The sequence below is a fragment of the Acidimicrobiia bacterium genome, assembly GCA_040881685.1.
Taxonomy (GTDB): domain Bacteria; phylum Actinomycetota; class Acidimicrobiia; order IMCC26256; family PALSA-555; genus SHVJ01.
Genome location: JBBECS010000050.1, coordinates 75588 through 131970, shown reverse-complemented (window position 1 = coordinate 131970; position 56383 = coordinate 75588). Strand labels below are relative to the sequence as shown.

At 67.7% G+C, this 56383-nt stretch carries 59 protein-coding genes (1 of these 59 running past the window's edge); 35 read left to right on the top strand and 24 right to left on the bottom strand.

The genetic code is table 11. The features are described from left to right. Positions 1 to 560, top strand: the 3' portion of a protein-coding gene (locus WEE69_13255) for a poly-gamma-glutamate hydrolase family protein (GenBank protein ID MEX1146261.1). Its footprint begins 40 nt before the window's first position; 560 of the gene's 600 nt are visible here — the last part of the coding sequence; its start codon lies beyond the left edge, outside the window; the stop codon is at positions 558 to 560. A gap of 16 nt (positions 561 to 576) precedes the next feature. Here WEE69_13255 and WEE69_13250 read toward each other — a convergent pair whose 3' ends face one another. Next, positions 577 to 1131 carry an HD domain-containing protein gene (locus WEE69_13250; GenBank protein MEX1146260.1) on the bottom strand — a complete coding sequence of 185 codons (555 nt, stop codon included), beginning with the start codon at positions 1129 to 1131 and terminating at the stop codon, positions 577 to 579. 200 nt (positions 1132 to 1331) lie between these two features. Here WEE69_13250 and WEE69_13245 point away from each other — a divergent pair, with 200 nt between their 5' ends. Beyond that, on the top strand, positions 1332 to 1748 hold the full coding sequence (locus WEE69_13245) for an AhpC/TSA family protein (GenBank protein ID MEX1146259.1): 417 nt from the start codon (positions 1332 to 1334) through the stop codon (positions 1746 to 1748). Here the strand turns inward: WEE69_13245 and WEE69_13240 are convergent. Further along, on the bottom strand, positions 1745 to 2701 hold the full coding sequence (locus tag WEE69_13240; protein ID MEX1146258.1) for a M48 family metalloprotease: 957 nt from the start codon (positions 2699 to 2701) through the stop codon (positions 1745 to 1747). The two genes, WEE69_13245 and WEE69_13240, sit on opposite strands and share 4 nt — an antisense overlap. 58 nt (positions 2702 to 2759) lie before the next feature. Between WEE69_13240 and WEE69_13235 the strand changes: the two genes are divergently transcribed. Next, on the top strand, positions 2760 to 5054 hold the full coding sequence (locus WEE69_13235) for a penicillin acylase family protein (GenBank protein MEX1146257.1): 2295 nt from the start codon (positions 2760 to 2762) through the stop codon (positions 5052 to 5054). Here WEE69_13235 and WEE69_13230 read toward each other — a convergent pair. From WEE69_13230 to WEE69_13220, 3 genes are all read right to left on the bottom strand, one after another. After that, positions 5035 to 5772, bottom strand: a complete 738-nt coding sequence (locus WEE69_13230; protein ID MEX1146256.1) for a hypothetical protein — start codon at positions 5770 to 5772, stop codon at positions 5035 to 5037. The genes WEE69_13235 and WEE69_13230 overlap by 20 nt on opposite strands. Before the next feature lies 1 nt (position 5773). Beyond that, the gene (locus WEE69_13225) at positions 5774 to 6673 is read right to left on the bottom strand and encodes an alpha/beta hydrolase (GenBank protein ID MEX1146255.1); all 900 of its coding nucleotides are present in this window, start codon (positions 6671 to 6673) and stop codon (positions 5774 to 5776) included. Positions 6674 to 6778: 105 nt separating this feature from the next. Continuing rightward, positions 6779 to 7879 (bottom strand): CapA family protein, encoded by a 1101-nt coding sequence (locus tag WEE69_13220; GenBank protein MEX1146254.1) that lies wholly within the window; start codon positions 7877 to 7879, stop codon positions 6779 to 6781. Positions 7880 to 8028: 149 nt separating this feature from the next. Here WEE69_13220 and WEE69_13215 point away from each other — a divergent pair, with 149 nt between their 5' ends. The 8 genes from WEE69_13215 to WEE69_13180 all read left to right on the top strand — a co-directional run bounded on the left by WEE69_13215 (position 8029) and on the right by WEE69_13180 (position 15933). Continuing rightward, positions 8029 to 8967, top strand: a complete 939-nt coding sequence (locus WEE69_13215) for a COX15/CtaA family protein (protein ID MEX1146253.1) — start codon at positions 8029 to 8031, stop codon at positions 8965 to 8967. Continuing rightward, positions 8964 to 9932 carry an ATP-binding cassette domain-containing protein gene (locus WEE69_13210; GenBank protein MEX1146252.1) on the top strand — a complete coding sequence of 323 codons (969 nt, stop codon included), beginning with the start codon at positions 8964 to 8966 and terminating at the stop codon, positions 9930 to 9932. The genes WEE69_13215 and WEE69_13210 overlap by 4 nt, the downstream gene beginning before the upstream one ends. After that, positions 9929 to 10735 (top strand): ABC transporter permease, encoded by an 807-nt coding sequence (locus tag WEE69_13205; protein ID MEX1146251.1) that lies wholly within the window; start codon positions 9929 to 9931, stop codon positions 10733 to 10735. Before WEE69_13210 ends, WEE69_13205 begins: the two co-directional genes overlap by 4 nt. A 31-nt stretch (positions 10736 to 10766) precedes the next feature. Further along, the gene (locus tag WEE69_13200; GenBank protein MEX1146250.1) at positions 10767 to 11219 is read left to right on the top strand and encodes an SRPBCC family protein; all 453 of its coding nucleotides are present in this window, start codon (positions 10767 to 10769) and stop codon (positions 11217 to 11219) included. Between the two features lie 13 nt (positions 11220 to 11232). Further along, on the top strand, positions 11233 to 12108 hold the full coding sequence (locus WEE69_13195) for a 5'-3' exonuclease H3TH domain-containing protein (protein ID MEX1146249.1): 876 nt from the start codon (positions 11233 to 11235) through the stop codon (positions 12106 to 12108). A 15-nt stretch (positions 12109 to 12123) separates the two neighbouring features. After that, positions 12124 to 12882: an SDR family oxidoreductase gene (locus tag WEE69_13190; GenBank protein MEX1146248.1), complete on the top strand. Its 759-nt coding sequence runs from the start codon at positions 12124 to 12126 to the stop codon at positions 12880 to 12882. A gap of 47 nt (positions 12883 to 12929) precedes the next feature. Then, positions 12930 to 14492, top strand: a complete 1563-nt coding sequence (locus WEE69_13185; protein MEX1146247.1) for a PQQ-binding-like beta-propeller repeat protein — start codon at positions 12930 to 12932, stop codon at positions 14490 to 14492. Positions 14493 to 14829: 337 nt separating this feature from the next. Continuing rightward, on the top strand, positions 14830 to 15933 hold the full coding sequence (locus tag WEE69_13180) for a DNA recombination protein RmuC (GenBank protein ID MEX1146246.1): 1104 nt from the start codon (positions 14830 to 14832) through the stop codon (positions 15931 to 15933). 204 nt (positions 15934 to 16137) lie between these two features. Here WEE69_13180 and WEE69_13175 read toward each other — a convergent pair whose 3' ends face one another. Genes WEE69_13175 through WEE69_13165 form a run of 3 tightly spaced genes read right to left on the bottom strand, consistent with a single transcriptional unit; the run spans position 16138 to position 18589 of the window. After that, entirely contained in the window at positions 16138 to 16911 is a 774-nt protein-coding gene (locus tag WEE69_13175; protein ID MEX1146245.1) for a hypothetical protein, read from the bottom strand. Positions 16912 to 16916: 5 nt separating this feature from the next. Beyond that, positions 16917 to 18137 (bottom strand): acyl-CoA dehydrogenase family protein, encoded by a 1221-nt coding sequence (locus WEE69_13170; protein MEX1146244.1) that lies wholly within the window; start codon positions 18135 to 18137, stop codon positions 16917 to 16919. A 53-nt stretch (positions 18138 to 18190) separates the two neighbouring features. Further along, positions 18191 to 18589 (bottom strand): SCP2 sterol-binding domain-containing protein, encoded by a 399-nt coding sequence (locus tag WEE69_13165; GenBank protein ID MEX1146243.1) that lies wholly within the window; start codon positions 18587 to 18589, stop codon positions 18191 to 18193. A gap of 53 nt (positions 18590 to 18642) precedes the next feature. On the opposite strand from WEE69_13165, the gene WEE69_13160 reads away from it, so the two are divergent. The 3 genes from WEE69_13160 (at position 18643) to WEE69_13150 (ending at position 22110) form a co-directional block, all read left to right on the top strand. Continuing rightward, entirely contained in the window at positions 18643 to 19716 is a 1074-nt protein-coding gene (locus WEE69_13160; GenBank protein ID MEX1146242.1) for a polyprenyl synthetase family protein, read from the top strand. Between the two features lie 76 nt (positions 19717 to 19792). Beyond that, positions 19793 to 21256 (top strand): phytoene desaturase family protein, encoded by a 1464-nt coding sequence (gene crtI, locus WEE69_13155; GenBank protein MEX1146241.1) that lies wholly within the window; start codon positions 19793 to 19795, stop codon positions 21254 to 21256. After that, on the top strand, positions 21253 to 22110 hold the full coding sequence (locus tag WEE69_13150) for a phytoene/squalene synthase family protein (protein MEX1146240.1): 858 nt from the start codon (positions 21253 to 21255) through the stop codon (positions 22108 to 22110). The genes crtI and WEE69_13150 overlap by 4 nt, the downstream gene beginning before the upstream one ends. On the opposite strand, the gene WEE69_13145 is transcribed toward WEE69_13150, so the two are convergent. From WEE69_13145 to WEE69_13135, 3 genes are read right to left on the bottom strand one after another with little or no spacing between them, the layout of a single operon-like run. Next, positions 22088 to 22576, bottom strand: coding sequence for a sterol desaturase family protein (locus WEE69_13145; protein ID MEX1146239.1), 489 nt, complete (start codon positions 22574 to 22576; stop codon positions 22088 to 22090). The genes WEE69_13150 and WEE69_13145 overlap by 23 nt on opposite strands. Further along, positions 22573 to 22890 (bottom strand): lycopene cyclase domain-containing protein, encoded by a 318-nt coding sequence (locus tag WEE69_13140; GenBank protein ID MEX1146238.1) that lies wholly within the window; start codon positions 22888 to 22890, stop codon positions 22573 to 22575. Before WEE69_13140 ends, WEE69_13145 begins: the two co-directional genes overlap by 4 nt. After that, complete coding sequence (locus tag WEE69_13135) at positions 22883 to 23233, bottom strand: lycopene cyclase domain-containing protein (protein ID MEX1146237.1); 351 nt, start codon at positions 23231 to 23233, stop codon at positions 22883 to 22885. Before WEE69_13135 ends, WEE69_13140 begins: the two co-directional genes overlap by 8 nt. Positions 23234 to 23317: 84 nt before the next feature. Here WEE69_13135 and WEE69_13130 point away from each other — a divergent pair, with 84 nt between their 5' ends. Both WEE69_13130 and WEE69_13125 read left to right on the top strand, forming a co-directional pair. Then, positions 23318 to 24247, top strand: coding sequence for an ABC transporter ATP-binding protein (locus tag WEE69_13130; protein ID MEX1146236.1), 930 nt, complete (start codon positions 23318 to 23320; stop codon positions 24245 to 24247). Beyond that, complete coding sequence (locus tag WEE69_13125) at positions 24244 to 24972, top strand: ABC transporter permease (GenBank protein ID MEX1146235.1); 729 nt, start codon at positions 24244 to 24246, stop codon at positions 24970 to 24972. Before WEE69_13130 ends, WEE69_13125 begins: the two co-directional genes overlap by 4 nt. A 9-nt stretch (positions 24973 to 24981) precedes the next feature. On the opposite strand, the gene WEE69_13120 is transcribed toward WEE69_13125, so the two are convergent. Together WEE69_13120 and WEE69_13115 are read right to left on the bottom strand one after the other, a co-directional pair. Further along, on the bottom strand, positions 24982 to 25533 hold the full coding sequence (locus WEE69_13120) for a TlpA disulfide reductase family protein (GenBank protein ID MEX1146234.1): 552 nt from the start codon (positions 25531 to 25533) through the stop codon (positions 24982 to 24984). A 16-nt stretch (positions 25534 to 25549) separates the two neighbouring features. After that, positions 25550 to 26479, bottom strand: a complete 930-nt coding sequence (locus WEE69_13115) for a heme o synthase (protein MEX1146233.1) — start codon at positions 26477 to 26479, stop codon at positions 25550 to 25552. Positions 26480 to 26716: 237 nt separating this feature from the next. On the opposite strand from WEE69_13115, the gene WEE69_13110 reads away from it, so the two are divergent. After that, entirely contained in the window at positions 26717 to 27049 is a 333-nt protein-coding gene (locus WEE69_13110) for a co-chaperone GroES (GenBank protein MEX1146232.1), read from the top strand. Positions 27050 to 27115: 66 nt separating this feature from the next. Here WEE69_13110 and WEE69_13105 read toward each other — a convergent pair whose 3' ends face one another. Further along, positions 27116 to 27895, bottom strand: coding sequence for a hypothetical protein (locus WEE69_13105; protein ID MEX1146231.1), 780 nt, complete (start codon positions 27893 to 27895; stop codon positions 27116 to 27118). Between the two features lie 120 nt (positions 27896 to 28015). Here WEE69_13105 and WEE69_13100 point away from each other — a divergent pair, with 120 nt between their 5' ends. From WEE69_13100 to WEE69_13090, 3 genes are read left to right on the top strand one after another with little or no spacing between them, the layout of a single operon-like run. Next, the gene (locus tag WEE69_13100; GenBank protein ID MEX1146230.1) at positions 28016 to 29386 is read left to right on the top strand and encodes an FAD-linked oxidase C-terminal domain-containing protein; all 1371 of its coding nucleotides are present in this window, start codon (positions 28016 to 28018) and stop codon (positions 29384 to 29386) included. Beyond that, positions 29377 to 30414 carry an FAD-binding protein gene (locus tag WEE69_13095; protein ID MEX1146229.1) on the top strand — a complete coding sequence of 346 codons (1038 nt, stop codon included), beginning with the start codon at positions 29377 to 29379 and terminating at the stop codon, positions 30412 to 30414. The genes WEE69_13100 and WEE69_13095 overlap by 10 nt, the downstream gene beginning before the upstream one ends. After that, positions 30411 to 30614, top strand: a complete 204-nt coding sequence (locus WEE69_13090; GenBank protein MEX1146228.1) for a hypothetical protein — start codon at positions 30411 to 30413, stop codon at positions 30612 to 30614. The genes WEE69_13095 and WEE69_13090 overlap by 4 nt, the downstream gene beginning before the upstream one ends. Positions 30615 to 30619: 5 nt before the next feature. Here WEE69_13090 and WEE69_13085 read toward each other — a convergent pair whose 3' ends face one another. Genes WEE69_13085 through pgl form a run of 4 tightly spaced genes read right to left on the bottom strand, consistent with a single transcriptional unit; the run spans position 30620 to position 35679 of the window. Next, entirely contained in the window at positions 30620 to 31666 is a 1047-nt protein-coding gene (locus tag WEE69_13085) for a TIGR00730 family Rossman fold protein (protein MEX1146227.1), read from the bottom strand. After that, positions 31663 to 32664: an adenosine kinase gene (locus WEE69_13080; protein MEX1146226.1), complete on the bottom strand. Its 1002-nt coding sequence runs from the start codon at positions 32662 to 32664 to the stop codon at positions 31663 to 31665. Before WEE69_13080 ends, WEE69_13085 begins: the two co-directional genes overlap by 4 nt. Further along, the gene (gene cofH, locus WEE69_13075) at positions 32664 to 35015 is read right to left on the bottom strand and encodes a 5-amino-6-(D-ribitylamino)uracil--L-tyrosine 4-hydroxyphenyl transferase CofH (protein ID MEX1146225.1); all 2352 of its coding nucleotides are present in this window, start codon (positions 35013 to 35015) and stop codon (positions 32664 to 32666) included. The genes WEE69_13080 and cofH overlap by 1 nt, the downstream gene beginning before the upstream one ends. Before the next feature lie 19 nt (positions 35016 to 35034). After that, a complete protein-coding gene (gene pgl / locus WEE69_13070) occupies positions 35035 to 35679 on the bottom strand; it encodes a 6-phosphogluconolactonase (protein ID MEX1146224.1) in 645 nt (214 codons plus the stop codon). Positions 35680 to 35698: 19 nt separating this feature from the next. Here pgl and WEE69_13065 point away from each other — a divergent pair, with 19 nt between their 5' ends. Further along, complete coding sequence (locus WEE69_13065) at positions 35699 to 36766, top strand: uracil-DNA glycosylase family protein (protein MEX1146223.1); 1068 nt, start codon at positions 35699 to 35701, stop codon at positions 36764 to 36766. On the opposite strand, the gene tal is transcribed toward WEE69_13065, so the two are convergent. From tal to WEE69_13045, 4 genes are all read right to left on the bottom strand, one after another. Then, positions 36759 to 37853, bottom strand: a complete 1095-nt coding sequence (gene tal / locus WEE69_13060; GenBank protein MEX1146222.1) for a transaldolase — start codon at positions 37851 to 37853, stop codon at positions 36759 to 36761. The two genes, WEE69_13065 and tal, sit on opposite strands and share 8 nt — an antisense overlap. A gap of 19 nt (positions 37854 to 37872) precedes the next feature. Further along, complete coding sequence (gene tkt, locus WEE69_13055) at positions 37873 to 39870, bottom strand: transketolase (GenBank protein ID MEX1146221.1); 1998 nt, start codon at positions 39868 to 39870, stop codon at positions 37873 to 37875. Positions 39871 to 39999: 129 nt separating this feature from the next. Further along, positions 40000 to 41139 (bottom strand): FIST N-terminal domain-containing protein, encoded by a 1140-nt coding sequence (locus WEE69_13050; GenBank protein ID MEX1146220.1) that lies wholly within the window; start codon positions 41137 to 41139, stop codon positions 40000 to 40002. Next, entirely contained in the window at positions 41136 to 42257 is a 1122-nt protein-coding gene (locus WEE69_13045) for an amidohydrolase family protein (protein MEX1146219.1), read from the bottom strand. The genes WEE69_13050 and WEE69_13045 overlap by 4 nt, the downstream gene beginning before the upstream one ends. Before the next feature lie 88 nt (positions 42258 to 42345). Between WEE69_13045 and WEE69_13040 the strand changes: the two genes are divergently transcribed. From WEE69_13040 to WEE69_12990, 11 genes are read left to right on the top strand one after another with little or no spacing between them, the layout of a single operon-like run. Then, on the top strand, positions 42346 to 43896 hold the full coding sequence (locus tag WEE69_13040; protein ID MEX1146218.1) for an AMP-binding protein: 1551 nt from the start codon (positions 42346 to 42348) through the stop codon (positions 43894 to 43896). Continuing rightward, on the top strand, positions 43859 to 44557 hold the full coding sequence (locus WEE69_13035; GenBank protein MEX1146217.1) for an acetate--CoA ligase family protein: 699 nt from the start codon (positions 43859 to 43861) through the stop codon (positions 44555 to 44557). The genes WEE69_13040 and WEE69_13035 overlap by 38 nt, the downstream gene beginning before the upstream one ends. Continuing rightward, entirely contained in the window at positions 44554 to 46041 is a 1488-nt protein-coding gene (locus tag WEE69_13030) for a CoA-binding protein (protein ID MEX1146216.1), read from the top strand. The genes WEE69_13035 and WEE69_13030 overlap by 4 nt, the downstream gene beginning before the upstream one ends. Then, positions 46038 to 47450 (top strand): D-alanyl-D-alanine carboxypeptidase/D-alanyl-D-alanine-endopeptidase, encoded by a 1413-nt coding sequence (gene dacB / locus WEE69_13025; GenBank protein MEX1146215.1) that lies wholly within the window; start codon positions 46038 to 46040, stop codon positions 47448 to 47450. Before WEE69_13030 ends, dacB begins: the two co-directional genes overlap by 4 nt. Positions 47451 to 47462: 12 nt before the next feature. Then, on the top strand, positions 47463 to 47825 hold the full coding sequence (locus WEE69_13020) for a hypothetical protein (GenBank protein MEX1146214.1): 363 nt from the start codon (positions 47463 to 47465) through the stop codon (positions 47823 to 47825). Then, positions 47822 to 48040, top strand: a complete 219-nt coding sequence (locus WEE69_13015; GenBank protein ID MEX1146213.1) for a hypothetical protein — start codon at positions 47822 to 47824, stop codon at positions 48038 to 48040. Before WEE69_13020 ends, WEE69_13015 begins: the two co-directional genes overlap by 4 nt. Before the next feature lie 9 nt (positions 48041 to 48049). After that, positions 48050 to 48283: a hypothetical protein gene (locus WEE69_13010; protein ID MEX1146212.1), complete on the top strand. Its 234-nt coding sequence runs from the start codon at positions 48050 to 48052 to the stop codon at positions 48281 to 48283. Between the two features lie 10 nt (positions 48284 to 48293). Further along, positions 48294 to 48680, top strand: a complete 387-nt coding sequence (locus tag WEE69_13005; protein MEX1146211.1) for a MoaD/ThiS family protein — start codon at positions 48294 to 48296, stop codon at positions 48678 to 48680. Next, complete coding sequence (locus tag WEE69_13000) at positions 48677 to 49600, top strand: ATP-binding protein (GenBank protein ID MEX1146210.1); 924 nt, start codon at positions 48677 to 48679, stop codon at positions 49598 to 49600. The genes WEE69_13005 and WEE69_13000 overlap by 4 nt, the downstream gene beginning before the upstream one ends. A gap of 3 nt (positions 49601 to 49603) precedes the next feature. Beyond that, the gene (locus WEE69_12995) at positions 49604 to 50386 is read left to right on the top strand and encodes a tRNA (adenine-N1)-methyltransferase (GenBank protein ID MEX1146209.1); all 783 of its coding nucleotides are present in this window, start codon (positions 49604 to 49606) and stop codon (positions 50384 to 50386) included. Further along, the gene (locus tag WEE69_12990; protein MEX1146208.1) at positions 50383 to 51561 is read left to right on the top strand and encodes a MarP family serine protease; all 1179 of its coding nucleotides are present in this window, start codon (positions 50383 to 50385) and stop codon (positions 51559 to 51561) included. The genes WEE69_12995 and WEE69_12990 overlap by 4 nt, the downstream gene beginning before the upstream one ends. 28 nt (positions 51562 to 51589) lie before the next feature. Here WEE69_12990 and WEE69_12985 read toward each other — a convergent pair whose 3' ends face one another. Next, positions 51590 to 51826, bottom strand: coding sequence for a ferredoxin (locus WEE69_12985; protein ID MEX1146207.1), 237 nt, complete (start codon positions 51824 to 51826; stop codon positions 51590 to 51592). 174 nt (positions 51827 to 52000) lie between these two features. Here WEE69_12985 and arc point away from each other — a divergent pair, with 174 nt between their 5' ends. After that, a complete protein-coding gene (arc, locus tag WEE69_12980; GenBank protein ID MEX1146206.1) occupies positions 52001 to 53755 on the top strand; it encodes a proteasome ATPase in 1755 nt (584 codons plus the stop codon). Between the two features lie 95 nt (positions 53756 to 53850). Here arc and WEE69_12975 read toward each other — a convergent pair whose 3' ends face one another. Further along, the gene (locus tag WEE69_12975) at positions 53851 to 54510 is read right to left on the bottom strand and encodes a pyridoxamine 5'-phosphate oxidase family protein (GenBank protein ID MEX1146205.1); all 660 of its coding nucleotides are present in this window, start codon (positions 54508 to 54510) and stop codon (positions 53851 to 53853) included. Between the two features lie 86 nt (positions 54511 to 54596). On the opposite strand from WEE69_12975, the gene dop reads away from it, so the two are divergent. Beyond that, positions 54597 to 56084 (top strand): depupylase/deamidase Dop, encoded by a 1488-nt coding sequence (gene dop, locus WEE69_12970; protein ID MEX1146204.1) that lies wholly within the window; start codon positions 54597 to 54599, stop codon positions 56082 to 56084. 48 nt (positions 56085 to 56132) lie between these two features. Further along, on the top strand, positions 56133 to 56327 hold the full coding sequence (locus WEE69_12965; protein MEX1146203.1) for a ubiquitin-like protein Pup: 195 nt from the start codon (positions 56133 to 56135) through the stop codon (positions 56325 to 56327). The last annotated feature ends 56 nt before the right edge of the window (positions 56328 to 56383 follow it).

The following is a 56383-nucleotide window of genomic DNA, read 5'->3' as shown; positions in this document are numbered from 1 at the left end:
GCGTCGCCCTGAGAGCGCGCGTCGGATTCCTCGCGCTGCACGGCGGCCTCGAAGGAGGGACGGCCGAGATCGCGGAAGCCGCCGCCAGTCGAGCCGCAGCATCCTGCTACGTCGTGGTGCAGCCAGCCGACCTCGCGTGGCACGTGCCGTCGCACCACTTCGATCCTGGCGCCTCGCCACGACTCCAGCAGGTGCTCGCGCACTGCGATGTGGTGGTCTCACTCCACGGGTACGGGCGCGCCGGTTGGTGGACCTCGCTCCTGCTGGGCGGCGCTGACCGAAACCTCGCATCGCGCCTCGCCGCCGCACTTCGAAGTGGTCTGCCGGCATACGACGTGGTGGATGACGTCGACGTGATCCCCGCCGCGCTGCGCGGTCTCGACCACCGGAATCCGGTGAATCGTGCCAACGGTGGGGGTGTGCAGGTCGAGCTTCCTCCACGTGTTCGCGGCATGGGACCTCATTGGGACCACTTCGATGGCGCCGGGTTCACGCCGCACACCGAAGCGCTCGTCGACGCGCTCGCAGGGTTTGCCGCGTCGACCAACGCGCGGAGCTAGAGCTGGAGCGCCTCGCTCACAAAGAGTGGGGTGAGCCGAACACGTTCCGTACCCGGTCCTCGAAGTGCTCGAGTGGAAGCGTGTCGTAGTCGGGATCAAAAGCGATCTGATCCCACTCGTCGGCAAACTGCTCGGCGAGCGCGAACCATGGCTCGCCGCGGTACTGCTCGCGCGCGTCGGGATCACCACCGAAGTGGTGGTAGTAGTGCCGGCCCTGGAAGTCCTGGTGGACGCGGATCACCTGGTACACGTCGTCGCGCACATACGACTTCAGGACCTCGGCGGCGATCTTCGGGTGGTTCGGGACGCTGATCGCCTTGCCGATGTCATGGCACAACGACGCGACCACCATCTGGTCATCGGCGCCGGCGCGCTCGGCCAGCGTGGCGGTCTGCAAGCAGTGCGTGAGCTGATCGACCGCAAAGCCATCGGTGATGTCGGCGAGCGACCGCAGCATGGCGAGTACGCCCTCGGCGACTCGACCTTGCTGCTCCATGGTCTCCTTGCCGATGACTGCCCACTGCTCAGCCGTCGACTCGTCCATGCGGGTGAAGGTGGTTGCTGTGGTCATGGCCACATTCTCCCACGTCGGCCCTGTGTGCGGGCGGCCGAGGACCATCGATCGACGGCCCGTGCCAGTACGGTGGTCCCGTGGACATCGCGACGCTTGCCGACGTGAAGCTCGAGGATTCGAGGGGCGCACTCCGACGGCTCGGTGACTTCTGGGCTGCGCGGCCCGTCGTGCTGGTGTTCTTGCGCCACTTCGGCTGACTGCTCTGCCGTGAGCATGCCGCGCAGTTGCGCGAGCGCTACGACGAGATCAAGGGCCTCCACGGCGAGGTCGTGGCGGTGGGGACAGGGAACCGCTTGCATGCGGCTGCGTTCGTCGATGACGAGCATGTGCCGTTTCCAGTGCTTGTGGACGATAACAGTGACGCAGCACGCGCGGCCGGAGTGGGAAAGGTCAACTTCTTCAAGCTGATCCTCAACCCGCGCAGCTGGGCGGGAACGCGTCGAGCACGAGCCTCAGGTCACAAGGTTCACAAGCCCGGCGCGAGGGTCACGCAGCTCGGCGCGACCTTCGTCGTGGGGCCAGGTCAGCTCGTGGCCTACGAGTACCTCGATGCCCATTCGGCCGACCACGCACCGATCGACGACGTGATCGGCGCGTTGCGGGTCGCGAGCTAGCCGAGACCAGCCGCGCGCTCGAGGCGGCGTACGCGTCGGGGCAGGATGCGGTGTGTGCGCAAGAACAAGCGCGACGAGCGGGTATGCGGGTATTCCAGCCACAAATGGGCGTTGGCAGGATCGCCTCGGCGCACTTCGCGTGGGTCCTCCAGGATCCGCCGCAACCCGTGCGCGAGCGCGACGGGGTTGCGGCAATAGCGGACCGCGAGCCCATCGGCCAGACGCGCGCGACTCCGGAGAACGGAGGCCCGCAGCACCGCGCTGATGACGACGAACGGAAACGCGATGAGGCCAAGCGGCGCGAGCAGAAGCGACACCTCGTCGAGGTCATCGAAGGCCGCGGCCCACAGCTCGAACGTCCGCGCCGTCAACGCATAGACGACCGTGTCGAGCGAGACCTCGAGCTCGACCACGCGCCCGACCTCGTACGCAAGCACGGCTTCGAGCTCGCGCTTCGGCAAGGTGTCCAGGAGACCTGTGGTCACCACGAGCCATGCCGTGTCGCTCCGCCGGCCGACCGTCAGGCAGTTGGGCGCGTCATCGATGACGACGGCGATACGTGGCGCGTGGACCCCGGCCGCGAGACCGAGACCGATGAGCAGCTTCTCGGTGCGTTCGACGGCATCGTGGGGGAGCCGGGGCGGTGGCTTGGGTCCGGCGCGCGGGCCGGGCCAGGCACGCACGAAGTCGAGCACGCGTCCCTCCACATGCAGCAACGACCACGCGAAGGTCGCAGCGCCGACAACGAGGCCGATCCCGAGGCTCACCCACGCGCTCCACGCCGCCAGGCCCCATCCATAGCCGAGGTCGGTGCCGAGCGGGTTCGACGCCGCACCAAGGACCCACGCGACCGGGAACACGATCGCGCCCATCGTGAGCACGAGCACAGCGAAGCCGATCACCGCGACGATCCGAATCCGTCGGCGGGCCGAACGGATCAGGTCTTCGTGCACACCGCGATGCTCGCGCGTCAGGGGAATGCCCCCAGGCGCGGTTCGAGCGGGGCGTAGCGTGACCACCGTGGTGGATGTGTCGGTCGTCGGGCTCGACGACGAGGTCACGATCCATCGAGACGAGTTGGGGATCCCGCACATCCAGGCGTCCACCGCGAGGGACGCGTTCGTTGCCCAAGGCTTCGTTCAAGCAGAAGACCGACTCGGGCAGCTCGAGTACGACCGACGTCGCGCCTACGGGCAGTGGGCAGAGGTTGCGGGGCGAGGTGCGCTGGGCTTTGACATCTTCGTTCGTCGTTGTGGGCTTCGGGACGCCGCCCGTCGCGAGTACGAGGGGCTTCCTCCCGACGCGCGAGAGCCGCTCATCGCGTTTGCCGCGGGCGTGAACGCGCGCATCGAGGGTGGCATGGCGATGCCGCCTGATCTTCGTGCCATGGGCGTCACCCCCGAGGCATGGTCGCCGTGGGACTGCTGCGCGGTGTTCCTCGTGCGCCACGTCGTCTTCGCCAACTGGCAGCGCAAGTTGTGGCGAGGCCGCCTCGCGGTCGTGCTCGGTCCCGAGACTGTCGCGCGCCTCGAGGGCAATGCTGCGAGCGACACGCCACTCATCGTCCCGCCGGGTGAGTGGTGGCGCGCCGCCGTGCACGACCCGAGGCAACTGGCCCCGGTTGCCAACGCAACCGGGATGCTGGTCGAGTCGGCCAACGGTAGCAACGCGTGGGCGGTCCACGGCTCCCGCACAGCATCAGGTCAGCCGTTGCTCGCGGGTGATCCTCACCGACTCGTCGAGGTTCCCGGCGTCTACTACCAGTGCCGCCTTGCGTGTCCCGAGTTCGACGCGGTCGGGCTGGCGTTCGTCGGCCTCCCCGGCTTCCCCCACTTCGGTCAGACCGATCGGATCGCGTGGTGCGTCACGAACGCCAACGGCGACTACCAAGACCTCTACGTGGAGCGGTTCCGAGACGACGGCTCACTCCGGTACGAGGCCGCCGGCGCGTGGCTCGAGCCCGAGCGACGAACCGAGACCGTCGAGGTCCACGACTCCGATGCGGTGTCCGTCGAGTGCCTCGAGACGCGCCATGGCCCCGTCGTGTTCGGCGATCCCGCATCGGGTCACGCGGTGGCGCTTCGCTCCACGGCCCTTGTCGAGCCGAGCGCGGGTCTGTCCGTACTCGAGCCCATGCTGCGCGCCGCGAACGTGGACGAGCTCGATGACGTCATGCGCTCGTGGGTCGACCCGGTGAACAACTTCGTCAGCGCTGATGTCGACGGCAACATCGGCTATCGCACCGTTGGTCGTGTCCCGGTGCGCTCGCCGGCAAACGCGTGGGGCCCGGTGCCCGGGTGGACCGATGAGTACGAGTGGAGCGGCGTGGTCTCTCATGACGAGCTCCCGCGGACGAAGAACCCAGCCGGGGGACTGATCGTGACCGCGAACCAGCGAATCGTCGGCGACGCGTATCCGCACCATCTCGGTCTGGACTACGCCCGTCCCGACCGAGCACGTCGCCTGCACGATCGCCTCGATGACGCGGTCGACGTCACGGTCGAAGACATGGCGCTCGTGCACCGCGACCGCCGATCGCTTCCTGCTGACGTGTGGGTCGAACACATCGCCGCGATCGATGGGCGTGACGAATGGGAGCGCGACTCGATCGGCGCGCTCCGCGCCTGGGATCGGGCGATGGACGCCGACTCGATCGGCGCCGCGGTGTACCTCGCGGTTCGCGACGCCGCGGGCCGGATCATCGCCCATGACCCGCGGTTGGCCGCGCTGCGAGCTCCTTTGGAGGGCGAACCGAGCGCGACCTTCCTACCTCTCGAGCTGCGGCTGTGGCCGCTGCTGACGGAGCTGCTCGCAGTCGATGACCGAACCCTCCTCGGCGACGAACAGACTTGGACCGAGCTCCTGGCCGGAGCGGTCACCAACGGTGTGGGTGTGCTGAGGACCTTGCTCGGCGACGACGTCGGCGCGTGGCGATGGGGAGCCCTGCACTCGTGCGCTCCGTCCCATCCACTCTCAGCGGTCCGACCTGACGTCGCGATCGAGCTCGACCCGGCGCCGATCGAGATGGGCGGCGACTCCGACACGGTCTTCAACGCGGCCCACCCGGCGGGCTTCGGCTTCGGGGTCACGGGTGCATCGGTGGCGCGGTATGTGTTCGATCTCGGCGATCGTAGGAACAGTCGGTGGGTCGTCCCGCTGGGGGCATCGGGTGATCGGGGCAGCGAGCATTTCGCGGATCAGCAGCGCGCGTGGGCGGCGGGAGAGCTGCTGCGCGCGTGGGCGAGCTGGAACGACCTGGCCGCCATCGGATCGGACTCGACCCGGCTCAGCTCCGGGGCGCGCTGAGCACGGCAAGGCCGCGTCGATAGAAGTCGAGCGCGGCGGAGCTCGGGTCGGTACTTGCACGGAGAATCCCGTAGCCAAGGCTGGCTCCCGCGAACGCGGCGTCGTTCCAGAACAGGTCGGTGGGCACGCCTGCCCAATGGGTCACGTAGAGGTACGGCTCGAGGTGCTCGTGGTCGCCCGGCGAGACCCCGAACGTGCCGCGCGCCCCCACGTCTGCGCTTCCGAGCTCCACTGCCGCGTCGAAGTGCTCGGGCCACAACGTGATCTCGGGGGGCGCATCGTTGACCCGGGCGGTGCCGGCGAGCTCCTCGAGCACCGACCAGCCGAGGGCGAACCAGGACGCGAGGATCTCGGCCGCTCGGAGATCGACCGTCAGGGGCGCGGCAGGTTCCAACGACGTGTACGGCGTGTACACGTGCGCGGGTGCGCCCGGCTCGATGTTCACGGCGTTCGCTGCTGCGGCGATCGTCGTCAGCGGGTGCGTGATCTCCGCACCGTCGCGGTGCACGTGCAGCTCGTCGGCCGCGACCCGGAGCTCCTCGACCACACCCGAGCGCTCGTATGGCGGCGTGCTGTACCCGCCGGGCGCGGCGCGCAGCCCGATGCGACCTTCGGCGTTGTATCGCGCTGCCGCGAGCACGTGCTCGGCCATGGTGTGCCAGGCCTGCCGCGTGGCGACAAAGCTTTGTGGGTCTTCGATCGCGGGAAGTGCGAGCACCTCAGGTCGAGAGGAAGTCGTCGAGCAGCTGTGCGAGCTCGAGCGGCTTGTCCCCCTGGATGCTGTGGCCGGCGCCCTGGACGAGCTCGACGCGCGCACCAGGCTGGCGTCGTCGCAGCTCGGCCTCGTCGGCGTCGTCTACCACGGTGCCCGTGGCGCCGCCGCGGATGAGCATCAACGGCACCGAGATCTGGCCGACGTCCTCCCAGAGCGTTGCGAAGTCGGCGGGAATGTCCATCTCGGTCGCCTCGAGGATCCGCGGCCGCTGGTACCGCCAGACCCATCGGCCGTCGTCGCGTTCGATCGCGTTGTGCAGTACACCGCGGCGCAACGACGACTCGCTGCGGGTCGGGTTGAACTCGATCGTGCGCTGGAGGATCTCGTCGAAGCTCTCGAACGAGTCGGGACCGGCGATGAACTGCGCGATCGGGGCGGCCTTGTCGCGGTCGACCCCGGGAGTCACGTCGACGAGCGCAAGGCACCGCACGAGCTCCGGAGCGTGCGTCGAGAGTGCGATCGCCGTCAGGCCGCCGAGGCTCATCCCCACGACCATCCCCGCGTGTGGCGCCAACGAGCGCAGCGCGACAGCCATATCGACGGCGTTCTGACGCGGGCCGAACGGACCGTCGTCGCGGTGGTCCGAGTGGCCGTGGCCAGGCAGATCGACCGCTACCAGCGGTCGCCCGAGTGCGAGTGCCACGGTGTCCCACGTATGCGCGTTCTGCGCACCGCCGTGCAGGAGCACGAGATCCGGCGGTTCGGTTCCCCACACGAGCGCACTGAGGTCGCGGTCGTCGGCCACCGCCACCGACACCCGTCGAACCGCCGGTGGCCCGGAGAACGGAATCCCGAACTCCTCAGCATTCTCGTGAAACAGCGAGAACTCGTCATACTCGTGCATCGTCACGCCGTCGACGCTAATGCGCGGTCACGAGCGGCGGCACCGTAGCGACCGAAGGGAGCGCAGGTGCTCGCAGGCGCTGGCGAACAGCGAGCGCGCCAAGCATTAGGGCGTGAGGTCGGTGCAGGCGCGGAGCTCGTTCCAGTGCGCTACTTCGGCGTCGGCTTCGGGGCCCGCCGGTAGCGGTGTGGGGATCCCGCCTCGGATGCGTGCCGGCACCCACTGGTACGCATCCGTGTCGCGACCGGTGATGGTCACGATCAGCACGCCGGTGCGGCCGTTCTCGCCGGCCTCGTTGTAGAAGGAGAAGTTGCCCAGCCCGTAGCCGACGAACGCGGTGCCGAGGCGGCCGCCACCTTCCAACACGTGCGCGTGCGACCCGACAACGATGTCCGCGCCCGCATCGACAAGCGCACGCGCCAGCGCCTTCTGGCGATCAGTCGCGCAGCCGATCGCTTCAACACCCCAGTGCAGGAACACCACCAAGGTGTCCACGAGTGGGCGGACGGCCTGGATCGACGCGATCATTCGCGCCTCGGCTTCGTACTTCGTCGACGCGATGCCCGCTTGGGTGTCGGTTGCCGTCCAGGAGGCGACGTGCTCTTCGCCCATCACGTCGGTTGCGCCGAAGATCGCGATGCGCTGACCCCGGACTTCCGTGAGGAATGGCGTGTACGCCTCGGTGGCGTTGTTCCCTACCCCGATGATCGGGATCGGCGATGTGGCCTTGGCCGCGATGGTGTCGGCCAACCCTTGGGGCCCGAAGTCCACGCTGTGGTTGTTCGCCTGATTCACGAGGTCGACACCCGCGGCCTGGAGCGCTACGAGCGCGCTCGTGGGCGACTTGAAGTTGAACTGCTTCGGGATGGGTGTGTTCTGCTCGGTGATGGCCGACTCGAAGTTGACCATCGCGATGTCGGTGCTCGAGAGGACGGGAGCGATCGGGGCGAACATGACGCTCGGGTTCTCGGCGAGCTTCGTGCGGATCGGACCTTCGAAGTGCACGTCGCCCGCGAAGGCGATCGTGACCGGCACGTTGAGACCGCGACGCGGATCGCGGGTCGTCGTGGTGGTCGGGGGGAGCGTCGTCGTCGTGACCTTCGGACGCTTGGGCTCGGCCCGCTCGTCCAACCCGTCGGAGGTCGTCAGCGCGAAGGCTCCGACACCACCAACCACGATGGCGGCAAGCACACCACCGACCAGCACGGCCCGCCGCCGAGATCTCCGGCGCTGATCAGCTCGGCGCGTCGAGCGTGGCGACTGAGGAATCGACATGAGGCGCTCGAGCGTACCGACGAGGGCCACACCGCCTCCGTCACCGAGGGCGGTGGTCAGCCGCCTACGATCGCCCGCCGATGCGGATGCACCTGCCCGAGATGACACCCGGTCTGTACCGACGTGTCACGCTCGTCGCTGCGGTCCTGCTCGCGATCATCATCGTCACCGGTGGTGCCGTCCGCCTGAGCGACTCGGGGCTCGGGTGCCCTGACTGGCCGACGTGCAGCGGTGGTCGTCTGGCCCCACACAGCGCCTCCGACGAGCACGCCATGGTCGAGTTCGTGAACCGCATGTTCACCGGCTTGGTGTCACTGGCGGTGATCGTGTGTGTGCTCGGAGCCTTACGCCGAGTCCCGCGCCGCCGCGACCTCGTCATGTTGGCGTGGGGCTTGGTTGCCGGCGTCTTCGGGCAAGCGGTGCTGGGTGGGCTTGTCGTGCTGTTCGAGCTCCAGCCCCCGTTGGTCATGGCGCACTTCCTCTTGTCATTGGTCCTGCTGACGAACGCCGTCGTCCTGTGCCGACGCGCCGGGCAGCCCGATGCACCGGCGCACGCCGTTGTCGCTCCCGAAGTGCGGACGGCCGGACGCCTGCTCATCGCGGTGACCTCCGTGGTGGTGGTGGCAGGTACGTTCGTCACTGCCACGGGTCCGCACCTCGGGGACAAGGACGTGAAGCCGCTGTCGTTCAACCCGCCGGAAGTCGCGCGTGTGCACGGCGCGGCGGTGATCGCGCTCATCGTCGGGGTTGTCGCGACGCTGTGGCTGCTGCGGCGTACGAACGCACCCGCCGGAGTGCACCAGCGTCTCTTCGTGCTGCTCGGTTTGATCATCGTTCAAGCGGCGATCGGGTACATCCAGTACTTCAACGGCATCCCCGAGGTGCTCGTGGGCCTTCACATCGCCGGAGCCGCGGCCATCTGGGCCGCGGTGGTCTCGTACTACCTCGGGCTCTCGACTCGCGACGAGCCCGCGTTGGTGGAGTCGCGTGTGCCACCGCAAGCGGCAATCGGGACATGACGGCTGACGCGATCGTCGTGGAGAGCCTCGAGCGCACGTTCGGCGCCACCCGCGCTGTGGACGGTGTGGACCTCGTGGTGCCGCCTGGAGAGATCTATGGCTTCCTTGGACCGAACGGCGCCGGCAAGTCGACCATGTTGAAGGTGCTGTGCACCTTGATCAGTCCATCCCGCGGTTCCGCCCGAGTCGCGGGCTTCGACGTCGTGCACCAGCCCAAGGAGGTCCGGCTTCGCATCGGCGCGGCTCTTCAGGAGGCATCGCTCGACCCGAACCAGACCGGCACCGAGCTGCTCGTGCTCCAGGGTCGGCTGTACGGGCTCTCGAACGCCGAGATCGAGGATCGAGTGCGCGACGTCTCGGCGATGATCGACATCGGCGACGCGCTCGATCACCGGATCAAGACGTACTCCGGAGGCATGCGTCGTCGCCTCGACCTCGGCGCGGCCTTGGTGCACCGGCCCGAGATCCTCTTCCTCGACGAGCCGACCACGGGTCTCGATCCGGCCAGCCGCGCGCGCGTGTGGGACGAGGTTCGCCGGCTGCACGATGTTGGCATGACGATCTTCCTCACCACCCAGTATCTTGAGGAGGCCGACTCACTTGCCCATCGCGTTGGGATCATCGACCGCGGAAAGATCATCGCGGAGGGGGCGCCGTCCGAGCTCAAGCAGTCGCTCGGATCCGACGTGATCGTGGCCGCGGTGGGTGCTGGTACCGGCGAGCGCGCGTGTGCCGAAGTAGAGCGCATCGGCGGCGTGGAACGTGTGGAGCGTCACGGCGACGAGCTCACGATCGTCACGCCGAACGCATCCACGATGCTCAGCTCTGTGGCGATTGCGCTTGAAGCCGGCGGTGTCAACGTGCTGAACCTCACGATGCGGACGCCGACACTTGACGACGTGTTCCTCGAGCTCACCGGTGCGCATATCGGTCGGGACGAGCAGGAGGAGGAAGCTTCCGTATGAGCGCACCGGCGATGTCCGTTCCCACCGTGGCCAAGCCCGCGGGGTTCTGGCGCGACTGCGCGGCGATCGCCGGCCGCGCGTTGCGATCTGTGCCACGTGAGCCCGAGTTCATGATCCCGGCGTTGGCCATGCCAGTGTTCTTCTACTTCGTGAACATCGGCGCGTTGGAAAAGGTGGCGGAGGCTCAGGGGAGCGTTTCCGACTTCCGCGCGTTCCAACTCCCGGTTGCGATCATCTTCGCGGTCACGGGTATCTCGCGAGCGTCTGCCCTCGTCCTGGACATCCAAGACGGGTACTTCGACCGTCTGTTGATGACCCCGGTGCGGCGCCTCGCACTCCTCCTGGGGCTGATGGTCGCGGACTTCGCGACCGTGGTATTTCTCACGATCCCTGTGCTCGGTCTGGGGTTCGCCCTCGGCGTGGGCTTTGAGACCGGCTTCCTGGGGATCGTCGCGTTCATGCTCTTGGGCGCCGCGTGGGGCCTCGCGTTCACCGGGTTCCCGTACGCGATCGCGCTGAAGACAGGGAATCCGGCCGCCGTCAACATGAGCTTTATCCTCTTCTTCCCCTTTGCCTTTCTTACGACCGCGTTCTTGCCCGAGGCTGCGCTCACGGGCTGGCTCGCGACCGTTGCTGAGTACAACCCGGTTACGTACCTGCTCGGAGGGATGCGAGCGCTCGTGCTCGGCGGGTGGGACGCCGGTCCGATTCTCGAGGCCGTGGCGGCCATCGTCGGAATCGCGATTCTGAGCATGACGCTCGCGCTCCTCGCACTTCGTGGGCGGTTGCGCCGAGGCGCGTGAGCATGCTCGCCGCGCGTGCGAGGCTGCCCCGATGCCGGCGCCGTTCACCTTCGATCGACGCTTTGACCTTCGAGCCACGCCGGAGCAGCTCTGGGACGTGCTTCAGCAGACCGAGCACTATCCGACGTGGTGGTCGTGGCTGCGCGAGCTGGATGGCGGCGAGCTGCGCGAGGGCGCCGTCGCTCGCTGCGCGGTGCAGGGCCCGCTGCCGTACAGGCTGCGTTTCGAGATCACCGTCGAGCGCGTCATCGCTCACGAACAGGTCCAGACTCGAGTGAGTGGGGATCTCCAGGGACCCGCGCGACTCGAGATCGATCCCGGCCCCACCGGTTCCTCAGCCCGCCTGGCCTGGAGCCTCGATCTCCGGGACTCGTTGCTCAGACCGCTCTCGTTCGTGGCCCGTCCCGCGATGATGTGGGCGCACGACCGCGTGATCGAAGTGGGCTTGCGTGAGTTCGAGCGGCGCGCACTGAACGGCTCGTGAGAGTGTGACGGCGATGCACGTACATCTCATCGACGGCACCTACGAGCTGTTCCGCTTCTACTACGCGGTCCCGGAGCACCTGGATGCGAGTGGAATCGACGTTGGCGCCGTTCGCGGTGTCGTGCAGTCGGTGCTCGAGCTCCTCGAAGGTGGCGCGACGCACGTCGGTGTGGCAACGGATCACATCGTCGAGTCGTTCCGGAACGACCTCTGGGACGGGTACAAGACCGGCGCAGGAATCGATCCGGTCCTGTTCACGCAGTTCCCGCTCCTCGAGGAAGCGCTGCGAGCGCTCGGCGTGACGGTGTGGGCCGAGGTGGAGCTCGAGGCCGATGATGGGCTCGCTTCCGCCGCGGCGGTCGCGATCGCCGACGAACGGGTGGAGCGGGTCCTCATCTGCACCCCGGACAAAGACCTCGCACAGTGCGTGCAGGACCCCAAGGTGGCAGTGCTCGATCGCCGCAAGGGCGTCACGCTCGACGAGGCCGGCGTGAAGGCGAAGTACGGCGTGCCACCCGCGTCGATCCCTGACTGGTTGGCGCTCGTTGGCGACAGCGCGGACGGGTTCCCGGGCCTGCCGGGTTGGGGCGCGAAGTCGGCCGCGGCCGTGCTGTCGCGCTACGGCCACGTGGACGACATCCCCGACGACGCGAACCAATGGGACGTGACCGTGCGGGGTGCGGCCAAGCTCGCCGCAACGTTGGCGGCCCAACGCGACGCGGCCCGGTTGTTCCTGACGCTCGCGACGCTGCGTGCCGACGGAGATGTGGGCACCGCTGACGACTGGCGCTGGCAAGGCCCGACCGGGGACTTCGCGAAGTGGGCCGATCGCCTGGGGCGATCGTCGCTGACCGAGCGCGCGAATCGTTTGGCGACCAAGCGCGCCTGACGACAAAGGGAGCTGATGGGACTCGAAGGTCGAGCCGCGCTGGTGACCGGTGGGAACCGGGGCATCGGCGCCGCGATTGCGATCGCGCTCGCCGAGGACGGCGCCGACGTGGCGATCGCGTACCGAAGAGACGAAGAGAGTGCAGCCGAGACCGTGGCCGCGATCCGTGCGACGGGACGGCGTGGCGAGGCCCACCAGGCTTCAGTGGACGACCCCGCGGAGTGCGAGCGGCTCGTCGAGACGGTGCTCGGCGACTTCGACCACGTGGATGTGCTCGTGCACAGTGCGGGGATCGCGAGTCGCGGGCAGACCGTGGTCGACACCGATCCCAATGAGATCGAGCGGCTGTGGCGGATCAACGCGTTGGGAGCGTTCATGTTGTGCAAGCTGGTGCTGCCGGGCATGCGGGCGCGTCCACGTGGTGACGTCGTCATGATCTCGAGCGCAGCGACCACGCATTGGGCGCCGAACTCGGCTCCGTACAACATGGGCAAAGCCGCTCTCGAGGCATTGGCACGCACGGTCGCCAAGGAAGAGCGCGCGCACGGCATCCACGTGAACATCGTCGCGCCGGGTCTTGTCGACACCGAGATGGGTCGTCGCCTTGCCCGGGCCACGATGGGGGCCGAAGACATTCATGACCTGGATGCGCGGTCGCCGTTCGGACACGTCTGCAGTCCTGAAGAGGTGGCCGACGTCGTGCGCTTCCTCGTCTCCGACGCGGGGGGCTACGTGACCGACCAGAAGATCGTGGTCGACGGCGGCACCTTCTAGACCGTTCCCGCGAAAGGCGTCGCGCGCGCGGGCAGTACGCTCGCACGGTGGTGACGTCGGGGCACGAGGCGAACGGGAGATCCGCCCGTCGCGATGACCGACGCCGTCGGCGGCGCCGGGTGGTCGCGATCTCAGCGGTCAGCGTTGTGGTCGTTGCTGCACTTGGTGTCGGCGCGCTCGCGGTGACGGGCGGAGGCGACTCCGACGAGCAAGCGACGCCGCCGAGCACGACGTCGACGATCCCCCCGACCACGACGACCACCAAGCCGCCGTACACGGGCTGGGTGGATCCCGAGTCGGCCTTCCAGCCGTTCTACAAGGCGACGGTGCAAGGCCTCCTCACCTTCCGCGGCAACCCGACCCGCAACTACTACGGCCAGGGCCCCGTGCCGATCGCACCCAAGGTCGTGTGGCAGTACCCGGGCAGCGCCATGTGCTCGCTCTCCGAGGACCGGGGCGAGACCACGCAATGGTGCGGCAACGGATGGACGGGGGAGCCGGCCGTCTTCGAGAAGGACGGCCGCACGTGGGTCGTCTTCGGCGCGTACGACCGTGCGGTGCACTTCGTGGACGGGATCACCGGTCAGGACATCCTCCCGCCGTTCCCCACGGGCGACATCATCAAGGGATCCGTCACCATCGACCCCGACGGCTTCCCACTCGTGTACATCGGCTCGCGTGACGCGTACTTCCGTGTCCTCGCCATCGACCGACCCGAGGCGACGGAGCTGTGGAAGCTGCACGCCAAGGACGTGTCACCCACGATGTGGAACGACGACTGGGACGGGAGCGGCCTCGTCCTCAACGACTACCTCTTCGAAGGTGGGGAGAACAGCCAGATCCACATCGTCAAGCTCAACCGCGCCCAGGGCGCGGATGGCCTTGTCACGGTCGCGCCGCAGCTCGTCTTCAACGCGCCGGGTTGGGACAGCGAGCTGATCGCCAACGCGGGGAGCGAGGTGTCGATCGAGAACTCGGTCGCGATCTCGGGGAACACGCTGTACTTCGCGAACTCGGGCGGGTTGGTACAGGGATGGGACATCAGCGGTCTGCTCACCGGCACGATGCCGACGCGCATCTTCCGCTTCTGGACCGGCGACGACACCGACGCGTCGATCGTCGTCGACGAGCAAGGGTTCCTCTACGGCGGCTCGGAGTGGGAGCGCCACAACGCGCAGGGCAGAACCGTCGGGCAGATGTGGAAGCTCAACCCGGCCGTGCCGATCGCGCCGCTCGTGTGGTCCCAACACGACGACGGGGAGTCGAAGGCCGGCGTGTTCGGCACTCCTGGCATCTACGAGGATCTCGTCGTATACACCACGTACTCCGGCCGCGTCGTGGGCGTGGACCGGACCACCGGTGCCATCCGTTGGGAGAAGCGCCTGGCGGCGCCCGTCATGGGATCGCCGGTCTTCGTCGACGGCCGGCTGATCATCGGTGACTGCGCGGGCAACCTCCACGCGTACGACGTCTTGAACACGCTCATCGACCCCCCCGAGGTGTGGAGCGTCCCGCTGGGCAGCTGCATCGAAGCGACCCCCGCAGTGTGGAAAGGCCGGATCTACGTCGGCACCCGCGGTGGCCTCGCGTACGCCCTCGCAGACGCGTAGCTTCGAGGGGGGGGGGGGGGGGGGGGGGGGGGGGGGGGGGGGGGGGTGGGCAGGCCCTCCCCGTCAGCCCCTCCCAACGCGACTCCGGTCGCGACGCTGCGGTTCCGGGGCGGCAAAGCCACCCCGGGGCGAACCGACGGCATCCGCATCGCCGATGCCTCTCTCTTCTCGGCTCGATTGCACTTGGCTCGCCGAGGGCCGGCTTTGCCGGTCCTCAACCGACGTGTGACGGGGAATGTCGCGGGAGGGGGCACACGGGGGAGGCTTGCCTCCCCCGTGTTTGAGCAGGTCAGAGGGGGTCCCGGGGAGTGTCACACCCCTCTGCGACTCTGGGTGCATGGAGATCATCGCAGGACTCGTCGTGGGTATCGCTGTGGCTGCTGTGGCGGCTGTGGTCGTGTTCAGGGGTCGCCACAGCGCGACCGACGCCGTCAACGTCGAGATGCGGCGGGCGGTCGAGGAGCTGATGACGACCGGCAAGGCATTGATGGACGCCGAGCGCGAGCTCGCGAGCAAGGAGCTCGAAGGTCGCAGTGGGGTGATCGGGGAGCAGCTCGCCGCGCTGTCGGGCGAGCTGCGTCGGGTCACGAGCCTGGTCGGCGAGCTCGAAGCCGACCGCGCCGAGAAGTTCGGCGAGCTCACGGGCGCGCTCGAGGTGCAGCGCGAGCACATGGCCATCCTCGCGGAGACCACGCAGGGGCTGCGTCAAGCGCTGTCCAGCACGAAGGCACGCGGTCAGTGGGGCGAGCGCATGGCCGACGACGTGCTTCGCCTGCACGGGTTCCGCGAAGGCCTCAACTACCGCAAGCAGAAGGCGATCGAGGCCGGCGTGCCCGACTTCACGTTCTTCCTGCCCGACGGGCTGCTCCTCCACATGGACGTGAAGTTCCCGCTCGACAACTACCTTCGCTATCTCGAGGCTGACTCAGAGATCGAGCAGCGACGCACGCGCGACGACTTCCTGCGTGACGTCCGTACGCACGTCAAGACGCTGGCAAGTCGCGGGTACAGCGACGGCGTCGAAGACACCGTCGACTGTGTGTTGCTCTTCATCCCGAACGAGGCCCTGTACTCGTTCATCCACGAGCAGGACCGCACGATCCTGGACGACGCCCTCGGGCAGAAGCTGGTGTTCTGTTCGCCGCTGACGCTCTATGCCGTGCTGGCGGTCGTGCGCCAGGCGGTCGACAACTTCCGCGTCGAGCGCACGTCGAACGAGATCCTGACCAGACTTACCGCGTTCGGGAAGCAGTGGGAGCTCTTCGTCGAGAAGATGGAGAAGCTCGACCGCTCACTCGGGACCGCGCGACGAGACTTCGACGAGCTCACCGGCACACGCCGTCGCACGCTCGAGCGCGAGCTCGACAAGATCTCCGACCTGCGCGAAGCCCGGGAGCTCGACGCGGGCGAGTCCGACCCGCCCCTCGCGCTCGAGGCTTAAGGCCGCAGCTGCGTCAGTAGGGGCCGTCGCAGCAGGAGTCGCGCCACCCACAGGTCGGACATCGGTAATGCGCATGCTCCTCGCGCATCTGGCTGCCGCACGCCAGGCAGGTCGTCGACAGATCGACGACGTGGGAGGTCGGCGCAGCGGGTTCGTCCATCGCTCGGTGACCGTACCCGCCGTGTCGTCGGGTAGCGCGGACCGCTACAGCCGCAGAAGCTCGGGTGCGACGGGGCAGTCCACGCGGTGCACGAGGCGGGTCGGGTCCTCGAGCCCAGCCGGGCCGGCCACCTGCTCCGCGCGCGTCACCTCCAGCTCTTCGATTCCGGCGTCGCGACGGAGCGCCTCGGTGCGCAGCACCTCGAAGAGGCGTGCGGGGAGCAGGCGACCGGTTCCGATCACCAACCAGCACCGGGTCTCGCCGAGCGCGAAGAGCAGATCGGCCGTGCCCGGCGGCACGAGCGCGTCCGTCGGACTCGCCGCGCTGACCTCGATCAAGAGATGGCTCGGTGTGAGCGCGGCGATCTCGGCTTCATCGACGACTCGAACCGACTGCTCGAGGCGACGCAGACGTGCCGTCATCATGTGATCCCCGCCGCGGGGTCGGACCGCCACGGCATCGAGGTCGGGGCGCTCCGCGAGCGCGCGGCCGGTGATCTCGGGCCACCCGAGCACGGCAATCGGCTCGTCGTGGGGAAACGGAAGCAGTGTTGCCAGCCGAGCCGCGGTGCGATCACCTTCGAGGCGACGGATGGCGTCGCGTGCACCTGCCGCAGGGTCGGAGGCCGCGACGACGTGGGCACACAGCCACCACAACGGGCCGCATTCCACGTGGTGCGCGAGCAGGCGACGACACACCGTGACGAGCTGCGTCTGGTCGTACTCGAACTCGGCGAGGCAGTCGGCCGCTTCCAAGACGAGACCCGAGTCGTCGGCGCCGGAGCGGGCGAGTGCACGGAGCCGCTCGAAGGGGAGCACCGAGGTCAGCCCGCCGCCGGGGGCTCCTTGGGAAGCCCGAGGACTCGCTCGCCGATGATGTTGCGCATGATCTCGTCGGTGCCACCGGCGACGCGCCCTCCGGGCACGCCGAGCACCATCTCGCTCCAGGCGTAGGTTCCCCACTCGCCGGTGTCGGCCACGAGGCCGGGACCGACGATCTCGCCGGCCGTCTGCGCCATCAGCTGCATGTTCTTGGTGAGCGAGAGCTTGCCGATCGACATCTCCGGTCCGGGAACCTGCCCGGCGCGCACCTTGGCCATCGCGCGCATCGCCGTCGCCCGAGCGACGTGCGAGTTGATGTAGATCGACGCGAGCCTTTGCCGAATGACCGGATCATCAGCCACGCCGAAGTGGCGGGCCATCTCCTTGAAGCGCGTGAAGTTGTAGTCGCCGACGCCGCTCGACCCGCCGCCGCCGATCGCGGCCCGCTCGTTCATCAACGTGGTGAGCGCGACACCCCAGCCCTCGTCCACATCGCCCAGTCGGTGGGTGTCGAGGACCCGAACCTCTTCGAAGAAGACCTCGTTGAAGGAAGCACCTCCGGTCATCTGGCGCAAGGGTCGCACGTCGACGCCGGGGGCCTTCATGTCCACCACGAACATCGTGAGGCCCTTGTGCTTCGGCTTGTCGGGCGACGTGCGCGTGATGATCTCGCCGATGTCGCTGAACTGTGCACCCGACGTCCAGACCTTCTGCCCTGTGAGCACCCATTCGTCGCCGTCTCGTACGGCGCGGGTCTGGATGCCGGCGAGGTCACTTCCGGCGACGGGCTCGGAGAACAACTGGCACCCGACGATGTCCCCCCGATACAGGGAGCGGAGGTACTTGGTCTTCACTTCGGGGATGCCGTGCGCCAGGATCGTAGGTCCAACCATGCCCAGGCCGATCACGAACGCACCTTGGGACGAGATGGCGTAGCCCGACGCCTCTTCGCGATACGCCCGCTCGTATGACGTCGGCAACGCGCGGCCGCCGTACTCCTCGGGTCCGGTGATCCAGCCGAACCCAGCGTCAAACTCCTTGGCCTTCCACACCTTGGCCAGGGCAAGCTCGGCGGCCTCTTCTTCTGGCGTCTTCTCTTCGAGGAGGCCGACGCGGTCGGAACCCTCACCCCACGCGAACTTTCGCTCGACGCGGCGCTCGACGTTCGACTCGAGAAACGCGTGCGCTTCGGCCCGGAAGTCGGCTTCGGTGATCACACTCATCCACGACCCTTCGGGTTCGGCGATGGTCAGGCGATGCTAGCGGCGGCCGTGACTCACGCGACGGTGACTGTGGTGGTCGCACGAATCGAAGCGAAGACGTCGTCGAGCGCCTTCAGCGCATCGGATCGCTGAACGAGCTGATCGATGTCACCCGTGAGCTTCAGGGACCCGGATGCCAGCGCTCGTTGCGCGTTCATGTCGCCCGCATGGAGGGAGACCGCCGTCGCGAAGTCGGTGGTGATGACGATGTTCGCCTCGGGTGCGGGCCCATTCACGACGCGAGCCCCATCGCCGTCGATGACGACGTGGTACGAGACATCTCCGGTCGGTGTGCCAGTCACGTGCTGTTCTACGACAAGCTCGCCGGCGCGCCCGATCTCGGTGAGCGCAGGGGATGCACGCGCGGCTCGGTCGAGGTCTTGCAGCCACTCCGCGGACAGGAAGGCGGCCACATTCCGAGCGTACCGGCTGCCCCGAGGGAGGAACGCGGGCGTACGATCGCTCGATGCGCAGCCCCACGCGCCGTCTCGCCGGTGTGCCGCCGAGCCTCGCCGAAGTCGGTGCACGTGCGGAAGCACGGGTCATCGAGCTGCTCGACGGCGAGATCTCGCGGTGGCGCGAGATCGACGCTGATCTCGTCCACCCGCTCGATGCACTGCGCGATCTCGTGCTCGCCGGCGGGAAGCGGCTCCGCCCGGCGTTCTGTCATTGGGCCTATGTCGGAGCGGGAGGGTCACCCGACGATCCACTGGTGGTCGACGCCGGCGCCGCGCTCGAGATGCTGCACACCTTTGCGCTCGTCCACGACGATGTCATGGACGGGTCGAAGCGACGCCGCGGGCTCCCGGCCATCCACGAGCACTTCATCACTCGTCATGACGAAGCGGTGTGGCGGGGCGAGGCGAGACGCTTCGGTGAGGGTGCAGCGATCCTCGTGGGCGACTTCGCGTTCGTCTACGCAGACAAGCTGTTTCGCTCTGCTCCGCCAGTCGCGCGAGAAGTGTTCGACGAGCTGCGAGTCGAGCTCTGCGTGGGCCAGTACCTCGACCTTGTGGGCACCGCCAGTGCCAGCAGCGACGCGACCCAGGCGTCACGGATCGCGCGATACAAGTCAGGCAAGTACACCGTTGAGCGCCCGTTGCATCTCGGTGCTGCGCTCGCGGGCCGACTCGATGAGCTCGCGGGACCGCTGAGCGCAGTGGGCCTGCCGTTGGGTGAAGCATTTCAGCTGCGTGACGATCTGCTCGGTGTGTTTGGCGACGCGTCAATCACCGGCAAGCCGGTGGGCGACGATCTGCGGGAAGGCAAGCTCACGCCGCTCGTCGCGTTCGCGGCTCGCCGCGCCGATGCGGCTGGAGCTCGTCTGCTGTCGCTGCTCGGCCGTCCCGATCTCGACGAATCAGAGGTGACAGCGCTCCAGACCTTCCTTGTTGAATGCGGCGCGCGTGATGAGGTCGAGCGGGCGATCGAACGACTCGTGGAGCAGTCACTGACGGCGTTGACCTCGGCGCCGATCACGGCCGATGCGCGCGTTGGGCTCGAGGAGCTCGGGACGTTCGTGGCCTGGCGCGACCGCTGAGACGCAGCGGAACCGTGCTCGGACGAGCGGGACGGTGCAGCGGAGGCGACCCAGAGAGCTGGAGACTCCCGTGAGAGTGGCGATCGTCGGCGCCGGGCTCGGCGGTCTGTCCGCAGCGTGTCACCTCGCCGGACGTGACCACGAGGTCGTGGTGCTCGAGCAACAAGAACGACCGGGCGGTCGGGCAGGAGTGATCGAGGAGGCTGGGTTTCGCATCGACACGGGTCCGTCGGTGCTGACGATGCCGGGCCTGTTGCGCGACGTGTTCGCCGCGGCCGGCGCGGACATGGACGACCACATTCGGTTGCGGCCCGTCGACCCGATGTACCGGGCGTGCTTCCCAGACGGGAGCGAGCTGCGCCTGCGCCACGGTCGCGAGGCGATGGAGGACGAGATCCGAACGGTTTGCGGACCAGCCGAGGCCGAGGCGTTCGTGAGGTTCTGCGCGTGGCTCGAGCAGCTGTACGAGGTGGAGCTCCGCGGCTTCATCGACCGCAACTACGACTCCGCGCTCGATCTCGCCCGCGATCCCGGCTCCATGTGGAAGCTGGTTCGCCTGGGCGCGCTGCGGCGCCTGGCTCCGACGGTCGCGTCCTACTTCCAAGATCCGCGCTTGCAACAGGTGTTCTCGTTCCAGTCGTTGTACGCGGGGCTCTCGCCGTTCGAAGCGTTGGCGGTGTATTGCGTGATCACGTACATGGACACGGTCGAGGGCGTCTACTTCCCGGATGGTGGCATCCACGCCATCGCCGAGGGACTGGCCCACGCTGCGGCCAAGGCGGGCGCGGCGTTCGCCTTCTCGACAACCGTCGAGAGGATCCTGCGCCACCCTGATGGATGCGTCGCCGGGGTGCGTACCACCTCCGGTGAACACGTCGACGCGGAGGCGGTGGTCTGCAACACGGATCCGGCGTTCGCGTATCGACACCTGCTCGGGCTCGCGCCGCCGCGACCAGTCGCGCGTGGTCGGTACTCACCCTCGTGCATCGTGTGGGTCGCGGGTGTCCGCGGGAAGGTGCCTGATTCTGCCGGTCACCACAACATCCACTTCGGCGATGATTGGCGCGGGTCGTTCGACGCGCTGCTCCGCGACGGTGTGCGAATGCCCGACCCGTCGATCCTCGTGAGCAGTCCCACGGTGTCGGACAAGCGGCTGGCTCCTGAAGGTGGATTGGTGCTGTACGCGCTCGAGCCGGTTCCCAACCTCGACGGCAGGATCGATTGGGGTGCTCAGGGATCGCGACCCCGTGACGAGCTCGTCGCGCGGCTCGGCTCCCTCGGCTACCCGGTCGACGATGTGGTCGTCGACCGCTTCACCGACCCCGTCGGTTGGGCGTCGCTCGGGTACGAACGCGGCACCCCATTCTCGCTGGCGCACCGCTTCTTTCAGAGCGGGCCATTTCGCACTGCGAACGTCGACGCGCGTGTCCCTGGACTCGTGCTCGCCGGCATGGGCACCGTGCCCGGTGTGGGGATCCCGATGGTGCTCATCTCGGGTGGCCTCGCCGCCGCTCGTGTCGACGCCTATGCGCGCCCATGACGACGCTCGAGCAGTCCTACGCAAGGTGTCGTGAGCTGAACAAGGCGTTCGGCACGACGTACTACGCCGCGACCTTCCTTCTCCCGCGACCGAAGCGTCGTCATGTGCATGCGCTGTACGGCTTCTGCCGGCACGCGGATGATGTCGTCGACGACCTCGGTCCGGCATCGGCGGCGGAGCGCGAACAAGCGCTCGATGACCTCGGCGCGAGGTTGTTTCGTGATCTGGAGCTCGGTGACTCCGATGACGTCGTGCTCAAGGCGGTCGTGCACACGATGGTCACATACAGCATCGATCCTGACTGCTTCCGCCGGTTTCTCCGGTCGATGAGCATGGACCTGACCATCAGCGAGTACCGGACCTTCGAAGACCTGCTCGGGTACATGGACGGCTCGGCCGCGGTGATCGGAGAGATGATGGTCCCGATCCTCGAGCCGCGCTCACCACAGGCCTTCGACCACGCACGCGATCTCGGCATCGCATTCCAGCTCACCAACTTCTTGCGCGATGTCAGCGAAGATCTGGATCGCGGGCGCGTGTACGTGCCCCAGGAGGATCTCGAGCGCTTTGGTGCTGACCCGTGGTTGCGTCGGGTGACGCCAGAGTGGCGCTCCCTCATGGAGTTCGAGATCGCGCGAACCCGGGCGTTCTACGAGTCCGCGGATCTCGGCGTGCCGATGCTGCCGTCGCGATCAGCGGGTTGCATCTGTGCGGCGCGTCGCATGTACAGCGAGATCCTCGACCGCATCGAGGCTGCCGACTACGACGTGTTCTCGGCCCGTGCTCGCGTTCCGACGGTGCGCAAGGTGTTCGTCGTCGGTCGGAGCATGCTCAGCCGGGGCAGCGCTCCGTGATCGCCCGGGGTGTTTGATCGATCCCTCGAGCCGCTGCCCTGGCTCTGAGGTCTCGCGGCACGACCGGTGCGATGAAGCCGTATGGGGCACGGCTGTAGAGGTGATGCACGTTGTGCGCCGTGCGCAGCTGCCGCCCGACCCGATCGGGGATGCGCAGCCAGGGCACGCGGCGGTGAATGACCAGGTCGTGGACGACCAGGTAGGTCGCACCGTACGCGGTGATGCCGACGCCGAGCGGCACCAGGATCGAACGGCCGCCCACCCAGACGCCGATGGACAGCAATGCGATCGTCGCCGAGGAGAACACCACTGGGAAGAGGTCGTTGGCTTCGAGCGCTCGGCGCGGGGGCTCGTGGTGGCTCCGGTGCCAGCCCATCCCGAAGCCGTGGAACACGAACCGGTGGATGAGCGCCGTGAGTGGCTCCATCAGCAGGAAGGTCCCGATCGCGAGCAGCACGCCGGTCATGCCTTGACCTCCTGCCGCTCACCGACAACGTCCCACACCAGCATCGTCAAGGTAAGCATCGAGAACCCGAACAAGTAGTCCTCGAAAGGGATGTCCCATGGAATGCGCCAGCCCGTGATCGCGTCAGGGTCGTACACGACGATCGGCGCGGTCAGCTTGGTGAGCCATCCATTGACCGCGATCATGAACCCGTAGCAAATCGCCATCGCGATCCAATACGCGCGGGTCTGCAGGAGCCCCGTGCGCAGGACCCGCGCCTCGAGCGTCACGACCGCGGCCAGGGACAGGACGGCGACGACTGTGTACTCAGGCACGAACGATCCGTTCGTCCGGCATCGCGATTCGGCGGCTCGTCATCGTGCGTACGGCCTCGAGCGTCAAGAGTCCGCAGATGGGGATGACCACGAAGAACGCGAGCTCTTCGATCGGTAGGTCGCCAGGAATCTCCCAGCCCGTCACGTAACGCGCGCTGAAACCCCAATGACCGCGGGCGATCGCCATGAGATCCCACAGCGAGAACACCACAACCGTCGGAATGAGCGCCTTGATCAATCGGCGCGGCTGTCTCCACACGCGCGCGCCGAACACGATCTCGAGTGGGAGGGTGATCAACAGGCAACCGCCGAGCAGGGCGAAGTACTGGAGCTCGTCGGGCACGAACCCCATTCTTGTGCGCGCGCGGCGAAGACGTCGTGTCACGCATCGGGGCTGGCGCGGGTGCTCCGATAGGCTCGGCCGCCGATGACATCGGCGTCACCCGCGATCGAGGTCGCCGAGCTCGAGAAGCGCTACGGAGATACCCAGGCCGTGGACGGCATCTCGCTCACCGTCGAAGCCGGTGAGGTGTTTGGTCTCCTCGGTCCGAACGGCGCGGGAAAGACAACGACCGTCGAGATTCTGGAGGGATATCGCCGCGCCGATCGGGGCTCGGTGCGCGTGCTGGGACTCGACCCCATCCACGACGGCTCGCGACTGCGGCCCTTGATCGGCGTGATGCTGCAGGACGGCGGGCTGTACCCGGGTCTCCGACCGCTCGAGGTGCTCCGATCGTTCGCCGCGTTTTACGACAACCCGCGCGATCCTGAGGAGCTCATCCACCTGGTCGGCCTCGACGAGATGCATCGCACGCTCGTCCGCCGACTGTCGGGCGGGCAGCAGCAGCGCCTCGCGCTCGCGCTCGCGCTCGTCGGCCGGCCGGCGCTCCTGTTCCTGGACGAGCCAACCGCAGGGATGGATCCGCACGCTCGCGCGACGACGTGGAAGCTCGTGCGCGAGCTGCGTGACGGCGGAACGACCGTGATGCTCACGACCCACGCGATGGACGAGGCCGAGCACCTCTGTGACCACCTCGCGATCGTCGACCACGGTCGACTGGTCGCAGCCGGAACACCCGCCGAGCTGACCAACCACGCCGTGGGTGAAGCGATCCGCTTCTCCGCGGTTCCCGGCCTCCCGTGCGCCGAGATCGCCGTAGCAGTGGGGGTAACCGCGGAATTGGTCACCGAGACGCGTCCAGGTCAGTACCGGATTGCCGCGGAAGCAACACCGGCGCGGATTGCAGACCTTGCTGTGTGGCTGCGCGATCGCGATGTGTCGCTCGGCGACCTGCGTGCCGGCCAGAGCACGTTGGAGGAGGTGTTCCTCCGCGTCACCGGGGAAGGGCGGACATGAAGGGCGCCGCCGTCATCGCGCAGGCGCGAGTGGAGCTGCTCCTCTCGCTCCGGCGCGCCGAGAGCCTGCTCGTCTCGTTCTTCGTGCCGATCGGGATCCTCGTCTTCTTCGCCAAGGTCGACGCGGTCAACACCACGCTGCGCCGACCCGTCGACTTCCTCGTGCCGGGCGTGCTCGCCCTTGCGGTGATGTCCACCGCGATGGTGAGCTTGGGGATCGCCACCGGCTTCGAGCGGCGTTACGGAGTCCTGAAGCGGCTCGGCTCGACGCCGCTCTCGAGAGGAGGGCTGCTCGCGGCCAAGACGATCGTCGTCTTGCTGATCGAGATCGTCCAAGCCCTCGCGATCGTGGGTGCCGGCCTTGCCCTCGGCTGGGACGCCGAGCGCGGAGTGCTCCTCGCGATGTTGTGGCTGATCGTCGGCACGATCGCGTTCGCCGGGGTCGGGTTGCTCCTCGCCGGCACCCTGCGCGCCGAGGCGAACCTTGCCGTGGCCAACGCGCTGTTCCTCATCTTGCTCTTCCTCGGCGGAATGGCATATCCGCTCGGGCGACTGCCCGATGTGCTCGAGTCCTTCGCAGGGCTGCTTCCGGCGGCCGCCCTCGCCGAGAGTGTGCGTGCCGCGTTGCGAAGTGGCGGGATTCCCTGGGACAGCGCGGGAGTGTTGATCGGTTGGGCAATCATCGCGCCGACGTTGGCCGCGCGCTTCTTCCGCTGGGAGGAGTAGACGGTTCGCTCAGCGGTCGAACAGTCGCGCGATCTCTCTGTTCAGATCTCGTTTCGACGTGAGCCCGAACACATGCGAGACCACGGTCCCGTCCGCAGCGATGAAGAACGTCTCGGGAACGGATCGGACGCCGAAGGCATCGGCCACCACTTCGTCCTCATCGAGAACCAGCGGCCACTCGGCGCCTCGCGCATCGGCGAACTGACGGGCGTCACTCGTGATGTCCTGGACGTTGACCCCGATCACCTCGAGGCCTTCATCGCCGTAGCTGGTCCGCGCTTCTTCGAACAGCGGGAACTCGGTTCGACATGGGCGGCACCAGGATGCCCAGAAGTTCACGATCAGTGGACGCCCGTGAACGGACGCAGAATGGAAGCAGCCGCCAGCGAGCTCAGGGAGCACGAACCGCGGTGCGTCGCGGCCAACCGCTACCAGCTCCCCTTCGGGGACGACGCGCGCCGCGCAGTTCGAGGCGCCTGGTCCGGAATCGTCGCGGCTCACTACCCAGAACGTGACGGCGCCGATGAGCGTGATCACGAGCGCGGCGGTGAACGGGAGCACCCAAGGGCGCCGCGCCTCAGGAGGTGCGGACGAGGGTGTCGACGGCAACGGCCGCGAAGAGCAACGCGAGATAGGTGTTGGAGAAGACGAACATCCGGATCGCGCGCTCCGAGCTGGGATCGCGCAGCAGCCGCAAGGACTCGCGGACCAGCGCGACTCCGAGGAGCGCGGCCGCAACTCCGTAGACGATGCCGCTGGCTGCCACGAGCGGGAGTGCGAGGCTCACCGCAACGACGAAGACGCTGTAGGCGACGATCTGACGCGTCGCCGCTCTCCGGCCCTTGACCACCGGCAGCATCGGGAAGCCGGCTGCTGCGTAGTCGTCGTGGTATCGGAGGGCGAGGGCCCAGAAGTGGGGCGGCGTCCAGCAGAAGACGATGGCGAAGAGGAGCCATGCCGGCGCTCCCACGGTCCCGGTGACCGCGGCCCAGCCGACCAGCACGGGGACGGCGCCCGCGGCGCCGCCGATGACGATGTTCTGCACGCTGCGGGGTTTGAGCCAGATCGTGTAGACGAACACGTAGAACAGCGTGGCCCCGATGGCGAGGGCCGCGGCGAGGAGGCCCGCCGTCGCCCAGAGCAAACCGAAGGCGAGGACCTCGAGCGCGAGTCCGAACACGAGCGCGTGCGTGGCGAGAATCTCTCGGGCGGGCAGCGGGCGGTCCCGGGTGCGACGCATGAGCTGGTCGCGGTCGCGCTCGATCCAGCAGTTGATCGTGTTCGCGCCCCCAGCAGCGAGGCCGCCGCCGGCGAGCACCGCGATGACCAGATCGAGCGACGGGACTCCGTCGGCGGCGAGAACCATCGCCGGAACCGTCGTGACGAGGAGAAGCTCGATCACGCGCGGCTTGGTGAGCCGGACGTACGCACCGAGGGTGCGCTGCAACCGCCGCGCGCGCGAGCGGGCGACGCTCAATGTCGGTGATGGTGCGACGAAGTCGGACACGCGCGCTCCAAGGACGGGACCGGAGCAATGTACCCGAGTGGCCACGGTGCCCACGAAGCAAGCAGCGATCGGTAACCCAAACTTCCGCTCTCGGCGCTACGCCTCCATTGGTCGTCGTCGCGAGCGACGACTCCTGCTTCGGCGGTCGGCACAGCCGCCGCCTACGCGCCAGGCCGCTCGGGCCTCGGTTCCCTGCGTCGCAGGATACCTGCGACGCGATCGGTAACCTTGCCTCCGATGGCTGAGAACGAGGATGACGTCAAACAGTCGATTCGCATGACCGCGGATCGCATCCTCGTCCGTCCGTCGGATGAGATCGGCGAGCGCAAGTCGCGGTCCGGGATCCTGATCCCGGCGACAGCCAACGTCGATCGCCGGCTGGTCTGGGCCTCAGTCGTTGCGGTGGGCCCCACGGTGCGCAATGTCGAAGAAGGCGATCACGTGCTCTTCGCACCTGACAGTGGCTACGAAGTCGAGATCAGGGCCGACGAGTACCTCATCCTCCGTGAGCGTGATGTCCACGCGGTCGCGTCGGTGCGGACCGAAGGGGAGACGGGGCTCTACCTCTAGATCTCGGTCGCTCAGGCGTTCGCTCCCTCGGCGAGCACCTCCGCTGCGCTCCGGTGCCGCGCGGTTTCAGGAGCGCCGGGAGCGGCGTGGCGCGCCGAGCGTGACCTTGGTCTCGGCCGGGTGGTGCACCACGCCGTTGCGCGACGAAACCCTCGTCTCGAGGTATCCCGCGACTTGGCGATACAGCTTGTCGCCCATCATCTTGGTGAGCTCGACACCCAGGCTCCGGTAGACCGGCTCGGCTCCCGTGAACGCCTCGGGTGCTTCGGTGCACCACCAGGCGAAGTCGTCGCCGCCCTCGCCCCATCCCTCGCGCGCGAACTCGGTGAGGGTTGACACAACGGTGCCGTCTTCTTGTTCCTCGTCGATGCGACGGAGCGGGAGCTGCCAACAGACCTCCGGCTTCAATGCGCTGTGGTGCTGGCCGGTGCGCATCGTGTGCAGGTGCAGCGCACAACCGGCGCCAGCCGGGAAGTCGGGTCGATTGAGGAAGACGCATGCATCATCGACCAAGCGCGTGCGCCACTCCTGCTTCCCGTCCTCGTCCTTCCCGCACTTCGCGTACACGCCCTTCTTACGACCGATCGCAGCAAACTGCCATTCGTCATCAGTGAGCTTCTTGGCCGCGCGCGCGACGTGGTCACGGTCCTTCCGGTCCGAGAAATGGGCACCGTACGAGCAGCAACCCTGAACCATCTCCGGCGCACGCTCGGTGAGGACCCCCTGACAGCCACAGCCGTAGATGCATTGCCACGAAGAGAGGAGGAAGGTGACGTCGACCTGCCAACGCCGTCCATCCTCTTTGGGATCATCGAAGGTGACCCACTCGCGGGTCGGACCCGGCATTGCGTCCTCCATCGGTTCCAGGCGTCGGGTCGAGCGTACCCAGCCGATCGGTAGGCTTCGGCCATCGACGAGGACCGCGCGCTGCTCGCCGACCTCCAGGCTGCGCTCGGCGCCGATCGTGTGCGAGCGGAGCCGCTCGAGCTGAGCCTCTACGGACGCGACGCAGGTGTGGATGTCGGCGAGGCCGCCGCCGTGTGCTTCCCGGCGACCGCCGACCAGGTGATCCAGGCAGTGCGTGTCGCGGCCCGCCACGACCGAGCGTTTGTGGCACGCGGGAGCGGTACCGGCCTGGCGGGCGGTGCAACGCCGGTCGGGAGACCGCTCGTCATCGTCACCACGCACCTCAACCAGGTGCTCGAGGTCGATCAGGACCAGCGGCTCGCGTGGGTCGAGCCGGGTGTGTTCAACCTCGACCTGAGCCGCGCCGTGCAGCACCTTGGTCTGCACTATGCGCCCGACCCGTCGTCACAGCAGGCCTGCACGATCGGCGGCAACGTGGCGACGAACGCCGGCGGACCTCATTGCCTCGCTTACGGCGTGACTGCGGCACATGTGCTCGCCCTCGATGTCGTGCTTGCGGACGGCTCGGTCGCCCATCTCGGTGGGGTCGAGCCCGACCAACCCGGCTACGACCTCCGCGGCTGCTTCGTGGGTAGTGAAGGCACAATGGGCTTGGCCACGCGCATCGCCGTGCGACTCACGCCGAATCCACCTGCGGTGCGCACGTTGCTCCTCGATTTCACTTCGATCGAGGACGCGGCTGCGACCGTGAGCGGCGTGATCGCGGCAGGTGTCGTTCCCGCGGCCCTGGAGATGATGGACGCCGAGATCACGCGCGCCGTCGAGGATTTCGTGGGGGCGGGCTACCCGCGCGATGCCGCCGCGGTCCTCCTCGTCGAGCTCGATGGCTTGGAGCATGGTGTCGAAGCCCAAGTGGAGGCGGTCCGTACCGTCGGTCTCGAGCACCGCGCGCGCACCGTCCGGGTGGCAGCCGACGAATCGGAGCGCGCGCTGCTCTGGAAAGGACGGAAGTCGGCCTTCGGGGCGATCGCGAGGATCGCTCCCGACTACTACCTCCACGACGCGGTGGTTCCCCGCACGCGTCTCGTGGACGTGCTCCGCCAGGTGTACGCCATCGCGGCAGAGCAGCGGCTCACGATGATGAACGTGTTTCATGCCGGCGACGGCAATCTTCACCCGCTCATCGTCTTCGACGCGCGAGAGCCGGGTATCTGGACGCGCGTGCATGCGGCCGGCGACGCCATCCTCCAGGCGTGCGTCGACGCCGGCGGTGTGCTGTCTGGTGAGCACGGCATCGGACTCGAGAAGCGCGAGGCGATGCCCATGGTGTTCGACGCCGCCGATCTCGATGCGCAGGCTCGGCTCCGCGACGCATTCGACCCGTCAGGTCGAGCCAACCCCGACAAGATCCTTCCGCGCGGCAGCCGATGCGGTGAGCTCGCGGTCGTCCCGGAGGGCGCGTGGATCTAGACCTCCTTGCCGCAGAGCGTGAGGTGGCGGCCGCCGTCGCCGCGGCCGACGTGGTCGATCCAGTCGGGTCGCGTATCCACCGAGAGGTCGGCGGCCCACCACCGGTCGGGACCGAAGTGCGTGCGCCAGCCGGTGTGGTCGCGTACGACCCCGCCGAGCTCACGGTGACGGTCGGTGCCGGCACCACCGTCGGCGAGCTGACTGCTGTGCTCGGTGAGGCGGGCCAGGAGTGCGCGCTCGACCCGCGCGACCCATCGTCGACGATCGGCGGGACATTGGCGTGCGGTCTGTCGGGTTGGCGACGGCTGCGGTACGGGCCGTTGCGCGACCGCGTCCTCGAAGTTCGCTTCGCCAACGCGGACGGGCAACTCGTGCGTGGAGGGGGACCCACGGTGAAGAACGTCACCGGGTACGACATGCCGCGTCTGCTCGTCGGCTCGCTCGGCACGCTCGGTGTGCTGACCCGCGTCATCCTTCGTTGTCAGCCTCGACCTCCGGAGGTGCGATGGGGTCGGACCGATGAGCCGCCAGACGCGGTTCGGGCGCGTTGCTTCCGGCCGTCCGCAGTGCTGTGGGACGGTGTCACGACCTCGGTGCTGCTCGAAGGCCATCCCGACGACGTCGAGCAACAGCGTGGGGAAGCCGGTGTCGAGCCGCTCGAAGCGCCGCCTCGCCTTCCTGACGGTGAGCACCGGGGGCGCGCCTCGGTCCCGCCAGCACAGATCGGCGCGCTCGGGCGCGCGCTGGGCGCGCTCGGCAACGTCCGTTGGCTGGCGGAGTCGGGAGTCGGCACCGTGCACATTGCCTGCGACGAGGAAGGCGGGCTCGCCGCGGCCAGAAGAGTCGCGGAGTCAACCGGTGGATGGTTGCTGCGTGAGGCAGGTGCTCCAGGCCTCGACGGGTTCGGAGTCGGGTTGCCCAACGCTCAGCTGATGACGCGGATCAAGCACGGGTTCGATCCACGCGGGAAGTTCGCGCCGGGTCGGCTGCCCTTCGCGCTGGATGCGCGCGAGGCTGCTTCGACGTGAGTGACGTCGGCGACACAGGCGATCTGGTGGACACGCTGACGCGTGTCGAAGAGCGGCTGCGCGAACTGGCGTACGAGCGGCTACGGGCTGCGGCCGAAGATGGCGACGAGGAGGCGATCGCGCAGGAGCGGCGCCTCCAGCAGGCCCGCCGGGGCGTGGAACGAGCGCTGAAGGCCCTCGGTCACACGCCCGAATACTGACGGATTCAGCGGTCCCTCTTCTCCTCGTTGACGCGATCGATGAGCGCGCGGAGCCGCGCCCAACCGTGCCGGTTGAACCACAACGCGACCCGCTCGAGCGAAACATGGTCGTCGTCGGCGATCTCCGCGCCTGAGGCGTCGACCCGTTCGATCTCGCCTCGAGCGACGATGTCGGTGAACTCTTCGGTGAGCGCTCGAAGGCGTGCATCGTCGGGCGCGTGTTGCATCCTCAGCACGAGCCGGCCGTCGACGAACCGCTGCGAGTGATAGTTGGCGTAGAATCCGACGATCTCCTCGACCGCCGCGTCTACATCATCGGTGATCAGCACCATGTCGAGATCGTGATCGGATACGTAACCGCGGGCGAGGAGCTCGCGCTCCACGAACGTGCGCCAGTCGGTCCAGTAGGTACCTCTCGGCACGTCCAGCAGGACGATCGGTCCCGGTTGCGCCTTGCCGGTCTGCACGAGGGTCAGCAGCTCGAATGCCTCATCGAGTGTGCCGAAGCCGCCGGGCAGCAGCACGAAGCCGTCGGCTTCCTTGATGAACGCGAGCTTGCGCGTGAAGAAGTAGCGGAAGTTGATGAGCTTCGGGTCGTCCGCTACGAGCTGGGTCGTCGCGGTCTCGAAGGGGAGGCGGATGCTGACGCCAAACGCCCGGTCGGCGCCGGCGCCCTCGATGCCGGCTTCCATGATCCCTGGGCCCGCCCCGGTGATCACCATCCAGTCGCGCCCCGCAATCGCGGCGGCGAAACGGCGCGCCTGGTCGTACAGCGGATCGTCGGGTTGTGTGCGCGCCGAACCGAACATCGCGACCTTCAGGCCCGAGCGGTACGGCTCGAAGACGTGGAAGGTCGAGCGCATCTCTTTGAGTGCGGCATTGGCCATCTTGAGGTCGCCGCGGTCCGCTCGATCACGCGCCAGTCGCAACGTCGAAGCGATGAGCTCGAACACGAGATCGGCATTCTCGGGTTCAGTGCCGGCCCTTTCGACGAGCTCAGCGATCGCCTTGTCGAGCTCGGCATCCCCCGTGCGGTAGCGGGGGAATCTCACCGGAGCAGTGACGCGCCCAAGTCGGCCAGTGACGTCTCTGGCCGCGCGCCCAAGTGCGAGATCACCTCGCTCGCGGCGAGGCTCCCGAGCCGGCCGCAGCGCGCGAGGTCGTAGCCGTGTGTGAAACCAAAGAGGAAGCCGGCCGCGTACTGATCGCCCGCACCGGTGGTGTCGATCACGGCGCCCGCGACCGGATGGACGTCGATCACATGCGTCTCGTCGCCGCTCACGACGACGGAGCCCTTGGCGCTGCGCGTGAGCGCGGCAACTTCGCACTGGTGGTTCACGTGCTGGAGCGCGGTGTCGAAGTCATCGACTTCGTAGAGGGCGCAGATCTCGTGCTCGTTGGCGAAGAGGATGTCGACCTCGTGCTCGACGAGCGTGAGGAAGTCATGTCGGTGACGGTCGACGCAGAAGGAGTCAGAGAGGGTGAGCGCGACACGGCCGCCAGCATCGTGTGCACTTCGGGCGGCGAACCGGAAGGCGTCTTTCGCGGAGGGTTGGTCGAACAGATAGCCCTCTAGGTAGGTCACCTGTGAGGACGCGATCAGGTCATGCCCGACATCCGCGGGTCCGATCTCGGCTGCGGCTCCGAGAAACGTCGTGAGGGTGCGTTCGGCGTCGGGCGTGACGACGATGAGGCAGCGCCCTGTCGAGAGCCCCTCGCGGGCCGCAGGAGTCTCGAAGCGCACCCCTGCGGCCCTGATGTCGTGGGCGAAGACATCGCCGAGCTCGTCGTCGCGAACGCGACCCACGAAGGCCGTCTGTCCACCGAAGGACGCGATGCCGACCATCGTGTTGGCGGCCGAGCCGCCGGAGATCTCCGTTGCCGGGCCCATGTCGTCGTACAGCGCGTGAGCTCGGGCGCCGTCGGCGAGCGACATGCCGCCCTTTACGAGGCCGTGCTCCTCGAGGAACTGGTCGCTCTCGTGGCTCAGCACGTCGACGAGGGCGTTCCCGATCCCGACGACGTCGAGCGAACGAGTCGGTGCTGTCATCAGGCAAGTACGCCGGTGACGCTCGTCACCGGGATCGGTACCGACTCGCGGGCGCGCAAACGTCGACCCAAGGTCTGGGTGCGACCGTAGAGGGTGGTGCGCTGTTCGAGGTGTCGACCGATCGGCTCGACGATCGATCGCAGATCGGAATCGTCGATCTCTTGTCCGTGACTCGCGCCCGCCGCGCGCGAGATGTTCTCGTCCATCAGCGTGCCCCCGAGATCGTTGCAGCCTGCAACGAGCGCCTGCCGCGCCCCACCAATCCCGACCTTGACCCAGGAGACCTGCACGTTGTCGATCCAACCTCGGTACGCGATGCGGCCGACCGCATGCACGAGCAGCACCTCGCGGAAGGTCGGACCGCGGCGAGCACGCTTCTGGAGATAGATCGGCGTAGCCATGTGTACGAACGGGAGCGGAACGAACTCGGTGAACCCTCCGGTCTGCTTCTGCACGGCACGCGTCCGCACCATGTGCCGCGCTACGTGGACGGGTCGTTCGACCGTGCCGAACATGATCGTGATGTTCGAGCGGAGCCCGATCGAGTGCGCGACCCGATGGACTTCGAGCCACTCTTCGGTCGTGACCTTGTCCGGGCAGATCACGGCGCGCACCTCGTCGTCGAGGATCTCGGCCGCGGTGCCCGGCAGGCTGGCCAAGCCTGCGTCCTTGAGCACGAGGAGGTAGTCGCGGAGCGGCATGCCCAGACGACGAGCGCCCTCGGTGACCTCCAAAGCAGTGAAACCATGCACATGGATGGTCGGTGCGACCTCTTTCACAGCGCGCGCCACGTCGACGTAGTAGTCGCCGTCGAAGTCGGGGTGGATGCCGCCTTGGAGACACACCTCGGTTGCCCCGTGGTCGACTGCCTCCACGACTCGGCGCTGGATCTCTTCGAGCTCCAGGAGGTACGGCGCACCTCGTAGGTTGAGCGAGAGCGGACCCTTGGAGAACGCGCAGAATCGGCACTTGAACGTGCACACGTTCGTGTAGTTGACGTTCCGGTTGCGCACGAACGTCACGGCGTCGCCGACGGCATCGAAACGCAGCTGATCAGCGACCTCCGCGACCCGCGTCACCTCGGAGCCGCGAGCGCTGAGCAACGTCACGATCTCGTCGACATCGACTTCCTCACCGTTGAGCACGCCCGCGAGCACTTCGCCGACCGGTCCACCCGCCCGCGTCGGGATCGGTGCCGGGAGGACGTGTGGTGGTGACTCATCGCCTCCGGCTACCCACATGCCGTCGCGTGCCAGCGCTTCTGAGTCGGAGGCGCGGATCACCGCGGCAACGGTGTCGGCGTGGAGCCAGCGCTCTGCGGTAGTGGCGTACTCGGGATAGATGGTGAGGCGCGGGGCGAGCACCTTGCCCGCGGCCTCGGTTGCATGCCGGAGCCGATCGAGAGCAGGCCATGGTCGCTCGGGGTTCACGTGGTCGGGTGTGACCGGTGAGACGCCACCCCAGTCGTCGATGCCCGCTTCGATCAGCCGGCCGAGATCATCTGCGAGGTTCGGAGGCGCCTGGAGGTGCATCGCCGCACCGAGCACGAGCCGTGCCGCGGCCACGGTCCAGATCATCTCATCGGGATCGCACGCGGGGTGGCGGTGCATCGCCGTCCCCGCCTTAGGCAGGAAGTTCTGGATGATGACCTCTTGCACGTGTCCGTGGCGCTCGTGCGACTCGCGGATCGCGAGCAGGGCGTCGAGGCGCTCGTCACGTGTCTCGCCGATGCCGACGAGGATCCCGGTGGTGAACGGCACGCCCGCGAGTCCGGCCGCCTCGAGCGTCGCGAGCCGGCGTTCGGGCGTCTTGTCAGGCGCACCGTGGTGCGGGCCTCCGGATTCGGCGAGACGCGCGGCGAGGGTCTCGAGCATCATCCCTTGTGACGGGCTGATCTCCCGAAGCAGCTCCAGCTCCGATCGCGTGAGCGCGCCCGCGTTGGCGTGCGGAAGCAGACCGGTCTCGTCGAGGACGGCACGAGCAGCAACCGCGAGGTAGTCGACGGTGGATGAGTAGCCGTGCCCATCGAGCCAGGCACGCGCCGCGGGGTAGCGGTCTTCGGGTGCTTCACCGAGCGTGAACAATGCCTCGTGACAGCCGAGGTCGGCCCCACTGCGTGCGATCGCGAGCACCTCGTCGATCGAAAGGTACGGCGACGCGAGCCGAGCCGGTGGCTTGGCGAAGGTGCAGTAGCCGCACCGATCGCGGCAGAGCATCGTGAGCGGGATGAAGACCTTGGGCGAGAACGTGATGCGATCGCCGTGACCGGCGTCGCGAAGTCGTGCAGCGTCGGGGAACAGCTCGGCAGGGGACGCGTGCGTGAGGTGGAGCGCGTCGAGACGGCTCAACATGCCCGTGAGACTAGAGCCCTCAAGAGTCGGCGACGACCGCATCATCGACGAGCCAGACGATGCGCTCGGCCCTCACCCTCGCCGCCGGGACGGGCTCGTCGCGACGAACCCGGGAGAACGCGTCGCGCTTCTCGGGGCCGGACACCGTGAAGACGACGAGCCGAGATCGTGCAATCGCCGGGAAGGTGAACGTCAGCCTCCGGTGTGGATGAAGCTCGTCTCCGGTCGCGACGACCAGGCGTGCGGACTCGTCGAGTGCGGGGGACCCTGGGAAGAGCGACGCGGTGTGGGCATCCTCGCCGAGGCCGAGATGCACGACGTCGAGTGTGGGCAAGCCCTGAAGTAGCTCGTCGTACGCCAAAGCCGCTGTCTCCGGCGTCGTCCCCGCCTCTCGCATCGAGTGCACCTCGTGTGGTCCCACCTGATCGAGGAAGCTGACGCGGGCCATGCCTTCGTTCGAGTCGGGATCACCGAGCGGAACCCACCGCTCGTCGCCGAAGAGCACATCGACCTTGGCCCAGTCCAGGTCCGCGGTGACGAGGAGCTCGTAGGAGCGACGAGCCGTGTCGCCGCCTGACAGTGCGAGCGAGCGCGGTGCCTCGGCGACGAGGAGCGCGGCGAATGCCTGCGCGACATCGGGAACCACCTCGATCGTGCCCTCCACGTGGGCGATGATACGGCCGGTGGATCGAGACACCGTCGACGTGTACGAGCAACGAGCGCAGGAGTGGCGCGATCGTCGGCCAGCGCGCTTTCCGGAGCGCGCGCGAGCGTTGGGCGAAGAGGTGAGGCGCGGGGCCGCGCGGATCGATGTCGGCTGTGGAGCCGGTCTCCACCTCGAGCATCTCGGGAATCCGGTCGTGGCGCTGGACGCGGCGTACGCCATGGTTGCGCTCGCTCGGGACGCGGCACCTGATGCACTCCCGATGCAAGCCGATCTCGAGGCACTTCCGTTCCGGCGAGGCAGCGTCGGGGGCTCATGGGCGCGGGCGAGCTATCTCCATGTGCGCCGGGCGCGCCTCCCGTACGCCCTCATGGAGCTGCATCGCGCGCTCGAGGTGAGCGCCCCCGCCGCGTTCACGTTCCGACCCGGATCGAACGAAGGCGAGATCCCCGACGACGAGTTCGCAGGGCGACTCTTCGCCGAATGGGACACGGAGCCGTTGCGCGACGTCGTGGTCGGTGCCGGCTTCACGGTCGACGAGATGGTGCTCGAAGGCGAATGGATCAACGTGCACGCGACACGAGCACGAACCCTCCCTGACTTTGTCCGGCCAGACATGGAGTTGTTGGTCTGTGGCCTGAATCCGAGCGAATACGCGGCGGATGTCGGTGTCGGCTTCGCCCGGCCCGGCAACCGCTTCTGGCCCGCGGCGTTGGCTGCCGGACTGGTCTCTCGTGACCGTGAGCCCGCGCACGCGCTCAGCGAGCACGGGATGGGGATGACGGACCTCGTGAAGCGGGCCACGAAGTCGGCCGACGCGCTGTCCAAGGCCGACTACATCGACGGCGTTGCCCGCGTCGAGCGCCTCGTCCGATGGCTTCAGCCGAACGCGGTGTGCTTCGTCGGCTTCGCCGGCTGGCGCGCGGCGATCGACCCGAAGGCGAAGGCGGGGGAGCAGAGGCAAGGCTTCGGTCACCGACCGGTCTACGTCATGCCCAACCCGAGCGGGATCAACGCCAACGCAACCCTCGACGACATCACCGAGCACTTGCGCGCCGCGGCGGCGCTTGCGACACGCTCTACGTAACTTCTGCGCGCTTCTTCTCGAGGGTGTTGAAGGCGTCGTGGAAGCTGGCTGAGAACGACGCAACGCCTTCGCGCTCGAGGGTGGCCGTTACGTCGTCGAAGTCAACCCCGGCATCCGCAAGCGCGTCGATGACCTGGTGCGCGCTGGCGACGTCGTGCTCGACGGTGTCGGCGCGCAGTGTGGCCTTGCCTTCGTGGAGCGCGTCGACCGACGCCTGCGCGAGCGTGTTCACGGTGTGTTTCCCGATGAGCTCGTCGACGTAGAGCGTCGGGGGATAGTCCGGGTTCTTCGTCGAGGTCGATGCCCAAAGTGGACGCTGCAGTCGGGCGCCCTTCGTGGCGAGTGCCTCCCAGCGCTCACCGGCGAACGACTCAGTGAACAACCGGTAGGCGAGCTTGGCGTTGGCGACTGCGGTCTTGCCGCGCAGCTCGTGACCCTCTGGGAGGCGTCGGTCGGTCTCGGTGTCGACGCGGCTCACGAAGAAGGAGGCCACCGACGACACGCGGGCGAGATCGCCATTCGCTGCCGCCAACTGCTCGAGACCAGTCAGGTAGGCGTCGATCACCTCAGCGTGGCGTTGCAACGCGAAGATGAGGGTGACGTTCACGTTGATCCCCTCGGCGATCGTGGCCGTGATCGCAGGAAGCCCTTCCTTGGTCGCTGGGACCTTGATCATCACGTTGGGTCGCCCGAGATCCTCGAACAGCTCCTTGGCCTGTGCGCAGGTGCCGCCGGTGTCGTGCGCCAGGTCGGGCGACACCTCCAGCGAGACGAATCCATCGGCGGCGCCCGAGGCTTCGTACACCGGCCGGAGCAGGTCGGCCGCGCTCGCGACGTCTTCGGTGACGAGACGCCAATACGACTCCTCGATCCCCAGACCGTCCTTCGCACACGTCGCCAAGCCTTCGTCGTAGACGTCACCTGTGCCCATCGCCTTCTCGAAGATCGTGGGATTCGACGTGACGCCCCGGATGCCGTCGTCCTTGAAGAGCTTGGCGAGCCCTCCGTCCTGCAGCAGCTCGCGCGTGAGGTTGTCGTACCAGGGGCTCTGGCCGAAGTCGTTGAGCGCAGCGATGTTCGACGCCATTTGCTCGTCCTTCCCTGAGTCAGCGGCCGAGCAGCGCCCGGGCGCGCTGCACGACATGCTCGGCGGTGAAGCCGAAATGAGTCATCGCGGTTGCTCCCGGTGCCGACGTACCGAAGTGGTCGATGCCGATCACGTCGTTGGCGTATCGGTCCCAGCCGAGGGTGGCTCCGGCCTCGACGGCCAGCGTCGGCACACCTGGCGGCAGCACGCGACCACGCTCGTCGCGTGATCGCGCCTCGAACAGCTCCCACGACGGCATCGACACGACGCGACAGGAGATGCCATCTGCCGTGAGTGCCTCGCGCGCGTCGACGCACAACGAGACCTCTGATCCGCTCGCGACGAGCACCAGGTCGGGCGCGCCGCCGGTCTCGTCGACCAGCTTGTACCCGCCAGCCGCCACGCCGGCGGCACAACGCTCGGCAGTCCCCTCGAGCACGGGGAGCTTCTGGCGCGTGAGGATGATCGCGGTCGGTCCGTCGCCCTCGAGATGCACTCGCCACGCTTGCGCGACCTCGTTCGCATCGGCCGGTCGGATGACCCGAAGACCGGGCATCGCTCGCAGTGACGCGAGGTGCTCGACCGGCTGATGAGTCGGACCGTCTTCGCCGAGGCCGATCGAATCGTGTGACCACACGAATGCGGACTTGTACCCGGAGAGCGCCGCAAGCCGAACCGCGGGGCGCATGTAGTCGGAGAAGCAGAAGAACGTGCCGCCCACGGGGACGGTGTGGCTGACGGCCATGCCGTTCATCACGCTGCCCATGCCGTGCTCGCGAACACCCCAGTGCACTTGTCGACCACCGAAGTCGTGTGTCGCGATGACCGGTGCGTCCTTGAGCTCGGTTCCGGTGTTGCCCGTGAGGTCGGCACCTCCCGACACGATGCCCGGAACGACGTCGAGGATCGCCCCGAGCACGTCCGAGCACGCAGACCGCGTGGCCACCTGTTCGCCCGCCGGCCAGCTCGGGAGCTTCGCTTCCCACCCCGGCAGCCCGCGGGACCCAAGACACGCCTCGTACTCCTCTGCAAGATTGGCTTCGGAGTCGCGCAGGGCAGCCCGCCGCTGTTCCCACTCCTCACGCGCCGTGCGACCACGAGTGCCGGCATCGCGATAGAACGCGATCACATCGTCGGGAGCGAAGAACGGCTCGTCGACCGGAAGTCCGAGGATCTCCTTGACCGCGCACACCTCGTCCTCGCCGAGCGGGTTTCCGTGGGCGAACTCGCTGTCGGTGTACTTCGGTGAAGGCCAGCCTATGTGGCTGCGCAAGATCACGAGACTCGGGCGATCGTCCTCGGCGATGGCATCGCGCAAGCCGGCTTCGATGGCGTCGACATCGTTGGCAACCTCACCCAGCTGCACGATGTGCCAGCCGTATCCCTCGAAGCGCTTCGGTACGTCGTCCGTGTACGAGAGCTCGGTGGGACCGTCGATCGAGATGTGGTTGTCGTCGTACACGTAGACGAGCCGACCGAGGCCGAGGTGACCAGCCAGGGACGCGGCTTCGTGGCTCACGCCCTCTTCGAGGTCTCCGTCCGAGCAGATGGTGAACACGTGGTGGTCGGTGACCTCAGGACCGAATCGCGCGCGCAGGTTGGCCTCGGCGAGTGCGATCCCCACCCCGTTGCCGAACCCTTGGCCAAGGGGCCCCGTCGTCACTTCGACACCGGGCGTGTGCCGGTACTCCGGATGACCAGGAGTGCGCGAGCCGAGCTGGCGGAACGCGCGCAGGTCGTCAAGCTCGAGCCCGAAGCCGGTCACGTACAACATCGCGTAGAGCAGCATCGATGCGTGTCCGGCCGAGAGCACGAAGCGGTCGCGGTCAGGCCACTCGGGCGCACCTGCGTCGTAGCGCATCACGCGTGTGAACAGCACGTGGGCGAGCGGGGCAAGTGCGAGGGGTGTGCCCGGGTGCCCAGAGTTGGCCTGCTGTACCGCGTCGATCGCCAGCCCGCGGACCACGTTGATCCCGCGTTGCTCGAGCTCGCTGACCGCCACCCGTTCCTCCTTCATGGTCGCGTTCGCTCGGGGCCGGGTTACCCGGCCCCGTCCCGTTGGGAGCGCTCGGCTGCTCCGATCTCCACTATGGCGCGGCAAGCGAATCGTGGCGTGCCATATGAGCTGGAGTACCCGAAGATTGGATCACGTGAACAGGGCGAGGCTCGCGGTGAAGCCGTGCAGGAAGTTGCGGCCACCGATCGGCCCGATCTCGCCCGCGCAGAAGGCACCGGCGGCGGGGATGGGCCCGAGGAGCTCGGCCACGACCCCGGCGTCGTGGTCAGGCACTCCGAAGAGATGCCGGCCCCGCCCGTTGCAGGTGAAGACGAGCGCAGCTGCAGCCGCGGCGTCCGCGAGGAGCGACCGCAGATCCTCGTCGGCCGCAGCCGCGTCGCGCACCTGGAACTGGACGGTCTGGCCCACGGCCACCTCGTCGCCCAACGCGAGCGCGCCGGTCGTACGGTCCGCACCGACGATGTTGCGCACGAGAAAGTCCCCTCGACCGAAGGATGGCTGATGCTCGTCGACGACCACGCCGAGGTGCAGGCCGTGGCGGACGAGCTCTCGGTCTTCCTCTTCGAGCCCTTCCGCGAGCTCCTGCAATCGCTCGATTGCCGGGCGCCCACCGAGCTCGGCGATGAAGTTTCGTTCCGCACTGGTCACGACGAAGGGCTGGCCGATGGGACGGCAGCCTTGAGACACGACCGGTTCGATGTCCGCGCCGTCGATGAACACGCCCACTGCCCCGGTCTCGCGCACGTCAGCGTCGAGGACGACACGGTTCCCGCCGGGGCGCATGTTGGCCGATGCGACACCGCCGACGATGCGCAAGCCGGGGCGGTCCTCGTCGAGCCGTCGCAGAAACGCATCGACCGGAAAGGTGAATGGATCGGCGAGGAGCAGCAGCGTGGGTGGTGCGCCATCGAGGTCGGGCCAGCCGACGATGGCGGGACCGTCTGGCGTCTGCTCCACGGTCAGGGTCGTCGGTGTGATCTGTGCTTCGGGCAGGGACGCCGCGAACAACGAGAACGCCGGTTCGTCCTCGACCTCCTCGGCGTTGCCGATCACGGCCACGGTGGTGGCGCCGAGCAGCACGCGCGGGTTCAAGAGGTTGCGCAACGCATGAACGAGGTCGTCGAGCGCGCCGACGAAGTGCGGTGACGCGAAGCAGACGACGAGATCGGGGTCCTCACCGTCGAGCTGCTCCATGACCGAGCCCGCCGTCTCGCCCACCGCGTGTGCAGCGAGCGGATGCCGCGACAGTGCGGCCGCGAACTGGTTCACGCTGACACGCTAGATCGCGGGTTGTCGCGAACGTGATCGCCCGCGATCCAGACGTCCTCGACGGTGAGTGATGTGGGGTCGAGTGCCACGAGATCGGCCCGATTGCCGACGGCGATCGTGCCGCGGTCGCCGAACCCTGCGACTCGAGCCGGAACCGCGGTGGCCATCGTGATCGCCCGTTCGATCGACTCGCCGAGCATGACGACGTTTCCAACGGCGCGGTCGAGCAGCGTCGTTGCTCCCGCGAGCCGGCCGTCGGCCGTTCGAACAGCTTCCTGGTCGTGCCCGTCGTCGGCGACGACGTCGCTCACCAGGGCGATGTTCGCCTTGCGCGCGATGGCCAGACGGAGTGACGCGGGGTGCACGTGCACGAGATCCGCGATCAATGTTGGAGTGAGGCGGTCGTCATCGAGCGCGGCACCGACGAGCCCAGGTTCGCGGTGATGGAACGGACCCATTCCGTTGAACAGGTGCGTGACGACCGTCGCGCCCGCATCCGCAGCTGCGATGGCCTCGTCGTACGTAGCTGTCGAATGACCCAGGGCCACGATCACCCCGGCGGTGCTGAGGGTTCGGGTCGCCGTGAGACCCAGATCGGCCTCGGGAGCGAGCGTCACGACTCGCACGAGGTCGGCGTGTGTGAGCAGGAGCGCGTTCAGCCAGGCCAGGTCCGCGGGCACGAGCACGTCGCGCCGGTGCGCGCCCGGTGCTCCACCGAGGAACGGTCCTTCCAGATGGATGCCGAGGATCGACGCGTGGCCGGGCTCGGCGGCTGAGTCGGCGCGTGCTGCCGCGGCGCGGGTGAGCATTGCGTCGTAGTCGGCGAGGTTTGTGCTGACAAATGTCGGGCAGAACGCGGTCGTCCCGCATCGCGCCAGCGCGTTGCTTGCGCGTCGCCACTGCTCCTGTGTTGCGGTACGAAAGTCGACGTCGCGAACACCGTTGACCTGGAGGTCGATGAAGCCCGGCGCCAGGATCTTTGACCCGAGGTCGTGTGCTCCGCCCGGGGGCCGCCCATCGCCGACCTCCACGATGATCCCGTCGGCGATCGCGACCCAACCGACGCGTGGAGGACCGGGAGGGCAGATGACCGCGGCGAGCACGGTCGTCGCGGCCACCGACGTAGGCTACCGGCGCTTTGGTGCCGACGCGGCGGGCTGAGCAGAGCCGGTCGACAAGCTCGAGACGAGTGGGAGCACAGCGAGAGTGCCTGATCCTCTGACGATGCACGCCGCCGCGATCGGTGAGTCACCCGCCGTCATCGTCGACGCGGCCGGCGGCGGTCGGCCATCGATCACGACGTTCGCCGAGCTCGATGCGCAGGTCAACCAGCTCGCGAACGGCATGCTCGCGCTCGGCGCACGGCCGGGTGAGCGTCTGGTGTGGTGCGGGCCCAACTCGCTCGAAGTGCTGGTGACGATCCACGCCGCTCGAAAGAGCTTGCTGGTCGCGGTGCCGCTGTCGTACCGGTTCACCGCCGACGAGATGGCGTACGTGATTGACAACTCCGACGCCACGCTGGTCGTCATCGACGCCGAGCAGGCCCCGATGCTGGCAAGCGTCCGGGATCAGTTGCCGAAGCTGCGCGAGGTGATCGTGTACGGCGGCGACGTGCCGGCTGGGATGCGCTCATGGGCGGAGACGCTCGAGGGTCAGCCCACAACCGAGCCAAAGGCTGCACCAGATGCGAGCGCCGGCGCCGCGATGATCTACACGTCAGGCACGACGGGGAAGCCCAAGGGCGCGCTGCGCACGAGTACCGATCCCGAGACGGTGCTCACGCTGTTGTCCGAGATCGGGCTCCAACCGGGCAACGAGGTCCATGTCACGACCGGACCGCTGTACCACTCGGGACCGTTGGCGTGGGCGTCGCTGAACCACACACTCGGATGCCTCGTGGTGGTCCTCCGACGCTTCGACCCGGTCGCGTGGCTTCGTCTCGTCAAGGACTACGGGGTCACGAACTCGTTCTCGGCGCCGACACAGCTCAAGCGCATCGTGAGCCTGCCAGCCGAGGAGCTCGCGAAGGCTGAACTTTCCACCATGCGCTCGCTCGTCGCGAACGCTGCGCCCGTGCCATACGCGTTGAAGCAGGAAGTGATCGAGAAGCTCGGCGACGGCTTCCTCTACGAGGTGTACGGATCGACCGAGCTCGGTGTCGTGACCGTGCTCAAGCCCGAGGACCAGCTCCGCAAACCCGGATCGTGTGGGAAGACCTACGGCGCGATCGACGTGAAGATCGTGCGGGACGACGGCGTCGAAGCTGCAGTCGATGAACCTGGCGAGCTGTTCATCCGCACGCGGCTAGCGATGGACGGGTACCACCGGACGGAGGAACGGCTCCCAGAGCTGAGCGGGGGAGAGTGGAAGTCCGTCGGCGACGTGGCGTACCTCGATGACGAGGGATACGTGCACATCTGCGACCGCAAGAAGGACATGATCATCTCCGGCGGTGTGAACATCTATCCGGCCGAGATCGAAGCGGTGCTGCACGAACATCCCGACGTCCTCGACGCTGCCGTCTTCGGGATACCCGATGACGAGTGGGGCGAGAGCGTGTACGCGATCGTCCAGCCGAAGGTAGGAACCGCGCCGACGCCAGACGACTTGCACGCCTTCGTTGCCGGGCGACTCGCCGGCTACAAGCGACCGCGCACGTTCGAGATCCGCGCCGAGCTCCCGCGTACCGACGCCGGCAAGCTGCTGAAGCGGACGCTCCGTGACGAGTTCTGGCGCGGCCACGAGCGCGCTGTCTGAGGGGCGACCCGTCGTGGGGCGCATGTTGAGTGAGCACGAGTCGAAACGACTGGTGGCCGAGTTCGGCGTCCCGGTGGTGGACGAGCTCGTGGCCGCGGACCCCGCCGCAGCGGCAGGTGCCGCCGAGGAGCTCGGTTACCCGGTGGCGCTGAAGATCAACGGCGAGGGCATCGCCCACAAGACGGAGCGCGGACTCGTGCGGCTCTCGCTCACGACGCCACACGCGGTGGAGTCGGCCGCGGTCGAGCTGCTTGCCAACACTCGTCCCGAGGATGGCGACGTCACCTTGCTCGTCGCGGCGATGGTGAGCGGTAGCCGGGAGCTCATCGCGGGCGTGCACCGAGACCCGCAGTTCGGGCCGTGCGTCATGGTCGGGATCGGTGGTGTGTACGCGGAAGCACTCGCCGATGTGGCGTTTGCCCTCGTCCCGATTGACGAGGTCGACGCACTCGAGATGCTCGACGCGCTCGATGGCCAAGCGCTGCTCAGCGCGATACGCGGTGAGGCTGCCCTCGACCGACAGGCCGTGGCAGAAGTCTTGCAAGGACTCTCGCGACTCGCCGTCGCACGCCCGGACATCGAGTCGGTCGACGTGAACCCGCTCGTGATCGCGAACGGCCGACCGGTTGCCGTGGACGCGTTGGTCGAGGTCGGTGCATGACCGAAGCCGAGCGATCCGGAGACTTCGACGCGCTCTTCGCGCCCCGAGGTGTCCTCGTCGCCGGCGTGTCCAACCACCCGGGCAAGTTCGGCTTCGTCGCGCTCCACAACATCCTCACGCAGGGATACGCGGGCTCCGTGTTCGGGACGAACCTCGATGGTGGCGAGGTGCTGGGTGTCCCGATGGCGCCCTCCGTCGCTGACCTGCCCGAGGACGCCGTCTTCGACCTGGTCTTCGTCTGCACGCCGGCCGCGGCGAACGTGGAGCTGCTGCGCGCATGCGCGGCCCGGGGCGCGCGCGCCGCCTTCGTCACGTCAGCGGGCTATGGCGAGGCGGGGCCGGAGGGGCGCGCCGCCGAAGCCGAGCTCGTCGCGGTGGCTCGAGAGCTCGGAATCCTGCTCGTCGGCCCGAACGGGCAAGGGGTGGTATCGACGCCCGCGCAGCTGTGTGCCCAGATCGTCGCTCCGAACCCGCCGCGAGGCCCAATCGGGATCGCGAGCCAGTCGGGCAACTTCGTGTCCTCGTTCCAGAACTACGCGGTGGCAACAGGAGTGGGCGTCAGTCGCGCCGTCTCGGCCGGGAACGCCGCAGTCGTCACCGTGGCCGACCTCCTCGAGTACTACGCCTCCGATCCCGAGACGCGAGTCGCATTGGCGTATGTAGAGGATGTGGGCGACGGTCGGACCTTCTTCGACCGGGCGCGATCGGCCTCAGCAGCCATGCCGCTCGTGCTCCTCAAGGGTGGTACGACCGGCGGCGGAGCGCGTGCTGCTTCTTCCCACACTGGTGCGCTCGCCTCAGACGATCGTGTCTTCGACGGCATGTGTCGCCAAGCCGGCATCACCAGGACCGCCACGATCGAGGAAGCGTTCGACGCGGCAGCCACATTCGCGACGCAACCACTCCCACGCGGGCCGCGTGTCGCCGTCGTGACCACGGCGGGCGGGTGGGGAGTCGTCACCGCTGATGTGATCAGCCGCTCGTCACTCGATCTCGTCGCGCTCCCAGACGACCTCCGCGCCGAGATCGACCTTCGCCTGCCGCCGCGCTGGAGTCGCAGCAACCCAATCGACTTCGCCGGGGCCGAGACGCGCGACACGATCCCCGAGGTGCTCGATCTCGTCGCGCGACACGACGATGTCGACGCGGTGATCTATCTCGGGCTTGGGATCCAGTCGAACCAGGCGCGTCTCATGCGCGACGGGCGGTTTTGGCCGGCTCACGGGCTCGAGCGCATCGTTGCGTACCACGAGCGTCAAGACGAACGCTTCGCCGAAGCCGCGGCCGACGTCAGCGCGACGACAGGGAAGCCAGTCCTCACTGCAACCGAGCTCGCGGTCACGGATCCCTCGAATGCCGGCCCGCGCACGGTTCGAGCCACCGGGCGCCTGTGCTACCCGTCGGCGCATCGCGCCGTGATCGCCTTGGAGCACCTCTGGCACTATGCACGCCATCGCGCGCGACGCGAGCGGACGACGACATGACCCCGACTCGAACGCTGGCCGTCGTGCTTGCCGTGGTCGCGGGCGTGTGCGCGTTCCTCGGCATCCGACGAAGTGATGCGACGGTCGAGGCCGTGAACCGAGGAGCGGTCGCCACGCCCGTGTGGTCACCCCGCCGGGTCCCCCAGCCGATTGTCGACGCCGTTGGTGGCCAACGCCTCCAGATCGCGCTCGATGCTGCCGTTGTGGGAGTCGACGCATGTTTCGTCGTCGATGAGGGGGGCGCGCCGATCGCTGTGCGCTCGCCCGACGTTCCGCTCGTGCCGGCCTCGACCGAGAAGCTCGTCACGGGTGCGGTCGCGCTCGCTGTACTCGGTGCGGACGCGCATCTCGTGACGCGAGCCGTTGCCGCGGCCGCGCCCAAGGATGGTGTGATCGAGCGGCTCTGGCTCGTGGGCGGCGGCGACTTCCTCCTCATGACCCCGGAGGCGCAGGCGCTTCGAGAGCAGCTGCCCGAGCTCCGAGGCATGCCAACCACGTCGTTCAGCGCGTTGGCCGACTCCTTGGTTGCTGCGGGCGTGCGCACGATTCCCGGCGGCATCGTCGGTGACGACTCGCGCTACGAGACGTTGCGATACCTCCCGACGTGGAAGGACACGTACCGCACGGAAGGGCAGGTGGGCCCGCTCGGCGCGCTGACCGTGAACGGCGGCTTCAGCCAGCTGCAACCGACCCCGATCCCGGTGCCGGACCCTGCCGTGTTCGCGGCGGCCGAACTCGGACGCCTGTTGGAGGCGCGCGGCGTCACGATCGGGCGCGGCGCAGATCGGGGAACGTCACCCAAGGGGGCCGTGGAGATCGCGACGATCGAGTCGCCACCGATGTCCGCGGTCATCGGCGAGATGATCAGCGCCAGCGACAACCTCGGAGCGGAACTCCTCACCCGCGAGATCGGGCTCCAGGTGACGCAACAGGGGACGACCGCCGCGGGTATCCAAGCGATCACGCAGACGCTCAACGAGCTCGGACTCCCAACGGCGAACCTCGCGATCGTCGACGGCTCCGGTCTCGACCGCGGGAACCGGGTGACGTGCCAGCTGCTCGATGCAACGTTGGATCTCGGTGCCGAACCCGAGTTCGCTGCGTTGTGGAGCGGACTGGCGGTCGCGGGGCAGTCCGGCACGCTCGTGGAGCAGCTCGACGGGACCGTGCTCGAGGGCAAGCTCCGAGGCAAGACCGGGTCGCTGGACGGCGTCACCGGCTTGGTAGGGCTCATCGAGGTCGGGCGTCCTTTGCGGTTCGCGTTCATCGCGAACGGAGCCTTCACCGAGACCGGTGGGATCGGGCTGCGCAGCCAGATCGCGACGATCATCGCCACGTTCCCCGACGCCCCCGCGGGCGATCAGCTCGTGCCGCGCCCGGCCGGGGAACCTGGTCGCTCGGAACCGTAGACTCGCCCGCTGATGGCGGACACTGGCGACGCGACCGGAGGAGCACCGAGCGCGCCGCTCCCGCAGCTCGTGCTCGAACTGCGCGATCTGATCGTCACGTACGTCAAGCAAGAGACGGTCGTGCCCTTGCGTCAGCTCGGGCGCTACATCGCGTTCGGGATCGCCGGGGCGTTGCTCCTGGGGCTCGGCGCGTTGCTCTTGGGTGTTGGCGCGCTCCGTGCGCTCCAAACCGAGACGGGCGACACGTTCGAAGGCGACTGGTCGTGGGCGCCGTACGGCATCACGTTCGTTCTGTTGATCGTTGGCGGGATGGTCACCTGGATGGCGCGCCGTTCACGGCGCGAGCGCAAGGAACGCAAGGAGAAGAAGACATGAGCAACGTCGGTGTGTCACGCGCGATCACGCGTGACGATCTGGAGGCGAAGTTTCGGGAGGTTCAAGGCGAGGGCCGCGCCGGCGCGGACACGGCTCGGGGCATCGGCCGCGGGGTTGGCGTGGCCGCGGCCGTGGCAGCGGTCGGCATCGCGTACCTGATGGGGCGTCGGCGCGGTCGACGTCGCCGGACGATCGTCGAAGTTCGTCGCGTCTGAGGGTCGGCGATGGCAGCGATCGTCGCGAAGCTCATGCGCACCGGTTTGCGTCGCGGGTTACGTGACGGATCGCGCGGTTGGCTCTATGTAGGAATGACCGCAGCAGCCCTCCAGATCGCTCGGCGGATCTTCACCGAACAGCCCGAGACGGTGTTCACGACCGAGTTGAAGCCCGGACAGGGGATCGAAGTGCGCACCGTGGCTCGTCACGATGGTGGTCGCGGCAAGCGGACACGCCGGTAGCCTTTCGAGGGTGAAGATCCTGCTGCGCAACCCGCGGCGCGAGCTCGAGATGCCCGGTCCGCTGACAGTCGCCGCGCTCCTTCAGCGTCTCGAGCTGAACCCGGAGTCAGTGCTCGTCATCGTGGGCGAAGAGCTCGTCACTCACGACGCGCGCCTCGAAGACGCCGCACACGTTGAGATCCGTCCGGTCATATCAGGTGGTGCAGTCGCGGCGACCGAAGGGAGCTCGCCCAGCGAGCGAACGCCCGCGAGACGGGTATCCCGGCGCGGAGAGCGGCGGCTTTGCCGACCGCTCCCGCAGGAGCCGGCGCTCGCGGCGGCGACCAATGGAGTCGCAGAGAGCGAGCGAGGCAGGTTGGAGATCCGTCCGGTCATCTCCGGTGGGGCACGGCCATGAAGTGCCGCGTGTGCCGCGGGCCGGCAGTGATCGACATCCGTCGCCACAACGCGGGTTTCTGCCGAGACCACTTCCTCGTTCACTGCCGCGAGCAAGTCCGGCGTGCGCTGCACGACCACCACATGATCGAGGAGGGTGACCGGGTGGTGGTCGCAGTCTCGGGCGGCAAGGACTCGCTCGCCCTCTGGGACCTGCTCGCCGAACTCGGCCACGACGTCGACGGCCTGTATCTCGGGCTCGGCATCGACGAGTACTCCGACGAATCGCTCGGCTATGCGCGCGCGTATGCCGCTGCCCATGGTCGCAAGCTCCACGAGGTGGACCTCGGCAGCGACCTCGGCTTCACGGTGCCGGCGGCGGCCTCAGCGACGCATCGCTCACCGTGTGGTGCGTGTGGATTGTCGAAGCGTCACGTCTTCAACGCCTTTGCACGGGACCACGGCTACGACATCGTTGCGACCGGCCACAACCTCGATGACGAGGCCGCTGTCCTCTTGGGCAACGTGCTGCGGTGGGAGACCGGGTATCTCGGGCGACAGCACCCGGTGCTTCCCGCCGCGCCGGGCTTCGTGCGCAAGGTGAAGCCTTTGGTGCGGCTCGGCGAGCGCGAGATGGCTGCGTACTGCGTGCTGCAATCGATCGACTACCAGGTCGAGGAGTGCCCGATGGCCGAGGGCAACCGCCACCTCGGGTACAAGGAGGTGCTCAACGCGCTCGAAGACCGGTCGCCGGGATCGAAGTCGGCGTTCTTGTTCGGGTTCCTCGAGCGCGCGCACTCGCGATTCGAATCCGTCGCGAGCGAGGAGCGCGAAGCGCTCGGCGCGTGCCGTGAATGTGGAAGTCCGACGACGGGTGAGGTCTGCGCGTTCTGTCGTCTCCAGGAGCGTGCTTCGAGCGCTTCGACCAGAGACGAGGAGTAGCGGGTGCCGGGCGCGTTCGAGTCAGGGGATCGAGTGCTGCTCGTCGACGCGAAGCGTCGGCGACATCTGGTGACGCTGGCAGCTGGTGGCGAGTTCCACCTGCACACCGGCGTGGTTCGCCACGACGATCTCATCGGTGCCCCGGAGGGCATGACCGTGCGAACGACCCTCGGCGCGCGCCTTGTGGCGGTGCGGCCGACGCTGGCTGAGTACGTGCTGGAGATGCCGCGGGGCGCGCAGGTGATCTATCCGAAGGACCTCGGACCGATCCTCGTGCTGGGAGATATCTTTCCGGGGGCGGTGGTGCTCGAATCTGGCGTCGGCTCGGGTGCTTTGACGATGGCATTGCTGCGTGCGATCGGTCCCACGGGTCGCGTCATCGGCTACGAGATCCGCGACGACTTTGCCGAGCGCGCCCGGCGCAACGTCGAGGGACTGCTCGGTGCAGACGTCCCGCTCCACGTGACGGTACGCGACGTGTATGACGGGATCGACGAAGACGAGCTCGATCGTGTCGTCCTCGACCTACCCGAGCCGTGGCGCGTGGTGAAGCACGCGGAGTCCGCGTTGCGCCCCGGCGGCATTCTCATCGCGTATCTGCCGACGATCGGTCAAGTCGCGCGTCTGCGCGAAGAGCTCGAAGAGTCGGCGTTCGGCATGGCGCAGAGCCTCGAGGTCCTGCACCGGACATGGCACGTCGAGGGTCAATCGGTGCGTCCAGACCATCGCATGGTTGCGCACACGGGCTTCCTCACCAGCGCGCGGTTGCTCGTTCCCAGCGGGTGAACTGGCTCGACGCAGTCATCACGCTGGTCGCGTGTGGCGCGGCCTACGCCGGGTATCGCTACGGGCTCATGACCCGCGCCCTGTCATGGCTCGGTCTGTCCGTCGGTGTGATCGTCGGAGTCCTGTTCGTGGACGACGTCGCCAACGAGCTGCGCAGCTCCACACCCTCGACCCGGCTGGTCGGCTCGCTGGCCTTCCTCTTCCTCATGACGGTGATCGGCCAGACCGTCGGGATCGCGATCGGATCGCTGCTCCGTCGCCACCTACCGGCGAGAGGCATCCTGAGCGTGGCGGATCGCACCGGGGGTGCGCTCGCGGGTGGATTCGCGATCTTCGTGATCATCTGGCTCCTCACGCCCGCGCTCGCCAGCGCACCCGGTTGGCCGGCTCGCACAGCGCGCGGCTCGGCGATCGTGCGCGCGGTGGATCGGTACGCACCAGCACCACCGGACTCGCTCGAGACGCTCGGGCGTCTCGTCGACGCTGCGCCGTTCCCCGGCGTGTTCGATCTGCACGACCGGCCCGAAGATGTGGGCCCACCGCCCGGAGGCGGGCTCCTCCCCGGCATCGCGGCGCGCGTCGCGCGATCGGTGGTGAAGATCGAGGGGCGCGCGTGCGACCTCATCCAGCAGGGGAGCGGGTGGGTGGTCGCGTCGGACCTCGTGGTCACGAATGCACACGTGGTCGCGGGCGAGCAGCAAACGACGGTCTTCACCACGGCAGGGCGGCGACTTGACGCCCTCGTTGTGCTGTTCGACTCGGAGCGGGATCTGGCCGTGCTGCGCGTGCCAAGCCTCGACCTCGACGCCCTGCCACAAGCCGACGGCGATCTCGACGCGGCGGGAGCCGTGATGGGATACCCAGGAGGCGGCTCGCTCCGGCAGTCGCCGGCGCGCATCGCCGAGGAGATCCTCGCTGAAGGTACGAACATCTACCGAAGTGCGTCCACCGTGCGTGAGGTGTACGTGCTCGCTGCCGCGCTGGCACCGGGCGACTCGGGTGGACCGCTGTTCGACGCGGAGGGGCGGGTCGTCGGCGTGGCATTCGCGGTCGATCCCGGGGCCGACAGCACCGCCTACGCGCTCACCCACGGCGAAGTGGCAGAGGGGATCATCGAAACGATCAACGCGGACGCGGCGACGCCAGTAGGAACTGGCCGGTGCTTGGTCGGCTAGCTGCTCACCAGGGCGGCTCGCCCTGGGGCTAGTCCACTTCGATGAAGATGCACTCTCCTGGGCACTCTTCGGCCGACTCGATGACAGCTTCTTCCATGCCGGCGGGAACCGCGGCGAGACCTTCGGCACCGCCCGGCTCGCTGAAGACCTTCGCACCTTCCTTCACGTACGCGAGTCCGTCGTCGAGAAGGGTGAACACGTCGGGTGCGATCTCCTCGCAGAGACCGTCGCCGGTGCAGAGGTCTTGATCGATCCAGACCTTCATGGTCGAGAGCATCTCCTTCTCGGGGTGCTCGAATCAGGGTAGACCGACGTTCCGCATTTCTCAAGCCGTGGCGGGGTAAATGTGGCCGGCCGAGGTGCCACGGCGTGCTGAAATCATCGGTGTAGTGTCCGCGAATCCCGGAAAACAGCCCAATCCGGGGCCTGGAGGTGTCACGTGACGGCGGAGCACGAGCGGCGCCTCGCCGAGTACGAGCGCCAGGTCGGTGACCTCCAGTCACAGCTCAAGGCGTTGGAGGAAGAGGTTGTGGTCCTCCGGCGTCGGCTTCAAGACGCCCCCAAGCGTGTCCGGACGCTCGAGGAGCGCTTGCTCGAGGCCAAGGGCCAGCTCGCCCAAGCGGTGTCGCAGAACGAGCGCCTCTCGGCCACGCTCCGCGAAGCGCGTGAGCACATCGCGGCGCTGCGCGAAGAGGTCGAGAAGCTCACGATGCCGCCCTCGGCGTACGGCACCTTCCTCGCCTCCAACGACGACGGCACCGTCGACATCTTCACGGCCGGCCGCAAGATGCGCGTCGCGGTCCACCCCGAGGTCGACCTCGAGGCGATGGAGCGGGGCCAGGAGGTTGCGCTCAACGAGTCGCTGAACGTGGTGCTCGCTCGCGGGCTTGAGATCTCCGGCGAAGTCGTCGTGCTCAAGGAGCTCATGGACGACGCCCGCCGAGTGCTCGTGATCGGACGCGCCGACGAGGAGCGCGTGTGCGAGCTCGCGGGCGCGCTGATCGGCGAGAAGCTGCGCTCGGGCGACCACCTGTTGATGGATGCCCGCTCCGGTCTCGTGGTGGAACGGCTGCCACGCCCCGAAGTGGAAGAGCTGGTCCTCGAAGAGGTGCCCGACGTGACGTACGACGACGTCGGTGGACTCGACGACCAGATCGAGCAGATTCGCGACGCGGTCGAGCTCCCGTACCTGTACGCCGAGCTCTTCCACGAGCACGAGCTCCAGCCGCCGAAGGGCATTCTGCTGTACGGACCGCCGGGGTGTGGCAAGACGCTGATCGCGAAGGCCGTCGCGAACTCGTTGGCCAAGCGTGTCGCGGAGAAGACCGGCAACGAATCGACACGGTCTTACTTCCTCAACATCAAGGGTCCGGAGTTGCTCAACAAGTACGTCGGCGAGACCGAGCGCCAGATCCGCCTCATCTTCCAGCGCGCGCGTGAGAAGTCCGAAGAGGGCGTGCCGGTGATCGTGTTCTTCGACGAGATGGACTCCCTGTTCCGCACGCGCGGTACGGGTATCTCGTCCGACATCGAGAGCACGATCGTCCCGCAGCTGCTCGCTGAGATCGACGGGGTCGAAAGCCTGAAGAACGTGATCGTCATCGGCGCGTCGAACCGAGAAGACCTCATCGACCCGGCCATCCTTCGCCCTGGCCGTCTCGATGTGAAGATCAAGATCGAGCGGCCGGACGAGTCGAGCGCGCGGCAGATCTTCACGCAATACCTCACCGCGGCCCTGCCCATCTCCGAGGAGGAGGTCACGAAGTACGGCGCCGCCGACAAGGCGATCGACGCGATGATCGCGGCCGCGGTCGAGCGCATGTACGCCGAAGACGACGAGAACCGCTTCCTCGAGGTCACCTATCAGAACGGCGACAAGGAAGTGCTCTACTTCCGAGACTTCTCGTCGGGCGCCATGATCGAGAACATCGTGCGGCGTTCGAAGAAGCTTTCGATCAAGCGACAGATCGAGGGCGGCCAGCGCGGCATCTCGACCGACGATCTCCTCGCCTCGATCAAGCAGGAGTACCGCGAGCACGAGGATCTTCCCAACACCACGAACCCGGACGACTGGGCGAAGATCTCGGGCAAGAAGGGTGAGCGCATCGTCTACGTGCGCACGCTGATGTCCGAAGGCGAAGAAGCCACCGGCGGTCGTCAGATCGAGCGCGTCACCACCGGCCAGTACTTGTGACGAGGGGGGCTGCCCCCCTCGTCGGCTCCCCCCGGCGCCGCCCATTTCGCGTCGAGGTGGTTGAACGCCGGCGAAGCCGGCGTTCGGCGATCCGATCAGGGCCGTGCATACGGCGAGACCGAGGGTGGCGGCGCGATGCCTGCGCGCAGGTCGGACTCCGGCAAGGGCGATCCGAAATCGGTTCGCACCGGTACCACGCCGGCCCAGATGTCGAGCTCGAGGTCTTCCGGCTCGTCCAAGACCCCTTCGGTCCGGGCCTTCACGGACGCAGTGTCGATCGGGATCTCGACGGCCGTGATCTGGCGGAGCTCCGAGTCGGTGGGTGGGCGCGCCTCGCCACTGCGCCCAGGCATCACGTGCTCGACGAGGCACCGCATGGCGCGCCGCTTCTCGTCGAGGTCGGAGATCGCGCGTGCTTCGCCCACGATCACCACCGAGCGATAGTTCATCGACGTGTGGAACTGCGAGCGCGCAAGCACCACGCCGTCGATGATGGTCACCGTGACGCACACCGGCCCGCCCTCGCTGAGTGTCCGCAGCAATCTGCTCGCGTTCGAGCCGTGCAGGATCAGTCGATCGCCGTCGCGACCGAACGCCATCGGGATGATGAACGGCTGGCCGTCGACCACGATGCCGACGTGCGCGACGAGTGCCTCGTCGAGGATCGCGTTCGCGCTTATTCGCCGGTAGTCGGCGCGTTCGACCTTTCGTCGCACGGTCACCGCGTCGGTCTGCGTGAGCTGCTCGGAGGGCATACGGCGATGCTTCTTCCTCGACGTCCTGTCAGACAACCGATTTCGCGGGTCAGGGGGCCTGGCCGGGGCGCCAGTAGCATTGATCTGTGGCCGTTCCGAAGGTGTGTGGCATCGAAACGGAGTACGGGGTCGTCCTCCGCGGCGCAGGAGAGGCCAACCCTGTGCTCGCATCGTCGATGCTGATCAACGGCTACGTAGAGCACCACAAGGTCGGCTGGGACTTCGAGGACGAGTCACCTGGACGCGACGCCCGCGGGTTCGCTCGTGACGGCTCGCAGCCGCCGGAGATCGAGACGCACCTCGTCAACACCGTCCTCACGAACGGTGCCCGCTACTACGTCGATCACGCCCACCCCGAGTACTCCACCCCCGAGTGCGCCGATGCGCTCGAGCTCGTGATCGCCGACAAGGCGGGGGAGCGGGTACTCGCGCGATCGATGCTCGCGGCGCGTCGCCTGCTCGAGCCGGGGCAGGAGGTGGTCGTCTACAAGAACAACTCCGACGGCAAGGGCAACAGCTACGGCACCCACGAGAACTACCTCGTCGACCGCGCGGTGCCGTTCGCCAACCTCGTGCGCTACCTCCTTCCGTGGTTCGTTACCCGGCAGGTGTTTACGGGTGCCGGCAAGGTCGGCGGAGAGAACGGCGTCGGTGCGATCGAGTACCAGCTGAGCCAACGAGCCGACTTCTTCGAGGAGGAAGTCGGCCTCGAGACGACGCTGAAGCGCCCGATCGTGAACACGCGTGACGAGCCGCATGCCGATCCACAGCTCTACCGTCGCCTGCACGTGATCGCAGGTGACGCCAACCTCTGCGAAGTCGCCACCTTCCTGAAGGTGGGTACCACCGCGATCGTCTTGGCGATGATCGAGGACGACTTCATCGACAAGGACTACTCGGTCGTGTCGACCGTTCCCGCGATGCGCGTCGTGTCACACGACCCCACGTGCCGCGCGACCATCGAGCTCGTCGACGGTGGCCGGATGACCGCGGTCGAGCTGCAGTGGGAGTTCCTCCGGCTCGCGCAGAAGTACGCCGACGAGACCGGCCTCGAGCTCTGCGGTGGCGACACCGTCGGGCAACAGGTGCTCGATCGTTGGGAGTCAGTACTGGGCGCGCTCGAACGCGACCCCTCGCTGCTCGACGGTCAGCTCGACTGGGTCACCAAGCTCGCACTGCTCGAGGCCTATGTGGACCGCGACGGCCTCGCGTGGGACGACCCCAAGCTCGCGCTGCTTGATCTCCAGTACCACGACGTACGCCCTGACCGCTCGCTCTACGAGCGCCTCGTGCGCGCCGGCAAAGTGGAGCGGCTCGTGGACGAGGCCGACGTGATGGCTGCCACCACCGAGCCGCCGGCGTCGACGCGCGCCTACTTCCGCGGCATGTGCCTGTTGCGGTGGCCCGATTCGGTCGTCGCAGCGAACTGGGACAGCATCATCCTCGACGTCGGCGGTGACCCGTTGAAGCGGATCCCGATGATGGAGCCCCTCAAGGGAACCAAGGCTCACGTCGAAGCGTTGTTCAAGAACGCGAAGACCCCAGCTGACCTCGTAGGGCAGCTGGCCTCGTAGCCAGGAACCCGGTTCGGGGGACTGCTCCCGAGGAGGTACCTTCGAGACATGCCCGAGCAGCAGCGTCGTCAGAAGCCGGCGCCCAAAGAGCGCGAGCAGGAGACCGACGACGTCGCCGCGCCCACCGAGCGCGGCGAGAAGCTCAAGAGCGAGCTCGACGATCTGCTCGATGAGATCGACGAGGTGCTCGAGGAGAACGCAGAGGATTTTGTTAAAAGCTACGTGCAAAAGGGAGGAGAGTGAACAAATCGGACACTCGGTCCGAGTTTGTCACACCCCCGTCGTACGTTCCGCTCCGT

Coding starts and splice junctions, on each gene's coding strand:
- WEE69_13205 (MEX1146251.1), top strand. CDS start 9,929: ATGAGCGCACCGGCGATGTCCGTTCCCACCGTGGCCAAGCCCGCGGGG.
- WEE69_12965 (MEX1146203.1), top strand. CDS start 56,133: ATGCCCGAGCAGCAGCGTCGTCAGAAGCCGGCGCCCAAAGAGCGCGAG.
- WEE69_13125 (MEX1146235.1), top strand. CDS start 24,244: ATGAAGGGCGCCGCCGTCATCGCGCAGGCGCGAGTGGAGCTGCTCCTC.
- tal (MEX1146222.1), bottom strand. CDS start 37,853: ATGGCGTCGAACATCGCTGCGCTCAACGACTTCGGCCAGAGCCCCTGG.
- WEE69_13145 (MEX1146239.1), bottom strand. CDS start 22,576: ATGACCGGCGTGCTGCTCGCGATCGGGACCTTCCTGCTGATGGAGCCA.
- WEE69_13080 (MEX1146226.1), bottom strand. CDS start 32,664: ATGACAGCACCGACTCGTTCGCTCGACGTCGTCGGGATCGGGAACGCC.
- WEE69_13015 (MEX1146213.1), top strand. CDS start 47,822: ATGAGCAACGTCGGTGTGTCACGCGCGATCACGCGTGACGATCTGGAG.
- WEE69_13150 (MEX1146240.1), top strand. CDS start 21,253: ATGACGACGCTCGAGCAGTCCTACGCAAGGTGTCGTGAGCTGAACAAG.
- cofH (MEX1146225.1), bottom strand. CDS start 35,015: ATGTTGAGCCGTCTCGACGCGCTCCACCTCACGCACGCGTCCCCTGCC.
- WEE69_13020 (MEX1146214.1), top strand. CDS start 47,463: ATGGCGGACACTGGCGACGCGACCGGAGGAGCACCGAGCGCGCCGCTC.
- WEE69_13110 (MEX1146232.1), top strand. CDS start 26,717: ATGGCTGAGAACGAGGATGACGTCAAACAGTCGATTCGCATGACCGCG.
- WEE69_13170 (MEX1146244.1), bottom strand. CDS start 18,137: ATGAGTGTGATCACCGAAGCCGACTTCCGGGCCGAAGCGCACGCGTTT.
- WEE69_13250 (MEX1146260.1), bottom strand. CDS start 1,131: ATGACCACAGCAACCACCTTCACCCGCATGGACGAGTCGACGGCTGAG.
- WEE69_13160 (MEX1146242.1), top strand. CDS start 18,643: ATGCGCAGCCCCACGCGCCGTCTCGCCGGTGTGCCGCCGAGCCTCGCC.
- dacB (MEX1146215.1), top strand. CDS start 46,038: ATGACCCCGACTCGAACGCTGGCCGTCGTGCTTGCCGTGGTCGCGGGC.
- WEE69_13180 (MEX1146246.1), top strand. CDS start 14,830: ATGGAGATCATCGCAGGACTCGTCGTGGGTATCGCTGTGGCTGCTGTG.
- WEE69_13130 (MEX1146236.1), top strand. CDS start 23,318: ATGACATCGGCGTCACCCGCGATCGAGGTCGCCGAGCTCGAGAAGCGC.
- WEE69_12985 (MEX1146207.1), bottom strand. CDS start 51,826: ATGAAGGTCTGGATCGATCAAGACCTCTGCACCGGCGACGGTCTCTGC.
- WEE69_13225 (MEX1146255.1), bottom strand. CDS start 6,673: ATGCACGAGTATGACGAGTTCTCGCTGTTTCACGAGAATGCTGAGGAG.
- WEE69_13105 (MEX1146231.1), bottom strand. CDS start 27,895: ATGCCGGGTCCGACCCGCGAGTGGGTCACCTTCGATGATCCCAAAGAG.
- tkt (MEX1146221.1), bottom strand. CDS start 39,870: ATGAAGGAGGAACGGGTGGCGGTCAGCGAGCTCGAGCAACGCGGGATC.
- WEE69_13190 (MEX1146248.1), top strand. CDS start 12,124: ATGGGACTCGAAGGTCGAGCCGCGCTGGTGACCGGTGGGAACCGGGGC.
- WEE69_13010 (MEX1146212.1), top strand. CDS start 48,050: ATGGCAGCGATCGTCGCGAAGCTCATGCGCACCGGTTTGCGTCGCGGG.
- WEE69_13200 (MEX1146250.1), top strand. CDS start 10,767: ATGCCGGCGCCGTTCACCTTCGATCGACGCTTTGACCTTCGAGCCACG.
- WEE69_13210 (MEX1146252.1), top strand. CDS start 8,964: ATGACGGCTGACGCGATCGTCGTGGAGAGCCTCGAGCGCACGTTCGGC.
- WEE69_13030 (MEX1146216.1), top strand. CDS start 44,554: ATGACCGAAGCCGAGCGATCCGGAGACTTCGACGCGCTCTTCGCGCCC.
- WEE69_12975 (MEX1146205.1), bottom strand. CDS start 54,510: ATGCCCTCCGAGCAGCTCACGCAGACCGACGCGGTGACCGTGCGACGA.
- WEE69_13000 (MEX1146210.1), top strand. CDS start 48,677: ATGAAGTGCCGCGTGTGCCGCGGGCCGGCAGTGATCGACATCCGTCGC.
- WEE69_13195 (MEX1146249.1), top strand. CDS start 11,233: ATGCACGTACATCTCATCGACGGCACCTACGAGCTGTTCCGCTTCTAC.
- WEE69_13215 (MEX1146253.1), top strand. CDS start 8,029: ATGCGGATGCACCTGCCCGAGATGACACCCGGTCTGTACCGACGTGTC.